Annotated in this window: 49 protein-coding genes (1 of these 49 running past the window's edge); 9 read left to right on the forward strand and 40 right to left on the reverse strand. The window is 64.6% G+C overall.

Annotated elements, in window-relative coordinates:
• The 3 genes in view from cydD to QMK22_RS04040 are tightly spaced (at most 23 nt apart) and all read right to left on the reverse strand, a layout consistent with a single transcriptional unit that may run on beyond the window.
• Positions 1–1,434, reverse strand: partial view of a thiol reductant ABC exporter subunit CydD gene (cydD, locus tag QMK22_RS04030; protein WP_283496337.1) — the 5' portion only. It extends 327 nt beyond the left edge of the window; the window shows 1,434 of its 1,761 coding nt (coding positions 1–1,434); its start codon is at positions 1,432–1,434; its stop codon lies off the left edge, out of view.
• 20 nt (positions 1,435–1,454) lie between these two features.
• Positions 1,455–2,459 (reverse strand): cytochrome d ubiquinol oxidase subunit II, encoded by a 1,005-nt coding sequence (gene cydB, locus QMK22_RS04035; protein ID WP_283496338.1) that lies wholly within the window; start codon positions 2,457–2,459, stop codon positions 1,455–1,457.
• Between the two features lie 23 nt (positions 2,460–2,482).
• On the reverse strand, positions 2,483–3,898 hold the full coding sequence (locus tag QMK22_RS04040; RefSeq protein ID WP_283496339.1) for a cytochrome ubiquinol oxidase subunit I: 1,416 nt from the start codon (positions 3,896–3,898) through the stop codon (positions 2,483–2,485).
• 108 nt (positions 3,899–4,006) lie between these two features.
• Here QMK22_RS04040 and QMK22_RS04045 point away from each other — a divergent pair, with 108 nt between their 5' ends.
• Positions 4,007–4,393 (forward strand): BlaI/MecI/CopY family transcriptional regulator, encoded by a 387-nt coding sequence (locus tag QMK22_RS04045; RefSeq protein ID WP_283496340.1) that lies wholly within the window; start codon positions 4,007–4,009, stop codon positions 4,391–4,393.
• A 34-nt stretch (positions 4,394–4,427) separates the two neighbouring features.
• Complete coding sequence (locus QMK22_RS04050) at positions 4,428–5,417, forward strand: M56 family metallopeptidase (protein WP_283496341.1); 990 nt, start codon at positions 4,428–4,430, stop codon at positions 5,415–5,417.
• 10 nt (positions 5,418–5,427) lie between these two features.
• Here QMK22_RS04050 and QMK22_RS04055 read toward each other — a convergent pair whose 3' ends face one another.
• The 5 genes from QMK22_RS04055 to QMK22_RS04075 form a co-directional block, all read right to left on the reverse strand.
• Positions 5,428–6,351, reverse strand: a complete 924-nt coding sequence (locus tag QMK22_RS04055; RefSeq protein WP_283496342.1) for an ABC transporter substrate-binding protein — start codon at positions 6,349–6,351, stop codon at positions 5,428–5,430.
• Positions 6,335–7,090, reverse strand: a complete 756-nt coding sequence (locus QMK22_RS04060; protein ID WP_283496343.1) for an ABC transporter permease — start codon at positions 7,088–7,090, stop codon at positions 6,335–6,337. The genes QMK22_RS04055 and QMK22_RS04060 overlap by 17 nt, the downstream gene beginning before the upstream one ends.
• Entirely contained in the window at positions 7,087–7,773 is a 687-nt protein-coding gene (locus QMK22_RS04065) for an ABC transporter permease (RefSeq protein WP_283496344.1), read from the reverse strand. The genes QMK22_RS04060 and QMK22_RS04065 overlap by 4 nt, the downstream gene beginning before the upstream one ends.
• The gene (locus tag QMK22_RS04070; protein ID WP_283496345.1) at positions 7,770–8,684 is read right to left on the reverse strand and encodes an ABC transporter ATP-binding protein; all 915 of its coding nucleotides are present in this window, start codon (positions 8,682–8,684) and stop codon (positions 7,770–7,772) included. The genes QMK22_RS04065 and QMK22_RS04070 overlap by 4 nt, the downstream gene beginning before the upstream one ends.
• Positions 8,685–8,863: 179 nt before the next feature.
• Positions 8,864–9,541, reverse strand: coding sequence for a TetR/AcrR family transcriptional regulator (locus QMK22_RS04075; protein WP_283496346.1), 678 nt, complete (start codon positions 9,539–9,541; stop codon positions 8,864–8,866).
• A gap of 148 nt (positions 9,542–9,689) precedes the next feature.
• Here QMK22_RS04075 and QMK22_RS04080 point away from each other — a divergent pair, with 148 nt between their 5' ends.
• Entirely contained in the window at positions 9,690–10,712 is a 1,023-nt protein-coding gene (locus QMK22_RS04080) for an App1 family protein phosphatidate phosphatase (protein WP_283496468.1), read from the forward strand.
• Between the two features lie 37 nt (positions 10,713–10,749).
• Here the strand turns inward: QMK22_RS04080 and QMK22_RS04085 are convergent, their stop codons facing one another.
• From QMK22_RS04085 to hisD, 3 genes are read right to left on the reverse strand one after another with little or no spacing between them, the layout of a single operon-like run.
• A complete protein-coding gene (locus QMK22_RS04085) occupies positions 10,750–11,787 on the reverse strand; it encodes a quinone-dependent dihydroorotate dehydrogenase (protein ID WP_283496469.1) in 1,038 nt (345 codons plus the stop codon).
• A gap of 15 nt (positions 11,788–11,802) precedes the next feature.
• Positions 11,803–12,327, reverse strand: a complete 525-nt coding sequence (gene nrdR / locus QMK22_RS04090; protein WP_283496347.1) for a transcriptional regulator NrdR — start codon at positions 12,325–12,327, stop codon at positions 11,803–11,805.
• 12 nt (positions 12,328–12,339) lie between these two features.
• Complete coding sequence (hisD, locus tag QMK22_RS04095; protein WP_283496348.1) at positions 12,340–13,668, reverse strand: histidinol dehydrogenase; 1,329 nt, start codon at positions 13,666–13,668, stop codon at positions 12,340–12,342.
• Between the two features lie 151 nt (positions 13,669–13,819).
• Between hisD and QMK22_RS04100 the strand changes: the two genes are divergently transcribed.
• On the forward strand, positions 13,820–14,350 hold the full coding sequence (locus QMK22_RS04100; RefSeq protein WP_283496349.1) for a flavin reductase family protein: 531 nt from the start codon (positions 13,820–13,822) through the stop codon (positions 14,348–14,350).
• Between the two features lie 43 nt (positions 14,351–14,393).
• Here the strand turns inward: QMK22_RS04100 and QMK22_RS04105 are convergent, their stop codons facing one another.
• The 22 genes from QMK22_RS04105 to QMK22_RS04210 all read right to left on the reverse strand — a co-directional run bounded on the left by QMK22_RS04105 (position 14,394) and on the right by QMK22_RS04210 (position 39,868).
• Positions 14,394–15,188 carry a lysophospholipid acyltransferase family protein gene (locus QMK22_RS04105; protein ID WP_283496350.1) on the reverse strand — a complete coding sequence of 265 codons (795 nt, stop codon included), beginning with the start codon at positions 15,186–15,188 and terminating at the stop codon, positions 14,394–14,396.
• Between the two features lie 31 nt (positions 15,189–15,219).
• Entirely contained in the window at positions 15,220–18,687 is a 3,468-nt protein-coding gene (dnaE, locus tag QMK22_RS04110) for a DNA polymerase III subunit alpha (protein WP_502857052.1), read from the reverse strand.
• 111 nt (positions 18,688–18,798) lie between these two features.
• A complete protein-coding gene (locus QMK22_RS04115; RefSeq protein WP_283496352.1) occupies positions 18,799–19,749 on the reverse strand; it encodes an RluA family pseudouridine synthase in 951 nt (316 codons plus the stop codon).
• Entirely contained in the window at positions 19,746–20,390 is a 645-nt protein-coding gene (gene lspA, locus QMK22_RS04120) for a signal peptidase II (RefSeq protein ID WP_283496353.1), read from the reverse strand. Before lspA ends, QMK22_RS04115 begins: the two co-directional genes overlap by 4 nt.
• Positions 20,380–21,021 carry a DivIVA domain-containing protein gene (locus QMK22_RS04125; RefSeq protein ID WP_283496354.1) on the reverse strand — a complete coding sequence of 214 codons (642 nt, stop codon included), beginning with the start codon at positions 21,019–21,021 and terminating at the stop codon, positions 20,380–20,382. Before QMK22_RS04125 ends, lspA begins: the two co-directional genes overlap by 11 nt.
• Before the next feature lie 157 nt (positions 21,022–21,178).
• Entirely contained in the window at positions 21,179–21,472 is a 294-nt protein-coding gene (locus QMK22_RS04130) for a YggT family protein (RefSeq protein ID WP_283496355.1), read from the reverse strand.
• 8 nt (positions 21,473–21,480) lie between these two features.
• A complete protein-coding gene (locus QMK22_RS04135; RefSeq protein WP_283496356.1) occupies positions 21,481–22,038 on the reverse strand; it encodes a cell division protein SepF in 558 nt (185 codons plus the stop codon).
• 32 nt (positions 22,039–22,070) lie between these two features.
• Entirely contained in the window at positions 22,071–22,793 is a 723-nt protein-coding gene (locus QMK22_RS04140) for a YggS family pyridoxal phosphate-dependent enzyme (protein ID WP_283496357.1), read from the reverse strand.
• Between the two features lie 158 nt (positions 22,794–22,951).
• On the reverse strand, positions 22,952–24,163 hold the full coding sequence (gene ftsZ / locus QMK22_RS04145; protein ID WP_283496358.1) for a cell division protein FtsZ: 1,212 nt from the start codon (positions 24,161–24,163) through the stop codon (positions 22,952–22,954).
• Between the two features lie 284 nt (positions 24,164–24,447).
• Positions 24,448–25,617 (reverse strand): cell division protein FtsQ/DivIB, encoded by a 1,170-nt coding sequence (locus tag QMK22_RS04150; RefSeq protein ID WP_283496359.1) that lies wholly within the window; start codon positions 25,615–25,617, stop codon positions 24,448–24,450.
• 7 nt (positions 25,618–25,624) lie between these two features.
• Positions 25,625–27,043, reverse strand: coding sequence for a UDP-N-acetylmuramate--L-alanine ligase (murC, locus tag QMK22_RS04155; protein ID WP_283496360.1), 1,419 nt, complete (start codon positions 27,041–27,043; stop codon positions 25,625–25,627).
• A 74-nt stretch (positions 27,044–27,117) separates the two neighbouring features.
• Entirely contained in the window at positions 27,118–28,194 is a 1,077-nt protein-coding gene (locus QMK22_RS04160) for a UDP-N-acetylglucosamine--N-acetylmuramyl-(pentapeptide) pyrophosphoryl-undecaprenol N-acetylglucosamine transferase (protein WP_283496361.1), read from the reverse strand.
• Positions 28,191–29,663, reverse strand: coding sequence for a putative lipid II flippase FtsW (gene ftsW, locus QMK22_RS04165; RefSeq protein ID WP_283496362.1), 1,473 nt, complete (start codon positions 29,661–29,663; stop codon positions 28,191–28,193). The genes QMK22_RS04160 and ftsW overlap by 4 nt, the downstream gene beginning before the upstream one ends.
• A gap of 5 nt (positions 29,664–29,668) precedes the next feature.
• The gene (murD, locus tag QMK22_RS04170) at positions 29,669–31,168 is read right to left on the reverse strand and encodes a UDP-N-acetylmuramoyl-L-alanine--D-glutamate ligase (protein ID WP_283496363.1); all 1,500 of its coding nucleotides are present in this window, start codon (positions 31,166–31,168) and stop codon (positions 29,669–29,671) included.
• Positions 31,168–32,259, reverse strand: a complete 1,092-nt coding sequence (gene mraY / locus QMK22_RS04175; protein WP_283496364.1) for a phospho-N-acetylmuramoyl-pentapeptide-transferase — start codon at positions 32,257–32,259, stop codon at positions 31,168–31,170. The genes murD and mraY overlap by 1 nt, the downstream gene beginning before the upstream one ends.
• On the reverse strand, positions 32,256–33,665 hold the full coding sequence (locus QMK22_RS04180; RefSeq protein ID WP_283496365.1) for a UDP-N-acetylmuramoyl-tripeptide--D-alanyl-D-alanine ligase: 1,410 nt from the start codon (positions 33,663–33,665) through the stop codon (positions 32,256–32,258). The genes mraY and QMK22_RS04180 overlap by 4 nt, the downstream gene beginning before the upstream one ends.
• Entirely contained in the window at positions 33,666–35,210 is a 1,545-nt protein-coding gene (locus QMK22_RS04185; RefSeq protein WP_283496366.1) for a Mur ligase family protein, read from the reverse strand. It abuts the gene before it with no gap.
• A gap of 15 nt (positions 35,211–35,225) precedes the next feature.
• Positions 35,226–37,034: a peptidoglycan D,D-transpeptidase FtsI family protein gene (locus QMK22_RS04190; RefSeq protein ID WP_283496367.1), complete on the reverse strand. Its 1,809-nt coding sequence runs from the start codon at positions 37,032–37,034 to the stop codon at positions 35,226–35,228.
• A 27-nt stretch (positions 37,035–37,061) separates the two neighbouring features.
• The gene (ftsL, locus tag QMK22_RS04195; protein ID WP_283496368.1) at positions 37,062–37,631 is read right to left on the reverse strand and encodes a cell division protein FtsL; all 570 of its coding nucleotides are present in this window, start codon (positions 37,629–37,631) and stop codon (positions 37,062–37,064) included.
• Positions 37,628–38,584 (reverse strand): 16S rRNA (cytosine(1402)-N(4))-methyltransferase RsmH, encoded by a 957-nt coding sequence (rsmH, locus tag QMK22_RS04200; protein ID WP_283496369.1) that lies wholly within the window; start codon positions 38,582–38,584, stop codon positions 37,628–37,630. The genes ftsL and rsmH overlap by 4 nt, the downstream gene beginning before the upstream one ends.
• Before the next feature lie 99 nt (positions 38,585–38,683).
• Positions 38,684–39,115: a division/cell wall cluster transcriptional repressor MraZ gene (mraZ, locus tag QMK22_RS04205; protein WP_092110083.1), complete on the reverse strand. Its 432-nt coding sequence runs from the start codon at positions 39,113–39,115 to the stop codon at positions 38,684–38,686.
• 375 nt (positions 39,116–39,490) lie between these two features.
• Positions 39,491–39,868, reverse strand: a complete 378-nt coding sequence (locus QMK22_RS04210; RefSeq protein WP_283496370.1) for an SCO2097 family morphological protein — start codon at positions 39,866–39,868, stop codon at positions 39,491–39,493.
• A 105-nt stretch (positions 39,869–39,973) separates the two neighbouring features.
• Between QMK22_RS04210 and QMK22_RS04215 the strand changes: the two genes are divergently transcribed.
• Entirely contained in the window at positions 39,974–41,110 is a 1,137-nt protein-coding gene (locus tag QMK22_RS04215) for a polyprenyl synthetase family protein (protein WP_283496371.1), read from the forward strand.
• A gap of 81 nt (positions 41,111–41,191) precedes the next feature.
• On the opposite strand, the gene QMK22_RS04220 is transcribed toward QMK22_RS04215, so the two are convergent.
• The gene (locus QMK22_RS04220; RefSeq protein WP_283496372.1) at positions 41,192–41,533 is read right to left on the reverse strand and encodes an Rv2175c family DNA-binding protein; all 342 of its coding nucleotides are present in this window, start codon (positions 41,531–41,533) and stop codon (positions 41,192–41,194) included.
• Between the two features lie 210 nt (positions 41,534–41,743).
• Here QMK22_RS04220 and QMK22_RS04225 point away from each other — a divergent pair, with 210 nt between their 5' ends.
• Together QMK22_RS04225 and pknB are read left to right on the forward strand one after the other, a co-directional pair.
• Positions 41,744–43,003 (forward strand): lytic transglycosylase, encoded by a 1,260-nt coding sequence (locus tag QMK22_RS04225; protein ID WP_283496373.1) that lies wholly within the window; start codon positions 41,744–41,746, stop codon positions 43,001–43,003.
• Positions 43,004–43,112: 109 nt separating this feature from the next.
• A complete protein-coding gene (pknB, locus tag QMK22_RS04230) occupies positions 43,113–45,083 on the forward strand; it encodes a Stk1 family PASTA domain-containing Ser/Thr kinase (RefSeq protein ID WP_283496374.1) in 1,971 nt (656 codons plus the stop codon).
• Positions 45,084–45,876: 793 nt separating this feature from the next.
• Here pknB and QMK22_RS04235 read toward each other — a convergent pair.
• The 3 genes from QMK22_RS04235 to QMK22_RS04245 form a co-directional block, all read right to left on the reverse strand.
• On the reverse strand, positions 45,877–47,247 hold the full coding sequence (locus QMK22_RS04235) for a class II 3-deoxy-7-phosphoheptulonate synthase (RefSeq protein WP_283496375.1): 1,371 nt from the start codon (positions 47,245–47,247) through the stop codon (positions 45,877–45,879).
• Positions 47,248–47,353: 106 nt separating this feature from the next.
• The gene (locus QMK22_RS04240; RefSeq protein WP_283496376.1) at positions 47,354–48,043 is read right to left on the reverse strand and encodes a lysophospholipid acyltransferase family protein; all 690 of its coding nucleotides are present in this window, start codon (positions 48,041–48,043) and stop codon (positions 47,354–47,356) included.
• Positions 48,044–48,134: 91 nt separating this feature from the next.
• Positions 48,135–49,079 (reverse strand): ROK family glucokinase, encoded by a 945-nt coding sequence (locus QMK22_RS04245; protein ID WP_283496377.1) that lies wholly within the window; start codon positions 49,077–49,079, stop codon positions 48,135–48,137.
• Between the two features lie 172 nt (positions 49,080–49,251).
• Here QMK22_RS04245 and QMK22_RS04250 point away from each other — a divergent pair, with 172 nt between their 5' ends.
• Positions 49,252–51,084 (forward strand): AMP-dependent synthetase/ligase, encoded by a 1,833-nt coding sequence (locus tag QMK22_RS04250; protein WP_283496378.1) that lies wholly within the window; start codon positions 49,252–49,254, stop codon positions 51,082–51,084.
• 256 nt (positions 51,085–51,340) lie between these two features.
• Here QMK22_RS04250 and def read toward each other — a convergent pair whose 3' ends face one another.
• Genes def through QMK22_RS04265 form a run of 3 tightly spaced genes read right to left on the reverse strand, consistent with a single transcriptional unit; the run spans position 51,341 to position 56,747 of the window.
• Positions 51,341–51,832 carry a peptide deformylase gene (def, locus tag QMK22_RS04255; RefSeq protein ID WP_283496379.1) on the reverse strand — a complete coding sequence of 164 codons (492 nt, stop codon included), beginning with the start codon at positions 51,830–51,832 and terminating at the stop codon, positions 51,341–51,343.
• 59 nt (positions 51,833–51,891) lie between these two features.
• Positions 51,892–53,307, reverse strand: coding sequence for a MinD/ParA family ATP-binding protein (locus QMK22_RS04260; RefSeq protein WP_283496380.1), 1,416 nt, complete (start codon positions 53,305–53,307; stop codon positions 51,892–51,894).
• A 35-nt stretch (positions 53,308–53,342) separates the two neighbouring features.
• Complete coding sequence (locus QMK22_RS04265) at positions 53,343–56,747, reverse strand: pyruvate carboxylase (RefSeq protein WP_283496381.1); 3,405 nt, start codon at positions 56,745–56,747, stop codon at positions 53,343–53,345.
• Positions 56,748–56,824: 77 nt separating this feature from the next.
• Between QMK22_RS04265 and QMK22_RS04270 the strand changes: the two genes are divergently transcribed.
• On the forward strand, positions 56,825–57,637 hold the full coding sequence (locus QMK22_RS04270) for a ParA family protein (protein WP_283496382.1): 813 nt from the start codon (positions 56,825–56,827) through the stop codon (positions 57,635–57,637).
• Positions 57,638–57,671 lie beyond the last annotated feature (34 nt).

The following is a 57,671-nucleotide window of genomic DNA, read 5'->3' on the forward strand; positions in this document are numbered from 1 at the left end:
GGCCGGGTCAGCGCTCGTCAAAGCAGCGCTCGGCAAAGCAGCGCTCGTCGAGGCAGCGGCTTTCGGCACAGCGGATGCCGCTCCCAGCGCCACATTGTCGGCCACCGTACCGCGAAACAGGCCAGGGCGCTGGCCGGCCCAGGCCAACCACGGGCGAGCTGCCCCAGCCCCAACGGCCGCACCCCCGAGCGTGAGCTCTCCGGTCAGCGGGACGAAACCGAGCAGAGCGGCCACCAGGGTGGATTTGCCCACCCCGCTCACTCCGCGCAGGGCGGTCAACTCTCCGGAGGCGAATTCCGCGTGCAGTTGGTCGATCACCACGGTATCGCCCCGCCGCACGGAGACGCCGGCCAGACGGAGGGCTCCCGATCCCGGGCCGGGCAAAGCGGCGGGCGCCGGCGCACCAGCCGTGGCAGCGGCATCCGCTGTGGGGAGTGCCGAATGGCCAGGCACCGCTGCAATCGTCGGTGCCGTCGCGACTGACTCATCGTCGAGAATGGCGAAGAGCTCTTCGGCGGCGGCCAGGCCGTCGGCCGCCGAGTGGAATTGTGCGCCCACCTGGCGCAGGGGCAGGAAGGCTTCCGGCGCCAGCAGCAACACGAACAGCCCGACGCCCAGCAACAGTGCGCCGTCGATCAGGCGCAGGCCGATCGACACTGCGATGAGCGCGACCGAGAGGCTCGCGGCCAGTTCCAGCACGAAGCCGCTCAAAAACGACACCCGCAACACCTTCATGGTGCGCGTGCGGTACTCCTCGGTGATGGAGCGGATGCGGTCGAACTGGCGTTTCTCCCGGCCGTAGATCTTGAGGGTACCCAGGCCGCCGACCACATCGAGAAACCCGGTGGAGAGGCGCTGCAGAGCCTGCCATTGCTCCTGCTGCACCGACTGGGTGGCCCGGCCGATGAGAATCATGAAGATGGGAATGAGCGGGATCACGATGATGACCGTGATTCCGCTGGCCAGGTCCTGCCAGAGGATGACCGCGATCAGAATCGGCGTTGCGATCATGGTCAGCAGCAGCTGCGGCAGGTAACGGGCGAAGTAGTTGTCGAGGGCGTCCAGGCCGGTGGTGACCACCGTGGCCAGACGAGCACTCTGCCGAGTGGCGACCCAGTCGGGGCCACGCTCAGCCAGCTTGGCCATGACCCGGGCGCGCAACTGGCTTTTGACCTGAGCGGCACCACGATTAGCTGCGAGTTCGAGCAGCCAGATCAGCGCCGACCGCAACACGATGACCCCGGCCAGAGCGGCCAGAGTGGGCACGATCGCACCGAGGGATTCGCCCGCCACCGTCAAGGTGATGGCTCGGGTCAGCAGCCAGGCGAACGCGATGATGACGAGGGTTTGCGCAAAACCCAGCAGCGCGCCGATCAGAAGAAATCGGCGCGCTGCTGAGGCATAACGAAGAAGGCGAGAATCCAGAGGGCGCACTGCCTTATTCTCCCACAGCGTTAGTGTACGGCGACCTCAATGTGCGCCCGGCCGATGCGCTTGCGGAACACCCAGTAGGTCCAGCCCTGGTAGAGCAGAATGACAGGCATTCCAATCAGTGCGGTCCAGCTCATCACACCGAGCGTGTACGCCGACGAGGAGGCGTTGGCGATCGTCAGGCTGTTGGCCGGATCGTTGCTGGCCGGCATGACATCGGGGAACAGCGACCCGAACAGGGTGAGCACGGCAAGCCCGATCGTCACGGCCATCAGACCGAAGGCGAGCATTTCAGCGCCGCGCAGGTTGGCCACGAACGAGGCGATCAGGGCGACAGCGGCCAGGGCAGCGAAGATAGTGGATGCCAGGGTGCCATAGGCGAGGGTCGTCCAGACCAGGAAGCTGGCGGCGACGACGATAGTGACGACTCCGGCCTTCGTCGCGAGCTTGCGCGCCCGCAGTCGGATATCCCCCTCGGTCTTCAGCGAGACGAAGACCACCCCGTGCACAAAGAACAGCAGCAACGTGGTCAAGCCGCCGAGCAGGGCATACGGGTTCAGCAGGTCAAAGAAGGTGCCGATGTAGTCGTGATTGACATCGAGCTTCACGCCGCGAACAACGTTGGCGAAGGCGACACCCCAGAGCAGCGCGGGAACGGCAGAACCGACGATGATCATGCCGTCGAACCACTTCTTCCACGACGATTCGGGGCGCTGGTGCCGGTATTCGAACGAGACCCCACGCAGAATCAGCGCCACCAGAATCAGCAGCAGTGCCAGGTAGAACCCGCTGAACATCGTCGCGTACCACTCGGGGAACGCCGCGAACAGTGATGCCCCGGCCACGATGACCCAGGTTTCGTTGAGGTCCCAAACCGGACCGATGGTGTTGATGAGAACGCGGCGATCGGTGTCGTCCTTACCGAGGAAGGGCAGGGACATGCCGACCCCGAAGTCGAAGCCGTCGAGCACAAAGTACCCGATGAACATCGCAGCGATAATCCAGAACCAAAGAATTGTGAGATCCATCTTGTATTCTCCGTTTACCCGTCCTAGTAGACCGTGACGATTTGCTTGACTTCACCGGATTCGGCGTCGGGAACCGGAGCATCGTCCGGGCCCTTCTGTACAGCCTTGAGGATCAGCTTGAACTCGACCACCGCGAGGATCCCGTAGAGCAGGGTGAAGACGATCAAGGAGATCAGAATCTCCACGGCCGTTACGCCGGGTGAGACACCGTCCTGCGTCCGCATGAGGCCGAACACAAGCCAGGGCTGACGGCCCATTTCGGTGAAGGTCCAGCCGACGCTCATGGCCAGCAGCGACATCGGGAAGCTCCAGATGGCGACTTTCCACATCCACGGACGAGCCGGCTTGGCGGCGGCCTTGCGGGTGAAGAACAGGCCTGCAACGGCGACCAGCATGTGGGCCAGGCCCAGGCCGATCATCCAACGGAACGACCAGTAGGTGACCCAGATAGTCGGGGTGTAGTCGCCGGGGCCGTAAGCGTCGACGTACTGTGCCTGCAAGTTGTTGATGCCTTCGACGGTGCCGTCAAGCGTATGTGTCGACAGGAACGAGAGCAGGTAGGGAATGCGCACCGAGAACAGCTCGCTGACGCCGTCCGGCGTACCGAGTGTGAAGATCGAGAACGAGGCGTTCGCTCCCGTCGCGGTGACATACATCGCCTCGGCGGAGGCCATCTTCATCGGCTGGACTTCGGTCATGATCAGGCTGAGCTGGTCACCGGAAAGTGTGGTGAGCGCGCCGGCGATGATCATCATCCACATGCCGAATTTGAGTGCCGGGCGCATGGTGTCGAAGTGCTGGTTGCGGGCCAGGTGCCAGGCCGCGACCGAGATGATCAGTCCGGCCGACACCATGAAGCACGCGAAGATGGTGTGCGGAAAGGACGCCAGCACGATCGGGTTGGTGAGCAACTCGCCGATGCTCGTGAGCTCGGCGCGACCCTTCTCCACGTTCATCGTGTAGGCGACCGGGTTCTGCATGAACGCGTTCGCGGCGAGAATGAAGTAGGCCGAGGTGATGGTGCCGATGGCGGTGAGCCAAATGGTGGCCAGGTGAATCTTTTTGGGTAGTTTGTTCCAGCCGAAGATCCACAGTCCGATGAACGTGGCTTCCAGGAAGAAGGCGAGGATGCCCTCAAACGCGAGCGGTGCCCCGAACACGTCGCCGACAAAGCGCGAGTAATCCGACCAGTTCATACCGAACTGAAACTCCTGCACGATTCCGGTCACGACGCCCATGGCGAAGTTGATCAGAAAGATCTTGCCGAAGAAATGCGTCAATTGCAGATATTTGCTCTTGTCCGTGCGCACCCAAGCCGTCTGGAAGATCGCGACCGTGAGGGCCATTCCGATGGTGAGTGGGACGAAAAGAAAATGGTAAATGGTCGTGAGACCGAACTGCCACCGTGAGAGGAGTAAAGGATCCAACCACTCGTTCATGTGCCCTCCAGCAAGTTGTGTTACGCGCAACTACTTTTCTACGCTGAGTAGAACTCTACTCTTCTACAACTCGTAGAAATCACAGTTTGACAGGGTTATATTAACGGCATGGGAAGTTTAGGTGTGCTCGAGAGGCTGATGATGGATGTCCTGTGGGATTCCCCGATGGGGCTGACGGCGAATGAGCTTAAGGATTGCCTGATCAACCCTAAAATTTCTACTGCTGTCGCCAAGCCCTTGGCGACGACGACCGTGCTGACCGTGCTCTCTCGGCTCGAGACCAAGGGTTTCGTTTCCCGCGATCGTGGCGTGCGTCCACACGCCTACCGGGCCGTAATGACGCGGGCTGCCCACACGGCGGGCTTAATGCACGAGGTGCTCGGGCAGGTTCCCGACCGCCAGGCAGCCCTGGCGCGTTTCATCGGTGATGTGAGCCCGCAGGAGGCAGAGACCCTGCGACAGTTACTCGGTGTCGCCTCCGCTGACTCCGCCTGAGCGCAGCTTCCCACCGTCGCAACACGCCACCTGAATGAACACCGCCGCCATCCTGCTCGCCGCCATTGCCGTTTTGCTGGCCTGGCCGGTGCCCCTGGTACTGGCACGCGCGCAGTGGCCGGCTCGATCCCCCGGCGTAGCCCTCGTTCTGTGGCAGGCGATCGCCCTCGCGGGCGGAACGTCGATGATCGGTTCACTACTGTTGTACGGCTTGGTTCCCTTTGGTAACTCTCTTCCGCAGAGCATCGTGGCCGTCGGCGCCGGGCTGCGAACCGGAGCACTCCCCGCCGGGGCAAGCTTCATCCACGTGCTCGCGCTCGGCGGTGCCATTCTGCTCGGCACTCATCTGCTGTTGAATCTGCTCGCCACCTTCGTTCGCGCCGAACGGCAGCGGCGTCATCACCACACTTTGATCGCCCTGCTCAGCGATCCGCTCCACGGCCAGCCGGGAATGCGCGTCATCGACCATCCGGCACCGGTCGCGTATTGCCTGCCTGGCGCGGGGCATTCGGCAACGGTGCTCTCCAATGGGCTACTTAGCCTGCTCGATGCCGACCAGGTGCGTGCGGTGATCGCCCACGAACAAGCTCACTTGGTGCAGCAGCACCATCTGGTGTTACTCGCCTTCAAGAGCTGGCACAGCGCCCTGCCGTGGTTTCCGATCGCCAATCGTGCCGAAAATGCCGTGGCCCTCCTCGTCGAAATGCTCGCCGACGATCATGCCCGCCGCGTCGTCGACGACCGCACCCTGGCCCGCGCGATCGCCCTGGTCGGCTTCGCCCTCGCCGGGGTTGCCACTCCGCTGACGAGTGAAGCGGATGCCACGGCTCTCGCCGCGGCATCCGCTTCAGATCCTGACCGGGGCCGAGGCGCAGCGCCCGAGCATCCCGCCCATCAGGTGACGCCACGGGTGGCCCGGTTGGTAAATCCGATCGTGCCGCTGCACTACACGGCCACGGCCGGAGCACTGACCGTGTCGGCGGTGCTCCTGACCGGGCCGGCCATTATTTTGTTCGGGTTTTAGGCCAGCGAACCTACAGCAGGTTTTCCTGGGTCAGCCAATCCGTGGCGATCTTGGCGGCCGAGAGCTTGTCGTTCTTGCTCTGGGCGTTGAGCGTCACGAGCGTGTCTTCGGAAAGCGCCGCGCTGACCTTGTTGAGGATCGCCGCTGCGCTCTCATCCACCTTTTGCGAGACGACGGGTACGACGTTATCCGGAAAGAACAATCCGTCGGGGTCATCGAGGGCGACCAGATCGTTGGTCTTGATGTTCGGGTCGGCGGTGTAGATGTTGGCGAGCTGAATGTCGCCGTCGACGAGGGCCTTGACGGTCAGCGGTCCGCCGCTGTCTTCGACCGGCACGAACCCGGCGATGTTGATGCCGTACTTCTCTTTCAGGGTCGTCGGCCCGTACGGCCGAGTCTCGAGCTCCGAGTTGCCACCAACGGTGATCGGCTCGGTGACGTTGGTCAGCGAGGCGATGTCGGTGAGATTGTACGTGTCGGCAAAGGCCTTGGTGACCGTCCAGGAGTTCTGGTCGGAAGCTCCAGCCTGGTCGAGAACTCGAAGGTTCTCCGGCAGAGCGGCCTGGAGTTCGGCATACGTCGCGTCGATCGTGCCACCGACGGCGTTCTTGTCGAGGGCCTGCAGCAGGCTTCCGGTGTATTCCGGGAAGACGTCGATCTTGCCATCTTCAATGTCGGGCAGGTACACCTCACGCTGGCCGATCTGGAACTGTCGGTCAACGGTGAAGCCGCCGGCTTCGAGCGCCTGGGAGTAAATCTCGGCGACGATCTCGTTGGAGTAATACGCCTGCGATCCCACCACGATGGTGGATGCCTCGGCGCTACTCGACGGATCCGCCAGCGGATCCCCCGACGCACACCCTGCAAGGGCTACGACGGCCCCAACCGCGACGGCGCCGATAAGCGTGAGCCGGCCTCTATTTGCTGTGAACATTAATGTTTCCTTCCTCGATGGCGGGTTCCATCACCGCGCGGGATCGGGATGACCCGTCGCGGATATCTGTGGGGCGCCCCGCTGTGACACCGCGCGGCACTACCAATTTTTGAACGAGGGCGAACACGCCCTCCAACACGATCGCGAGCACGATCACGAGGACTGAACCGCCGAGCATCTCGCCGTAGTCGCGAATGCGCAGGCCTTCAAAGAGGTAACGGCCCAGGCCGAAGTCTGCGATATAGGCCGCGAGGGTGGCCGTCGCCACGACCTGCAGGGTCGCCGACCGCAATCCCCCGATGAGCAGGGGCAGGCCGAGCGGCAGCTCGACCTTGAGCAGAATCTGCAGCTCCGACATACCCACGGCCCGCGCGGCGTCAATAATTTTGCGGTCGATGGCCTCAAAGCCGGTGTAGGCGCCGGCCAGAATGGGCGGAATGGCCAGCACGGTCAGGGCCACGAACGGGGCGTTCAGTCCGATTCCCACCCACAGCGCCACCAAGGTGAGCAGCCCCAGGGTGGGAATAGCCCGGAACGCACCGGCGGTCGCCACGGCCACGCTGCGGCCGCGACCGGTGTGTCCGATCACAAATCCAATCGGCACCGCAATCGCTCCGGCCACGACAAGGGTCACGAGCGTGAAGAGCAGGTGTTGCGCCAGCCGCGTCGGAATACCGCTGGCGCCGACCCAGTGCGCGGGGTCACCCAGCCAGGCGAGCGTTTCGGAGAGAAAGATCATGGTGTCGCCTCCGCCAGCGCGGCGCTCGTGCGTGACACGGTGCCGATGGCGCTGGGTCGAGTCCACGGCATCAGGAGCCGTCCGAGTAGAACCAGCGCACCATCCAGGGCAAGGGCAAGTAGCACGGTGGCGATAATGCCGGCGATGATTTCGGCTTGAATTCCCCGCTGGATCCCGTCGGTGAACAGGCTGCCGAGACTCTGGGCGCCGATCACCGCACCGACCGTGGCGAGACTCACCGTGCTGACGGCCACGACACGCAGACCGGCCAGCAGTACGGGCCCGGCCAGGGGCAGTTCCACCTGCCAGAACACGGTCCACCCCGAAAAGCCCACAGCCGTCGCCGATTGGCGCACGTCGCGGTCCACGGCACCGAGGCCGTCCGCTACCACCCGCACCATCAGGGCCACCCCGTAGAGGGTGAGCGCGATGATCAGGTTCAGGGGCGAGCGGATGCTGGTGCCCACGATAAAGGGCAGCACGATAAACAGCGGCAGCGAGGGAATCGCGTAGAGCAGCCCCACCGAGGTGAGAATAACCGCCCGGCTGGCGCGGTACCGGTGCGCCAGCCAGCCGAACGGGAGGGCGACGATAAAACTCAGCACAATGGAGGGGACGCTGAGTACGAGGTGATCGAACGTACGATCCCAAATGAGGTCTAGATTCGACCAGATCCAGGTCACCGCGGATCCCCACCTTGCGCCGAAGCACCCGATCCCTGAGGGCCGGCCTTTGACTCAGGTTCGAATGGTGCAGTTGCGGCCGCGGCGAGAGACGGCGGCGCGCCAACGAGTACACCGGCCAGGCGCCCCGTTTCGTCGACCACGACGTCGCCATCGCCGTGGTTTTCCACGTGCAGAGACCGTTTTCCTCGATCGGCCCCGACGAACGTCGAGACGAATTCATCGACCGGATTGGCCAGGATCTCGGCGGGCGAACCGATTTGGGCGATTTTGCCGCCGGTGCGGAGAATGACCACCTGATCGCCGAGCAAGAAGGCTTCATCGATGTCGTGGGTGACGAAGACCACGGTCTTGCCGAGTTCTCGTTGTAGTCGAAGCAGCTCCTGCTGCAGTTCGGCGCGAACGATGGGATCCACGGCGCCGAATGGCTCGTCCATGAGCAGAATATTGGGGTTGACGGCCAGTCCTCTGGCTACGCCAACTCGTTGCTGCTGGCCACCGGAAAGTTGGCTCGGGTACCGTCCGGCGAGCGAACGGTCCAGACCCACCGTGTCGAGCAGTGCCAGCGCCTCATCCCGGGCTTTCTTCTTGGGCATCCCGCGCAGCATGGGCACGGTGGCAACGTTGTCAACGACCTTGCGATGGGGCAGCAGACCGGAGTTCTGCATGACGTAACCAATGCCGCGTCGGAGCTTAACCGGGTCCAGAGTGCTGATATCCGCACCGTCGATTTCGATGCATCCGCTGGTCGGATCGACCATCCGGTTGATCATGCGCAGCAGCGTCGTCTTGCCCGATCCCGAGGTTCCCACGAACACGGTGGTTTTATGTGAGGGCAGTACCAGGCTGAAGTCGTCGACGGCGAGGGTACCGTCGGGAAACCGTTTGGTCACCGAGCGAAATTCAATCATCGGGTTGGCTCGCTCCTCGTACTGCGTCGGTCAACACAATCAGATGTTAACCCAATCACTATTCGGAGCGACAGGCAAAACGGATTGCGCAGAAAGACTACGCCACGACGGCAGACCGTACGTAACCGGTCCGCACGCCGGCCGTCAGGTCGCGCGACCCGCCCGGCGTGGCTCGAATCCTAGGAGGTCGTGGTCAGCAGGTCCAGCGCCTGCGGGCTGTAGTAGCGGTCGAGGTAGTCCCGCAGCACCCGGCGGCACTCGGCGATGAACCGTTCGTCGCCGAGCGGATCGGTGTGAAAAGCACGAGCCAGCAGCCCGTCGGCCATCTCGATCGCGACCTCGAGGCGAAAGATCAGTTCCGCACCGGCCGGCAGATCGAATTGATTCACGAGAACATCGGCGAGGCGTCGCGCAAAGAAGCCGGCATCCGCCACGGCGTCAACGTCGCGAGCACCGTCGCGGTCATCGAAGTTCACGATGCGAAAGCCGGGCTCGGACCGGTACAGGCCGACGAAAGCGGTTACGACACAGTCCACCGCATCCCACCAGGAGGTGAGCGTGCCAGCGCTCAGCTCGTCGACGACACGCTGCCGGAAGCGCACCACGGCGCGCTCGTGCAGGGCGTGCAGAACGGCCACCCGGTCCGGGTAATACCGATACACGGTGCCGATGGAGGCACCGGCGCGTTCTGCGATCATCGCGGTCGTGATGCGGTCGAAACCAACCTCGTCCACGACGGCGGCAGCTGCATCGAGCAACCCTGACAAACGTGCAGCGCTGCGCTGCTGAATCGGCTCGGTGCGCACCTGCTGTGCGGCTGAACCGGACTCTTCACCTAAAAGGCCACCAAGCGACATTTATCCCCCTTGAAGATAAGACCCCATCCTATTGGGTAAAACCCCATTCCCACGGCCAGGATCGGGGGATGCACAGCAAACGTGGCAGAATAAGAAAGTGCCAGAGTCCCCAGACGCCACGCCGAGTGCGCCCAGTCCCGTGCGGATCATGCACCGAGCGGCCCGCGTAGAGGATTGGCTGCACGATCGCCGCGAACATTCCGCCCGCCGCCGCGGCTACCAGCCGACCGTCATCCCCTATACCGGCTATGGGTCAACGGCATGGGTGCGCATTCTTTGTCGGGTCCTCCTGACCAAACCAGACAAGCCCGCCAAACGGCAAAAACGCCCGCGAGCGGATGGCCGTGACGCCGGCATTCGGGGCTGGCGCAGTTTCACCAGCGTTCCGGTCAACGATGTAACCGTCACAATTGAGATTGATGGCCAGACGCATCGCGTTCAGGCCGATCGCGGCGGAGTGGTCGACACCGTGCTTCCGGTATCGCTGCCCGCCGGTTGGCATGTTGCTCAATTGCACACCGAATTCTCCGCCGTGGCCGAGGCTCCGGTGTTCATCGTGGCACCGACGGTCGGCTACGGCGTTGTCTCCGACGTCGACGACACCGTGATGGTCACCACGCTCCCCCGCCCACTGCTCGCAGCATGGAACACGTTCGTGCTGGACGAGCACGCCCGGGTACCGACCCCCGGAATGGCCGTCTTTCTGGAACGGTTGGCGTCATTCACCCCCGGCGCACCCGTCATCTACCTCTCCACGGGCGCCTGGAACGTGGCCCCGACACTGTCGCGTTTTCTGTCCCGAAACCTCTACCCGGCCGGGGCGCTGCTCCTAACCGACTGGGGCCCCACTCACGACCGCTGGTTTCGCAGCGGCAGCGCGCACAAACGGGACAACCTGCGTCGGCTGGCCCAACAGTTTCCGCACATGCGCTGGATTCTTATTGGCGATGACGGACAGCACGACGAGGCCATCTACAGCGACTTTCAGCGCGACTACCCCGGCAGCGTCGCGGCCGTCGCCATTCGTCAGCTCTCCCCAAGCGAAGCGGTACTGGCCGGGGGGCGCTCACGCGACGCCGTCTTGATCGAGGGCGGCCCGGAAGCCCCGTGGGTCTACGGCCCCGACGGTTCGAGTCTGGCCAATCAACTGGCCGCGCACGGCCTGCTGTAGCCGGCACGCTCGCCGGAAGGCCAGCAAGAGACGGGATTCAGCGAACCGGCGCCAGAATACGATCGAGGCCGCGGTTGATCTGCCGCGCCCAGAGCGGGCCGCGATAGAGGAATGCCGTGTAGCCCTGCACGAGGGTTGCCCCGGCACGGAGGCGTTCGGCGACCTGTTCGGCGGTGTCGACGCCGCCGACGGAGATGACACAGAATTCGGGCGGCACCACAGCGCGAATCTGCCGCAGAATTGCCAGCGACCGGGCGTTCAGCGGGGCGCCGGAGAGTCCGCCGGCCCCGGCTGCCGCGATGGTAGCAGCATCCGTTCGCAATCCAGCACGGGAGATCGTGGTGTTGGTAGCGATGATGCCGTCGAGGCCGAGTTCAACGGCCAGGGTCGCGATGCGCGAAACTTCGGCATCCTCGAGGTCCGGCGCGATCTTGACCAGCAGCGGGGTGGTACCGGAGGCATGCTTGACCGCGGTCAGCAGCGGGGCGAGCTGGTCGAGTTCCTGAAGTCCGCGCAGTCCCGGGGTGTTCGGCGAGCTCACGTTGACCACGAGATAGTCGGCCAGCGGGGCGAGCATCTCGGCGCTTCGCAGATAGTCCGCCGTCGCGTTATCGACCGCGGTGACCCGACTCTTTCCGATATTGATACCGAGCACCGGGCGCCCGGCTACGGCACGCACCCGGGTCAATCGCGCAACGGCCCCGGCAGCGCCGTGGTTGTTGAAACCCATACGATTAATGACTGCACGGTCGGCCAGAAGCCGAAACAGGCGCGGGGTGGGGTTGCCGGGTTGGGCGATGGCGGTGAGGGTACCGACCTCGACGTGTCCGAACCCGAGCTGACCGAGGCCGAGCACGGCCTCACCGTCTTTGTCGAAGCCGGCCGCGACGCCGAACGGCGACCTGAAGTGCAGGCCGAGGGTGGTCACGCCGAGATCGGTGCGCGGCCGGGTGAACCGGTAGACCAGCCGCCCGATCCCCAGGGTGGGCAGCAGGCGAATAACGGTGAAAGCGAGGTGGTGGGCGCGCTCGGGATCGATGCGGGTCAGCACATGCTTGAAGAACAATGGATACATCATGCCTCTTAGGCCCTATGCGTGGTTGGAATTAGTGCTGGTGGTGCCGATACCGACCGTTGCGTTCGCGGCCGGGCTGACACCAGTGCGGGCGTTGTGCTCGATGCGCAGCTGAGCGATGGCGCTTTCGAAGTCCTCGAGAGAGTCAAAACCTTGGTAGACGCTCGCGAATCGCAGGTAGGCAACCTCATCGAGGTCGCGCAGCGGCGGCAGGATGGCCAGTCCGATGTCGTTGGCGTCCACCTGGGACAGGCCGGTCTGGCGAATGGTCTCCTCGACCTTCTGGGCCAGCATGGCGAGGTCGGAGTCGGTAACCGGTCGTCCCTGGCAGGCTTTGCGCACGCCGGAAACGATTTTCTCGCGGCTGAACGGTTCGACCACACCGCTGCGCTTAATGATGTTCAGGCTGGCGGTCTCCGTGGTGCTGAAGCGGCGGCCACATTCCGGGCACTGCCGGCGCCGGCGAATCGACAGTCCGTCGTCGCTCGTACGCGAGTCGACGACTCGGGAATCGGGGTGGCGACAAAATGGGCAGAACATCGTGCCACCAGCCTAGCGGTCGGTGGCGGTGGGAGCGGTCTCGAACCGGGCAGTGACGGCGTCGCCGTGCGCGGGCAGCGCCTCGGCGTTGGAGAGGGCGGCAATGTGTTCAGCGACGGCACCGAGTGCCTCCCGGCTGTACCGCACGACCTGCTGAGGTCGCAAAAAGGTATAGGCGCCGAGTCCAGAAGAGAACCGTGCCTGTCCCCCGGTCGGCAGCACGTGGTTGGACCCGGCAACATAATCCCCGAGGCTCACCGGGGAATACGGGCCGAGAAAAATTGCTCCGGCATTCTCGATCACGGCCAGCACGGCATCGGGATCGACCGTCTGAATCTCCAGGTGCTCCGGTCCGAAGGCGTTGCTGAAGGCGGCCGCGACCTGCAGGTTGTCCACGAGCACGATCGCGGACTGGCGACCGCCCAGCGCCGCAGTGACGCGCTCGCTGTGGGTAGTGGATGCCGCCAAAACAGCGAGTCGGGCCTCGACGGCCCCGGCGAGCTCGACGGAATCGGTCACGAGGACGGCCGCGGCCAGTTCGTCGTGCTCGGCCTGGCTGACCAGGTCAGCGGCGACGAGGAGCGGATCGGCAGCGGCATCCGCTATGACGAGGATGTCGGTGGGCCCGGCCTCGGAATCGATGCCGGCCTGTCCGCGAATGAGTCGCTTGGCGGCGGCGACGTAGACGTTGCCGGGACCGGTGACGATCTGCACCGGCTCCAGACCGATGTCTTCAACACCGTAGGCGAGGGCGCCGATAGCACCGGCACCGCCCATGGCGTATATTTCGTCGACACCGAGCAGGCCGGCGACGGCGAGGATGGTGGGGTGCACGCGGCCGTCGAAGTGGCTCTGCGGCGGTGAAGCCAGGGCGATCGAGCGCACTCCGGACACCTGTGCGGGCACGACATTCATCACCACGCTCGACGGATAGACGGCCTTGCCGCCGGGAACGTAGAGGCCGACCCGGTTCACCGGCTGCCAGCGCTGCGTGACCGTGGCACCGGCTTCAATGGTGGTCGTCGCGTGCGGCGGTACCTGAGCGGCACTGGCCAGGCGCACCCGGCGAATGGTTTCGGTGATGGCCGTGCGCACGGCCGGGTCGAGCCCGGCAACCGCGTCGGCGATGTGGCGCGCCGGAACCCGGACCTGGCCGGGGCGCACCCGGTCGAGGCGTTCGGCCTGGTCGAGCAGCGCAGCCCCACCACGCGCCCGCACATCGGCAATCAGCTCGGCGGCGATATCGGAGGCGACGGCGACGCTGGTCACAGCGCGCGGAACGGAAGCCAGAAGCGCGGCCGGTGTCGGCTCGCTCCCGCGAAGGTCAATAGTCTGGATCATCGTCGTCCAGCCTATCCGTCCAGCCGACCTAACATTCAGCGCGCGGGAATAGGCTGATACCGAAACAGATTGTTGGTTGTGTATGCAAAGCAACGTTGAACCCCTCGAAACGCGTCGGCCCGGTATCGTCCGGGCCGTGGTCGATGTGCCCATGACGAATCTCCGCACCGCTCCGCCGCTCGCCGCCGATCCCAATGCCCCCGATGACCTGGCCGCGTTCAAACACGCGTTTCGTCGTCATGCCGCCGGAGTCGCGGCGATCACGACGCTTGCGCCCGATGGCACTCCGGTCGGTTTCACCGCCACCTCGTTGGCATCGCTCTCCGCGGTACCGCCACTGGCCACATTCAACATGGCACGGTCCGCCAGCTCGTGGGCCGCGATCAGCGTTGCCGATCGGGTGGTCATTCACATGCTCGGCGCCCAGAATCGTGCCATCGCAGAAAAGCTCGCCGGGCCGCACGCCGATCGCTTCGTCGGCGACCACTGGCAGCCGGGTCCACACGGACTCCCCGTACTGGCCGGAGTGACCAGCTGGATGGTCGGTCGCATCGTGGAACGGCTCTCGGTGCACAACAATGCCGTCGTGGTCGTGCAGATCGAGGGCGGCGGTATGGGCGCCGACGATGAAGCCCTGCTCTATCACGAGCGCACCTACCGAGTGCCGGGCGCCCCGGTCTAGACCCGGCGCCGGGGCGCCGGGTCCTCGGGGCGAGGCCCGTCGCTTAGCGCCGTTTTCTTGCGGCGGTCAATTTGTCGGCCGCCTTGCGGCGCCGCCGTTCAGCCTCCACGACCGCGGCCTCGGCCGGTGTCGGCGCGGTGCCGCCGAGGTGTGCGGGCTGCCACCATTGGCCGGCACCGGGCACCGAGTACCCCGCCTGCACGGTGTCGACAAGGCTTTGCAGCCGGTCGTGCAGCTGCACGGTGGAGGCAGCGACGCTGGTATCGGCCGCGCCGGCGGCATCCGTGTGAAACGGTTGCCCAAAATGGATGCTGACCGGCACGCCCAGTCGTTCCCGCAGCTTCGAGCGATGGTTCTTGGTCATCAACCGATGCCCGCCCCAGACGACCACCGGAATGATCGGCACGTTCGCGGCCAGGGCCATACGCACCGCGCCGGTCTTCAGCTCCCGCACGGTGAATGATGCGTTGACGCCTCCCTCGGGAAACACGCCGACCAGCTCGCCGGCGGCAAGGGCTTCGACCGCCTGCGCATAGGCCTCACCACCACTCTCCATGTCCACGGAGATGTGCTTCATGCCGCGCAGCAGGCGCCCGATCATCGGCTGATCGAAGGCACCCTTTTTGGCCATGAAGCGAATGTGGCGGCGGTCGTGCAGCCAGGTAACCCACTCCACCAGGGCAAAATCGAGGTAGCCGAAATGCGTGATCGCCAGCACGGCACCGCCGGTTGCCGGTAGTTGGTTTAGTCCGGTCGTGGTCGGACGGACCCGGAGCAGGCCGAACAGGGCGCGCCCGGCACCGATAGCGGTCGAATAGATCGGCTCTCGCTTGTGCATGCTCCTAGCCTAGGCCTGTCAGCGACCACGATCAGGTCAGGCAGTTCGGTCCGAGAATGCTCTTGAGCTCGCCGAACAGATCGGCGCTCACCTTCACCCGGTGCGGCAGCTCGAACACCCGCGCGACATCATTCTTGACCAGTTTGAGCCGCACCTCGGCGTCGCCCGCATGGCGTTTGAGAATCTCACCGAGCGCGCTCACAGTGTCGGTGGTCGCTCGGGACTCCCCCACCGTTATGGATACCATGCTCTGGTCGGAGCCCTGGCCCAGGTCAGGCTGGAACACACTGAACGCGTGCAGGTTCATGCCGTCGTCGCGCAGGCTGACCCGACCGCGCACCACGACAACCGAGTCGCTGATCAGCTCGGGCGCAAACTCAAGGTAGGCCTTGCCCATGAACATCGCGGTGATCTCACCGCCGAAGTCTTCAACCTGAATCATGCCGTACTGGTTGCCCGACTTCTTGGCAATGCGGTGTTGCACGCTCGTGATCAGCCCGGCCACGGTCACAGTGTCACCGTCTTCGGTCGATTCCGACGCGATCAGGTCGGCAATTGTCGTGCTCGCATGCTTGGCGAGCGGTATCTCCAGCCCGGCCAGCGGATGGTCGGACACATACAGCCCGAGCATGTCGCGTTCGTAGGCGAGTTTCTCCTTCTTGCTCCACTCCGGCCGCTCGGGCACCTGCTCGGTGTCCTGCGGTTCGTCGAACAGGCTGTCGAAGTCGAACCCGATGTTGCCGTTGCTCTCCTCCCGCTTGATCTTGACGGCGGATTCCACGGCGGATTCGTGAATTTCCACCATGCCGCGTCGCGTCGCGCCGAGCGAGTCGAACGCTCCGGCTTTGACGAGCGATTCGATCGTGCGTTTGTTGGCGACCGGTAGGGGCACCTTGCGCAGAAAGTCGTGGAACGACTCGAAGCGGCCCTTCTCTTCCCGGGCTCCACGAATAGCCTCAACGACGTTGAAGCCAACGTTGCGCACGGCGCCGAGACCGAAGCGGATGTCGGTGCCCACGGCAGCAAAAAACCCGATCGACTCATTGACGTCCGGGGCCAGCACCTGAATGCCCATGCGCCGGCATTCGTTCAGGTACAGCGCGAGCTTGTCTCTGGAGTCACCGACGCTCGTGAGCAGGGCCGCCATGTACTCGGCCGGGTAGACGGCCTTGAGGTAGGCCGTCCAGTACGAGAGAACGCCATACGCAGCGGAGTGGGCCTTGTTGAAGGCATAGTCGGAGAACGGCAGCAGAATATTCCAGACCGTGGTGACAGCATCCATTGAATAGCCGCGGTCCTGCATGCCCTTGGAGAAGCCCTCGAACTGCTTGTCGAGCTCCGATTTCTTCTTTTTACCCATGGCCCGACGCAGCAGGTCGGCTTCACCGAGCGTGAAACCGGCGAGCACCTGCGCGATCGACATCACCTGTTCCTGGTAGACGATCAGGCCGTAGGTGGTTCCGATAACCTCGCGCAGGGGCTCTTCGAGCTCTTTGTGAATCGGAATGATCTCCTGCACACCGGTTTTTCGCAGCGCGTAGTTGGTGTGGGAGTTGGCACCCATGGGGCCGGGGCGGTAGAGGGCGATCACGGCCGAGATGTCTTCGAAGTTGTCGGGCTTCATGAGCCGCAGCAGGGCGCGCATCGGCCCGCCGTCGAGCTGGAATACGCCGAGGGTGTCACCGCGCGCGAGCAGTTCGTAGGCGGCAGGGTCTTCGAGCCCGAGGTCTTCGAGAATGGGACGGTGTCCGCGGTTCACGGCGATGTTGTCGAGGGTGTCGTCGATGATGGTGAGGTTGCGCAGCCCCAGGAAGTCCATCTTGATCAGTCCGAGGGCTTCGGACGCCGGATAGTCGAATTGGGTGACAACCTGGCCATCCGCTTCACGTTTCATGATCGGAATGATGTCGATCAGGGGGTCGCTCGACATGATCACACCGGCAGCGTGCACGCCCCACTGGCGTTTCAGGTTTTCCAGGCCGAGGGCGGTGTCGAAGACGGTGCGCGCTTCGGGGTCGCTTTCAATCACCGCACGAAAGTCGGCCGCTTCGCGGTAGCGCGGGTGGTCTTTGTCGAACATGCCGGTGAGGGGCACGTCCTTGCCCATGATCGCCGGCGGCATGGCCTTGGTGAGCTTGTCGCCCATGCCGAAGGGAAAGCCGAGCACGCGGGAGGCGTCCTTGAGGGCCTGCTTCGCCTTGATCGTGCCGTAGGTGACGATCTGCGCGACGCGTTCCTCGCCGTATTTCTCGGTGACGTACTTGATGACCTCGCCGCGACGCCGCTCGTCAAAGTCGACGTCGAAGTCGGGCATGGACACCCGGTCGGGGTTGAGGAAACGTTCGAAGATGAGGCCGTGCACGAGCGGGTCGAGGTCGGTGATGCCCATCGCGTAGGCGACCATCGAACCGGCACCCGAACCGCGCCCGGGGCCGACGCGGATCCCCTGCTGCTTGGACCACATGATGAAGTCGGCGACGACCAGAAAGTAACCGGGGAAACCCATCTGCACGATGATGCCGATTTCGTAGTCGGCTCGCTTACGCACATCGTCAGGAATGCCCTTCGGGTAGCGTTTGGCCAGCCCGACCTCGTTCTCTTTAATAAACCAGCTCTCCTCGTTTTCGCCCTCTGGGCACGGAAAACGAGGCATGTAGTTGGCTTTGGTGTTGAATTCCACCTCACAGCGCTCGGCGATGAGCAGGGTGTTGTCGCAGGCTTCGGGGTGGTCACGAAACAGGTGCCGCATTTGCGCGGCCGTCTTCAGATAGAACTCGTTGGAGTCGAACTTGAACCTGTTGGGGTCATCCAGCGTGGACGCCGATTGCACACACAACAGGGCGGCGTGAGCGGTGGCATCGTGCGCGTGCGTGTAGTGCAGGTCATTGCTGGCCAGCAGGGGAAGGTCGAGCTCCTTGGCCAGTTTAAGTAGGTCGGTCATGGTGCGGCGTTCGATATCGATGCCGTGGTCCATGATCTCGCAGAAAAAGTTCTCCTTGCCGAAGATGTCCTGAAAATCACCCGCGGCCTTCTTGGCCTCCTCATATTGGCCGAGGCGCAGACGCGTCTGCACCTCCCCACCGACACAGCCGGTGGTGCCGATCAGGCCCTTCGAGTATTGGCTGAGCAGCTCGCGGTCCATGCGGGGTTTGAAGTAGTAACCCTCGAGGCTCGCCTTTGATGAGAGCCGAAACAGGTTGTGCATTCCCGCGGTGTTTTCGGAGAGCAGCGTCATGTGCGTGTACGAGCCGGCGCCACCGACGTCGTCTCGGTTCTGGCCGCTCGTGCCCCAGCGCACGCGGGTTTTGTCTCGGCGGTCGGTGCCCGGCGTGATGTACGCCTCGGTGCCGATGATCGGCTTGATGCCGGCATCGGTCGCGCTCTTCCAGAAATCGAAGGCACCGAACACGTTACCGTGGTCGGTGATCGCAACGGCCGGCATCCCCTGTTCCACCGCGGCGTTGATCAGGGGTTTCACCCGCGCAGCGCCGTCGAGCATGGAATATTCGCTGTGCACGTGCAGGTGCACGAACGAATCGGTGGCACTTACCGGGTTACTCACGATGACTCCGACGTGTTAATGAAACGGTTAGGGAAGAGTCGGCCTTGGTCAGTCTCCCCGCAACACCGAAAGGGCGTGGGTGAGATCGGCCGGGTAGTCGGCGTTGTAGGTGACCCATTCGTGGCTGTCCGGGTGGGTGAACGCCAGTTGCTTGGCGTGCAGCCACTGACGTTTCAGTCCAAGCCGGGCGGTGATCGATGGATCGGCGCCGTACATGGCGTCTCCGACACAGGGGTGTCGTTGAGCTGTCATGTGCACGCGAATCTGGTGGGTGCGCCCGGTCTCCAGGTGCACCTCGAGCAGCGAAGCCGACGGAAAAGCTTCCAGGGTTTCGTAGTGGGTGATGGAGTGCTTGCCGTCGGCCATGACCGCGAACTTCCAGTCGTGCCGCGGGTGGCGGCCGATCGGCGCGTCGATGGTGCCGGTGAGCGGGTCGGGGTGCCCCTGCACCACGGTGTGGTAAATCTTCTCAACCTCGCGGTCGTGGAATGCCTTCTTGAGCGCGACGTAGGCCGTCTCCGACTTCGCCACGACCATAAGACCGCTCGTGCCGACGTCGAGCCGATGCACAATGCCGGCGCGCTCGGCCGCACCAGAGGTCGCGATGCGGTAACCCGCGGCTGCCAGAGCGCCGGGAACGGTCGGCCCGCTCCAACCGACGCTCGGATGCGCGGCAACGCCAGCGGGCTTGTTAATGACGACAATGCTCTCGTCGTCGTGCACGACGGTGAGGTCGGGAACGGCGATGGGAATGATGCGCACCGGCTGCTTGGGCTGCCAGGTGACATCAATCCAGCTTCCGGCACGCAGCCGGTCGGACTTGCCAACGACACTTCCATCGAGCACAACGCCGCCAGACTCGGACACCTCGGCGGCGAAGCTACGGGAGAACCCGAAGAGCTTGGCCAGTCCGGCATCAACGCGCACGCCCTCCAGGCCATCCGGGAGGGGCAACGAACGTCGTTCCGGCGGGCCGGTCAGGTCCTGGGCGCCGGTCATGGTCGCGCCTCGGCCCCGGGGGCCGGCCGATCCCGGGTCACGGGGTCGACCGATGGTGTCTCGGGGGTCACAGTATCCATTTGATTAAGGGGTGGATCGTGGGGAGGCGTTGGGTTCTTACCGACCGCCTCAACCTTGTTTCCATCGAGGCCGATACCGCGGATGGTTAAAATCATGAAGATGACCATGCTGATCACGATGGCCATGTCGGCGACGTTATAGATCGCCGGCAGCATCCACGGCGTTGAGATGAAATCGACAACGTGCCCCACCCCGAAGCCGGGATCGCGCAGCAGTCGATCCGTGAGGTTTCCGAGCACCCCGCCCAACAACAACCCGAAAACGAGGCCCCAGGTCAGTGAACGGATGCGCCGGGCGAACCAGACGATGAAAATAACGACGGCGGCGGCGATGATCGAGAAGATCCATGTGGAGCCGCTCGCCAGGGAAAACGCCGCGCCCGAGTTCCGAACGAAGTGCAGTTGCAGCACATCGTTCAGAACTCGGATCACGGAGCCCTCAGTCATCGAAGCGACGATGAGGTACTTACTGATTTGGTCGAGCGCGTAAACGCCGAGCGCGACGAGAGCTAGAACGATAAGCGCTCGCGCACGCTTCTTCGTTCGTGCCCTAGGCTCCAAAGCCCTGGAAGCTGGGCTTCGACGCGTTGCCGGCATCGGCCGGGGCGCTGACCGAACTCGCGTCGAGGTCATGCAGCTGGCCCTCGATGTAGCTCTTGAGCTTCAGACGGTATTCGCGCTCGAAGGTGCGAAGTTCGTCGATCTTGCCTTCGAGTGTGGAACGCTCCTTGTCGAGCTTCTGCAGCTGAACGCGCTGCTGAGTCTCGGCCTCGGCGATGACGCGTGCCGCTGTGGCGTGGCCTTCGGCGATCAGGGCGTCGCGCTTCTCAGCGCCTTCCTTGACGTGCTCTTCGTGCAGGCGGCGAGCCAGCTGCAGCAGGTTGGTCGTGCCGGCTGTCTCGTCGATCGGCGTCGGGGCGACGGCGGCAACCGGAGCGGCGACAACGGGCTCGACGACCGCTACCGGCTCGGCCACCACGGCGGCAACGGGAGCGGCCGCCGGAGCGGTCTCTGCTGCGGGGGCACCGTCGGAACCGGCCTGTGCGCGCAGTTCTTCGTTTTCCTTGGTCAGGCGACGCAGTTCGACGACGACCTCGTCGAGAAAGTCATCGACCTCATCCTGGTCGTATCCCTCACGGAACTTGGTCGACTGGAACCTTTTGTTGACTACATCTTCCGGAGTTAGCGCCATGGCTTTCCACCCTCAAAACTTGTATTAATTGTGAACATTTGACTGACTTGAGCCTAGGAGCGTCTCAAGCGTTTGATTGACTTCGGGCGGCCGACGAGCGCGTACAAGCTCACGACAAACCAGTCATCCGATAAGGATACATGCCCCGGTCGGGCGTTTACAGTAAGCCCGACAGGGACATACCCACGATGCAGCACAGCATGGTCAAGGTGAACCCGAAATCCAAAGCGATGGGCCCGACGCGAAGCGGCGGTACCAGTCGGCGAAAAAAACGTACCGGCGGATCGGTCAGCGTGTACACAAGCTCAACGGCCACGAGCAAAAAGCCCTGCGGACGCCACGCCCGATTGACACCGCGCACGAGGTCGATGATGAATCGACCCCAGAGCACGAGGAAGAACATGAAGAACAGGAAATAGAGAAGATTCCCCAGGATCGGTATACCAGTCACACTTAAGTCTAGCCTTGCGCGAAGAAGGAGCTGTCCTCAGCGCCCTCTTCGGTGGTGCTGTCCCCGGAAACGACGACGTGCGAGGGCGACAGCAGGAAGACCTTGGCGGTGACGCGCTCGATCTTGCCGTACAGGCCCTGCGACAGACCGCTCGCGAAGTCGATGAGGCGGCGAGCATCGCCGTCGCTCATCTGCGACAGGTTGATGATCACGGGGATACCATCGCGGAAGGATTCAGCGATGATCTGGGCGTCCTTGTAGGCACGCGGGTGAACAGTGAGAATTTCATTCATTTCAGACGCAGCCACATTCTGAGGGGTCGAAGTCTTGTGCAGGGGGGTGACCGGTGCGCGACCGGACGAGTTCTGGGCCGCAGAGGAGTGTGCAGCGTTGCCGTGCGGCGCGTTGTCGTGCCCACGGGCCGGAACGGCACTGACGTGGTTGGGGGCGCCGTGATTGGTGGCACCGTTGGTGGCAGCACCCTGGGCACCGGCCGGCGCCTGGTACTCCAGCTCTTCGTCTGCCAGACCCAGGTAGACCATGGTTTTCTTGAGCGGGTTGGACATGTCGACCTCCGTGTTGGTTTGCTACTTCGAGATTAACTGAGCACCGGGCGATTGCCGGTGATTGCCGTGCCAATTCGTAGGTGTGTCGCCCCTTCAAGCACGGCAGACCCGTAATCCTGGCTCATTCCCATCGACAACGCGCGGGCTGCCGGAGCCTGGGTGCGCATCTGCTCGCCGAGTTCACGCACCCGAGCGAAGGCCCGCCGTGGTTCTTCGCCGAGTGGAGCGACCGCCATGAGCCCGAGCAGGTTCAGCCCTGGCGTGGCCAGAACGCGCTCCACCAGGGCCGGCAGGTTGAGCGGATCGACCCCGCCACGCGCAGCGTCGTCGGTGAGGTTCACTTGGATGAAACAGTCGATGCTCGATTCCTCCGAGCCGAGCGCGGTCACGAGGGACTCACGATCGACCGAATGGATGACGTCAGCGTAGGCACGAACCTGCCGCGCCTTCTTGCCCTGCACCTGACCCACGAAATGCCAGACGAGGTCAAGGTCGGCGAGCACGGCAGCCTTGGACTGCGCTTCCTGATGCCGGTTCTCTCCCACGTTGCGCACACCGAGAGCGTAGAGGTCCTCGATCATCGAGACCGGGTGAAATTTGGTGACCACGATCGTCGTAATGCCGGCCGGGTCACGACCCGCCACCCGCGCAGCGTCAGCAACACCGGTACGCACCAGTTCCAGACGGGTGGCCAAATCGGTCGAAACCGTCTCGGGTCGGGCCGGGTCAGGCCGTGCCGCATCTGGAAGTGCCATGCTCAAGCTGCTCTGTTCGTTACGTGCATTCGTGGTGCGCAAGTGGTGTGGTTCGAGGGTGCCGCTGCGTGCTCCGTGCTGCGTGCACGGTGTACCGCCCGGAGGGCGACGCGACCGACCGATCGGTCACGTCGCGTCGCCCTCCCGGCTTAGGTCGACTACTTGAGAAAGTCCGGGATATCCAGGTCGTCGGCTTCTTCTTCAAAAGCCGGGTCGGCCACGGTGACGCCCTTGGCGGAGTCAGAGCCGCCCCAGCCGGAGGCAGCGAGCTCCCCGTCGCTGTAGCTGCCGGAGTCCGTTGCCGGTGCACCGGTGGCGCTGCCGGCGGATGCCGCCGCACCGGCTGATGCCGAACCGGCACCGGCCGCAATCCCCGCGGCGACCAGGTCGGCACGCCGCACTTCAACCGCCTTGGCACCGGGCTCGCCACCGTCGAAACCGGCAGCGATCACGGTCACCCGCACCTCATCACCGAGGGTGTCGTCAATGACGGCACCGAAAATAATGTTGGCTTCCGGGTGCACGGCTTCCTGCACGAGGCGGGCCGCGTCGTTGATCTCAAAAATACCGAGGTTGGATCCACCCTGAATCGACAGAAGCACACCGTGGGCACCGTCGATGCTGGCTTCCAGCAGGGGTGACGCAACGGCGAGTTCGGCCGCTTTGATCGCACGGTCGGCGCCGCGAGCGGAACCGATTCCCATCAGGGCCGAGCCGGCACCCTGCATGACCGACTTGACGTCGGCGAAGTCGAGGTTGATCAGGCCGGGGGTGGTGATGAGGTCGGTGATGCCCTGCACACCGGCCAGGAGTACTTGGTCGGCGGTTGCGAACGCCTCGAGCATGCTGATTCCGCGATCGCTGATCTCGAGCAGGCGATCGTTCGGCACGACGATGAGGGTGTCGACCTCGTTCTTGAGCGAGGCAACGCCGGTCTCGGCTTGGGCCTGACGACGCTTGCCTTCGAAGCCGAACGGCTTCGTGACGACACCGATGGTGAGGGCGCCGATCGACTTGGCAATGCGGGCGACGACGGGGGCACCGCCGGTTCCGGTACCGCCACCCTCACCGGCGGTCACGAAGACCATGTCGGCCCCAGCCAGGGCCTCTTCGATTTCTTCGGCGTGGTCTTCGGCGGCGCGACGACCCACTTCGGGGTCAGCGCCGGCACCGAGACCGCGGGTGAGGTCACGTCCGACGTCGAGCTTGACGTCGGCGTCGCTCATGAGCAGAGCCTGGGCATCCGTGTTGATGGCGATGAACTCGACACCGCGGAGGCCCAGTTCGATCATGCGGTTGACGGCGTTGACGCCACCACCGCCGATGCCGACAACCTTGATGACGGCTAGATAATTTTGATTGTTTGACACGTCCGGCCTCCGGGTGGAACCCTAAACCTCTAGTCGAGGTTTAAAGTTATGCTGAGTATGCAATTCCTGATTACGAAAGTATGCGGGCGTGGCGCGTGGATGGGGAGGCGCGCCCGCGTGTCGCAAATCCGTTGCAAAGTCCGCTCGGAGCGGCTGCCGCGACCGAATCCTGCTGCCGCGCCCGGCGTGCCGGCGACACGAGCAGCGTCGGAGCGCGCCTGCAGCATTCCAGCGGGCCCGAGCACGGGACCACCGGCCGGGAGGGCGCCCCGGCCGGTTGAAACCTAGCGCAGCACCGCGCTGTCGGGCGAAGAGACGTCGTACTCGTTGACGGTTCCGGAGGGATGTCCGATGAGCAGGGCGGCCAGCACGACGGATTTGTACTCGGACTTCTCCGGGCTTCCCCAGACCACCCGTTCGCCGCCAAGCAGGCTCAGGGTCACGTCATCCGTTGTCACGGCGGTCACGGTATCCAACTGGGTGCGCATGCTTTCGGGCAGGACGGCGAGAACGGCGGCAGCGGCTTTGAACCCGGCGCTGTCGACTCCGCCTGGCGCGTCAATGAGCGGATACCCCGGGCTGCGTTCCGGTAGAGATTCAATGACCACTCCGGCGGCGTCGACCAGGTCGAACCCGGACGGGCCGGCCAGCACCCCCACCGGCACACGCTCGACGATGCGTACCACGAGGGTGCCGGGCGGTCGGCTTTCGGTGACGTAGCTCTGAATCAGCGTGAACTGCGACAGTTCGCTCTTCACCACGGCGGCATCGATGAGCGGCAGTGGGGTGCCCAGTTGGTCAGCGAGAGCAGCGGATACAGCTCCGGCCGGAATGCGGTTGGTTCCAACGACCTCGATCGTGCCCAGCGCCATCAGCGGTGAATAGGCGGCGCCGATAATGAGGCCGAAAGTGAGCACGATGCTGCCGACACCGACAATCCAGGCGGTACGACGCCGTCGGGTGCGACCGGTGAAGCGCCGAACCTCGGCGCGTTCGAAGCGTTTGCGGGCACGCTGGGCGCCGCGCAGCACCGACCGGGCCGCGCGGGCTCCCGCGGTCCCCCCGGACGGCTCAGCGACCGGTGGTGCCGCGGCACCCTTCGACGATGTGGTCGACGCCGGCACAGTCGACGCCGATTCAGTCGACGCCGATTCAGCCGACGCCGGTTCAGCCGGCTTGACGTTGTGCCCGGCTACCCCGGTGACGAGCGAAGCGGATGCGGTCGGCCCGGCCAGGACGATCGGTTCCGTCGTGGTGGTGTTGGGATCGAACGGCTTCGACGCACCGGTCGGGCTCGCCGCGCCCTCGCGGCCGGCGTGCTGTGACGCAGCTTCGTCGCGCGGTTCCCGCCTGGACCTTGACCCTTTGGGGCCGGGCGCAAGCTTGCGCGTCGGCACGGATGCCGCCTCCGGTGCGGGCTCGGCCGGGCGGTTGAATCCGGCCGGCCGCCTCACCGCAGCCTCATCCGCGTACCTTTTCGAGTGCGGCGAGCAGCTGCGGCACGATGCGGTTGACGTCTCCGCAGCCCAGGGTGACCACAAAGTCGCCGTCACGGGCGATGCCGGCCAGATAATCGGCAGCATCCTGCCAGTCGGGTACATAGGCGACGTGGGACTGGTCACGGAACCGCTCGGAGACCAACGCACCGGTGACGCCCGGCTCGGGGTCTTCGCGGGCACCGTACACGCTGAGCACGATGGTCTCATCGGCGAACGATTCGAGCGTCTCGGCGAATTCCTGCGCGAACATGCGGGTGCGGCTGTACAAGTGCGGCTGGTGCACAGCGATGATGCGGCCCTCCCCCACGACCGTACGGGCGGCAGCAAGAGCCGCGGCAACCTCGGTCGGGTGGTGGGCGTAGTCATCGTAGACGCTGACGCCGCCGACCGTGCCGTGCAGTTCAAACCGGCGCTGGGTGCCACCGAAACCGGCGATCGCATCGAGGCTCGCGGCGGGGTCGAAGCCGAGGCCGACCAGAACGGCGAAAGCACCGGCCGCGTTGATGGCATTGTGCTTGCCGGGGATGCGCAGGGTGGCGCTGTAGTCCTGGCCCTGCCAGGCGACGCTGAAGCTCACCGGTCCACTCGTGGTGATCGAGTGCACACGCACGGTGGAATCGGGGTGCTCGCCGAAGGTGATCACGCGCGGAACATCCGCTTCACTCACGCCCTCGGTAATGGTAGCGGTCACGCGCACCGCACCGATGTCGTCGGAGGAGATCACAACGAGCTCGCTCGCGTTGCGGCTGAATTCAACGAATGCGGCCTCGAACGCTTCGAGCGAGCCGTAGTGATCGAGGTGGTCGGGGTCGACGTTGGTGACCAGGGCAACGGCCGTGTTGTAGAGCAGAAACGAGCCGTCGGATTCATCGGCTTCGACCACGAAGAGGTCGTCGGTTCCGCTCGCCGAGCTGACTCCCAGCGACTCGATCACGCCGCCGTTGACAAAGCTCGGGTCCTGACCGAGGCCAAGCAGCCCGGTGACGACCATTCCGGTGGACGTGGTCTTGCCGTGGGCGCCGGCGACCGCCACGAGGCGGTGGGCGCGAACGAGCCAGGACAAGGCCTGGGCGCGGTGCAGCACCGGAAGGCCACGCTCGGTGGCCAGCACGTATTCCGGGTTGTCCTGCCAGAGAGCCCCGGTCACCACGAGCGAGTCGGCAGCACCCACGTTGGCCGCGTCGTGCCCGATGTGCACGGTCGCGCCCAAGTCGCGCAGCGCCTGTACGTTCGGGGAATCTTTCGAATCCGAGCCGGTGACCGTATGGCCCGAGTTGATGAACAATCGAGCGATGCCGCTCATCCCTGACCCGCCGATGCCCACAAAATGCACCACTCCGAGCTTCTCGGGAATGGTCAGGGTGAGGTCTGGTTTGATCACGGTGTGCGCTCTTCTCGGTTGAAGCCAATGGTTCTAAAACACATGCTGCGGGAACTACGTTACGCGTGTGGCCGTCACCGCGCTGCCAGCGCCTCGTGCATCAGGTCAAGCATGCGCGCGGTCCCGTCGAGCACGCCGACGGATGCCGCCGCCCGCCCCATCGATTCCCGCCGCGGCTGGTCACCCAACAGGGTCACCAGCTCAGCGCGCACCCAGTACGGGACGAAGTCGGCGTCGTCAACGACCAGGCCGCCACCGGCCGCCAGCACCGGTGAGGCGTTGAAACGCTGTTCACCGTTGCCCACCGGGTAGGGCACATAGACGGCCGGAATTCCGAGGGCACACAGCTCACTCACGGTGGCCGCACCGGCGCGGGTGACGGCAAAATCGCTCGCGGCCAGGGCGAGGTCCATCCGGTCGCAGTAGGCGAGAAGGTGGTAATGTTCCACGCCCGGGTCGGAGACTTCGGCGGTGTCGCCGGTGATGTGCATCACCTGCCAGCCCGCAGCGACCACGGCGGCGGCCGATTCGACCATGCTGGCATTGAGCCGGCGGGCGCCGAGCGAACCGCCCGTCACGAGCAGCACGGGGCGGTCCGGAACCAGGCCAAAAAATGCCAGCGCTTCCGACCGGGTCGCCGCCCGGTCGAGTTCTTCAATTTCGGGCCGAAGCGGCATACCGACGAACCGGGCGTGGCGAATGGGCGTGCCGGCGAAAGCGACCCCCACGTACCGCGTCAACCGGGCGCCGAGCTTATTGGCCAGGCCCGGCTTGGCATTCGCTTCGTGGATGACGATTGGTATGCCGGCCCGGCGAGCGGCCAGATAGGCCGGTGTCGCAACGTAGCCACCGAAGCCGATGACGACGTCAACCCCGCGAGAACGGATGACATCGGTCACCGACCGCACCGCGGCGTTGAAGCGCGCCGGAAAGCGCAGGGCAGCGCCATTGGGGCGTCTGGGAAACGGCACCCGCGGCACCACGATCAGTTCGTAGCCGCGCGCCGGCACCAGTCGTGCTTCCAGACCCTCGCTGGTACCGAGCACCAACACCGTTGCATCCGCGTCACTCGCCCGGATTCGGTCGGCGACGGCGAGCAGGGGGTTGACGTGGCCGGCGGTTCCGCCGCCGGCCAAAAGATACGTGGTCATGCCCGGTCCGCCTCGATGGAGTCATTGTCATGGAAATCGTTGGGGGTGTTGCTGGATCGGTCACCGCGCGCGAAAGAGAGCACAATACCGATCGCGACCAGGCTCGTGAGCAGAGCGGTGCCACCGGCTGAAATCAAGGGTAGCGGTACGCCCAACACGGGGAATACTCCCAGCACCACGGCGATGTTCACGAAGGCCTGGCCGATGATCCACACCATGACGGCGGCCGTCGAGACCTTGGCCTGCACGGTCGTGGCCGTTCGCATGATGCGCAGAAACGCGAAGGCCAGCAGGATGAACATGCCGAGCACGACGATGCAGCCGATCAGGCCGAGCTCCTCGCCGATGATCGCGAAAATGTAGTCGTTGTCCGCGGCGGGCAGCCAGGACCACTTGGCTTTGGAATTACCAAGGCCAACACCAAGAATGCCGCCGTTGGCCAGCGCCCAGGTGCCGTGCAGCGGCTGCCAGCAGCTACTGGAGATTTCGCCGCTCAACTCGGTGCAACCCTCATTGAGAAAGCTCATAATGCGGGTCATTCGGTTGGGGCTCACGACAGCCAGCGCCACCGCCCCGGCCACGCCGACCAGCAGGGGCACCGCAAGCAGCCGCAGCCTGACGCCGGCAAAGAACAGGGCGCCGAACAAAATACCGGCCATGATCATGACCGTACCGAGGTCCCCACCGATCATGACGAGCATGACCGCGCCGCCGCCGACACCGAACACGGGAATGAACACGTGCTTCCAGTCGTCGAGCTGGTCCTGCTTGTCCTTCTGCGCGAGAATCATGCCCAGCCAGATCACGAGGGCAACCTTGATTCCCTCGGACGGCTGAAACTGGATGCCACCGATGTTCAACCAGTTGGTGTTGCCACCCGTGCCACGACCGAGACCGGTGGCCACGACGAGAAACTGCAGAAAACACGTGATCAGCAGCGAGGGCCAGGCCACACGTCGCCAGAACGCCAGTGGCAACCTGCTCACCACGAGCATGAGCGGAATGCCGATCAGCGCGAACATGCCCTGACGCAGCAACCCGCCGAAGAAACCCATGTCGGCAAGATAGGAGTCCACCGACGACGACGACAACACCATGACCAGGCCGAAAATGACCAGAAACAGGGTGGTGCCCAGCAGAAGAAAGTAGTTGCCGCCCTCGGCTTTGAAGACCCGACCGAGGTTGATCCGAACGGATGCTCCACCCGGCATTTCCGGCGTGGCCGACGTGTCGGCGACTTTCGACGGTCGCCGGAACGACCGTGCGGCCGCGGGGCGCGACGTACCGCGCTGCGTGGAAGGACTGCGCTGTCCGGAAGGACTGCGCTGTCCCGACGTGACGCGCGGCGCCGACGCCTTGGCGCCCGGTGTGGAGGCGCCCGGTGTGGAGGCGCCCGCTGTGGAGGTGCGCGCTGTGGGGGCGCCCGCTGTGGAGGTGCGCGGCGCGGGGTTGCGAGGCACCTGTACCATCCGCGTCACCTGCCTAAGAAGTCGTGTACTGCCTGATTGAACAGCCGGCCGCGTTCGGCGTAGCTCTCGAACTGGTCCATCGATGCGGCCGCCGGAGCCAGCAGCACCGTGTCGCCTTCCCGGGCAAGTTCGGCGGCCAGCCGAACAGCCTGGGCCATCACCTGTTCAGTGTCGTCTGCGTCGATCTCGAACACGGTCAGGTCGGGGGCGTGTCGCGCGAATGCCCGCCGTAATTCCAGCCGGTCCACGCCGATGATGATCGCTCCCCGCAGCCGGCCAACGTGCTTGAGCACAAGGGCGTCGATATCGACCCCCTTGAGCAACCCGCCGACCAACCAGACCACCGATTCGTACGCGGCCAGCGAGGCGTCGGCGGCATGCGGATTGGTCGCCTTGGAATCGTCAATCCATTCCACTCCGTCACCGATGGCAACGGTCTCGATGCGGTGCGCGTCGAGGTGAAAGGTTTCGAGCGCGGTGTGAATGGTTGCCGGCAGCACGCCGAACGACCGGGCCAGCGCGCTGGCGGCCAGCACGTCCATGATCACGTGCGGGGCACCGAGACCGGCCGCTACGAGGTGCGGCACGGTGGTCAGCTCAAGGGCGCGTTCAAATCGGTCTTCGAGGAAGGCCCGATCGCAGACGATGCCGTCGACGATGCCCAACTCGCTCGGCCCGGGAACCCCGAGACCGAAACCGATCGCTCGGGCGCCCTCCTGCACGTCGGCGTTCTGCACCATCGTGAGGGTGGCAGCATCCGCTGTGTTGTACACGCAGGCGACCGCGGTATTGAGGTAGACCGTTGCTTTGGCTGCTCGATAGGCCTCGGCCGAACCGTGCCAGTCCAGGTGATCGTCGGCGATGTTGAGGCAGAGGCTGGCCCACGGTTTGAGGGCGCCGGGGCCGCTGTGTGGCAGGTGGTGCAACTGGTAGCTCGACAGTTCAACGACGAGCACGTCCCAGCCCTGCGGGTCGCGGATGGCGTCGAGCACGGGCACGCCGATGTTGCCGCAGGGAGCGACGCGGCTGCCGTGAGCGGCGAGCATGGTGGCGGTGAGCTGCACGGTCGTGGTTTTGCCGTTGGTGCCGGTGACGAGCATCCACTCGGCGGGAACACCCACCTTGTCACGCAGCCGCCAGGCCAGCTCGATATCGCCCCACACCGGCACCCCCTGTTCGGCCGCCCAGAGCAGCAGCGGATGGTCGGGGTGGAAGCCAGGCGACACGATGATGACGTCCGGATGCTGCGCGACAAGCTCGGCCGGCACCGTGCGCAGGTCGGCCTGCACGAACGGCACCCCGAGCACCATGAGCAGGTCGAAACGTTCGTCGGGACCGGGCGACGCCAGCACGAGCACGTCAGCGCCGAGTTCGGCGAGGGTATCGGCGGCGGCGAATCCGGTCACGCCGAGCCCGAGCACGGCCACGCGCAGGCCCGTCCAGTCGGCGTGCCAGCTGGTGAGGGTGTCGAAGCGATCGGTGCCGGGCACGGTGCTCTCGCTCATTAGCGTGACAGCCACTCGAGGTAGAACGATCCGACGCCGGCGGCGACGAGCATGCCGCCGATAATCCAGAAGCGCACGACGACCGTGACTTCGGCCCAGCCCTTGAGCTCGAAGTGGTGGTGGACCGGACTCATCAGGAAGATGCGTTTACCGTGCGTGATTTTGAAGTAAGCCCGCTGCACGATCACCGATCCGGCTTCCATCACGAACAGGCCTCCGATGAGCACGAGGAGCAGTTCGGTGCGGCTGAGAATCGCGAGGGCGGCCAGCGCGCCACCGAGCGCGAGCGAGCCGGTGTCTCCGAGGAAGATCTTGGCCGGTGACGTGTTCCACCAGAGAAACCCGATCAGGCCGCCGACGATGGTGGCGGCGACAATGGCGAGGTCGAACGAGTCGGGGCCGAGGTAGCACTTGTACTGATCGGCGGCATCCGCTCCCCCAAAGCAGCTCTGGTTGGACTGCCAGAAGCCGATGACGACGAACGATCCGATCGCGAAGATGAGGGCGCCGGTGGCGAGGCCGTCGAGGCCGTCGGCGACGTTGACGCCGTTCGAGGTCGCGGCGACGATCAGGCAGATCCAGACCAGGAAAACGGCGATACCGATGAAGGTACCCAGCTTCATGAAGTCCAGTGGCAGGTCGCGGATGAACGAGATACTCGTTGAGGCCGGCGTCTGGCCGTTACGGTCAACGAATTGCAGCGACATCACGGCAAAAGCAGCGGCGACGATGACCTGTCCGAGCACCTTGGACCAACCACCGAGCCCGAGGCTGCGCTGGTTGCGGGTCTTCAGGAAGTCGTCCAGAAAACCCACGAGTCCGAGCCCGACCATCATGAACAACACCAGTAGCGGCGAGGGCGTGAAGGGTCTTTGTTCGATCAACATGGCGGTGAAATAGCTGATCAGCACGCCCAGAATGATGATGATACCGCCCATGGTGGCGGTGCCGCGCTTGGCATGATGGCTCTTGGGCCCGTCATCACGAATGAACTGGCCCCAGCCGAACTTCTTGAACAAGCGAATGAACAGCGGCGTCAAAAAGAGGGTGAAGGCGAGCGAAAACGCACCGGACAGCAGTAGGACTCTCACGAGAACAAGTCTCCCAATCGATCGCCGAGATATCGCAGACCCGCGGAGTTGGATGACTTCACGAGCACCGTATCCCCCGGATTCACGCTGGTCCGCACCAGTTCGAAGGCTTCGTCCGGCGTGTCGACATAGGCCGACTCGCCGTCCCAGGAACCCTCATTGATGGTGCTGATGTGCATGCGGCGGGCGGCGGGGCCCACCACGATCATCTGGGAGATGTTCAGGCGCACCGCGAGCAGCCCGATGCGATCGTGCTCCTCACCGGCCTGTTCGCCGAGTTCGGCCATCTCGCCGAGCACCGCAATGGTGCGTCGGCCGGGAGTGCCGATCTGAGCGAGCGTCTTGAGCGCTGCGCTCATCGAATCGGGGCTGGCGTTGTACGCGTCGTTGATGATGGTGACGTCGTCTTTACCGCCGAGTACCTCCATCCGCCAGCGTTCAGCGCGGGTGGTGGCTTGCAGCGCTGCGACGATATCGTGGAGCGAAACCCCCAGCACCTCGGCGGCAGCGGCCGCTGCGAGGGCGTTCATGACGTGGTGTTCGCCGAGCACGGGAAACACGACCGGGGCACTCTGACCGTTGGCGAGGTGCAGGGTGAAGGTCGTTCCGGTGCGGCCGGAGTGGAGGTCGCTCGCGCGCACGTTGACCTGGCCGTATTCGCCGAACCGCACAATGCGGGCGGGCGTGACCTCGGCCATCTGCGTGACACGCCGGTCGTCGCCGTTCAGCACCGCGACGTCGGTGGCGAGCAGGTGCGTCACCATCTCCGATTTAGCCCGGACGGTGGCGTCGAGGTCACCGAACTCGCCGGCGTGGGCGAGGCCGACGGTGAGCACAATCCCGACGTCGGGGCGCGCGAGGCGCACGAGGCGTGCGATGGCACCCTCGCTGCTGGCCCCCATCTCAATGACCAGGAACCGGGTGTCGAAGGTCACCTCGAGCATCGTCATCGGCGCGCCGACCTGATTGTTGAAGGAACCCTGCGGAGCGACGGTGGGGCCGACCCGCTGCAGGATGCTGCGGAGCAGGTTCTTGGTGGTGGTCTTGCCGTTGGAACCGGTCACGCCGACGACCCGGAGTGTGCCGGCGGCGCGCACCCGGGCGACGACCAGAGCGGCGAGGCCGCCGAGAGCTGCGACGGCGTCGGAGACCACGATCTGGCTCACGGGCAGGTCGAGCCGTCGTTCCACGATGAGCAGCGTCGCCCCCCGTGTGACGGCGACGGGCGCGAACAGGTGTCCGTCGGTGACCGCTCCGGGCTTGGCGATGAAGATGGAACCGGGTTCAACCAGGCGAGAGTCGGTCTGCACCGAACCGTCGACGAGGTCAGCGGCCGTGGCGCTGTCGGACAGGTGCAGGGCGCCGTCGACGGCCTGGCTGATATCGGCCAGAGAGAGGGCGATCATTTACAGCCACCCCGCGTCTCTCAGCGCATGGCGCGAGTCGTCCCGGGCCGAGTAGGGCAGTTTCACGCCCTTCACCTCGTGGTAGTCCTCGTGGCCTGGTCCCGCGTACAGAATGGTGTCTCCTTCGTGTGCGAGTGACAACGCCGTGCGGAATGCCGCACGCGGGTTGGCCACCTCGTAAAACTCGCCGTCCGGCACGGCTTCGCGCGCGGCCTTCAGCAGAACGGCACGGATGCTCGCGGGGTCTTCAAACCGCGGGTGAAAGTCGGTCACCACCACGATATCGCTGCCTTGTGCCGCGATCCGGCCCATATCAGCGCGTTTCGTGCTGTCGCGGTCGCCGTCGGCGCCGAACAGCATGATCAGTTTGCCGGGGGTGAATTTACGCAGGGCAGCGAGCGTATTCAGGAACGCATCCGGGCTGTGCCCGTAGTCGATGTAGACGAGCGGCCCGCGGTCACCGGAGATGCGCTCGGCCCGACCTGGGATGAAAGCGACGATGCCGTCGTCACGGTTCAGCGCATGCTGGATGGCCCCGAGGTCAAACCCGCTTTCTACGAGCATGACGATGGCCAGGGCTGCGTTGGCGGCCATATACCAGCCCAGCAACGGTACTCGTGTGTGCAGGCGGCGGCCATCGGGGCCCTCGAGCACGAAGTCGGTATGGGTGGCCGATTCGCCCACCACGGTCATGCGCCAGTCGGCGTCAACATCCGCTCGGTTGGTAATGGTTGTCACCGGAATGCGGCATTCGTCGGCGATACGACGACCCCACTCGGTGTCGACGGTGACAACGCCACGGTGCGAGCGGTCGGGTTGGAATAGCTCCAACTTGGCCTGAAAGTAATCGTCCATCGCCGCGTAGTCATCGAGGTGATCGTGGCTCAGGTTGGTGAACGCGGCCACATCGAAAACCAGCCCGTCGACCCGGTAGCGGCTCAGCGCCTGGGCGGACACTTCGATGCCGACAGCACGCACTTCGGCCTCGTTCATGCGGGCCAGGAGGGCGTGCAATTCGCTGGCTTCCGGCGTGGTCAGCGCGCTCGTGACGGCAAGGTCCCCGATGCGGCGTTCGGCGGTCGACGTGAGCCCGGAGACGACGCCGAGCTGGTTCAGAATGCCGAAGAGGAGGTAGACGACGCTGGTCTTGCCGTTGGTGCCGGTCACCGCGAACAGCGTCGCCGGGTTTTCGTCGGTGCGGTAAATCCAGGCGGCGACAGCCCCCAGCGCGGCACGGGCATCCGGCGTCACCAACACCGGCAGGCCGCTGGCCACGGCCAATGCCGCTCCGGCTTCGTCGGTCAACACAGCGACGGCGCCGGCTTCGGCGGCCGCGGCCGCGAAGGTGGCACCGTGCAGGTGCTGGCCGGGGACACCGACGTACAGGTCACCCGGTTGCACCGTGCGGGAGCTCAGGCTCACCCCGGTGACCTCGAGACCATCGATGTCTCCACGTAGTTCTAGATCAAATTCGGCAACCAATCCCGACAACGACCGCGGAACGGGATGCTCGGGACGGAGAGCCGACGGCGCCAATTCAGACACGCAGGGCTCGCTTTCTTACCAGGTGGATGGGAGGTCAGGCGCAGTCGCGCCGGAGGGAACCGCCCGGTACTTTTTCAACACTTGGCTCATGATCTCTTGAAAGACCGGAGCCGGCGCTGCAGACGTATTCAGTTTAACAGGGTCGGCGATGCTGACCGAGACGACATACTGCGGATCGTCGGCGGGGGCGAACCCGGAAACCGATACCAGGTACCCGCTGGAGTATCCGCCCTTGCCGTCGGGCATTTGAGCAGTCCCGGTTTTAGCCGCAACGCGATACCCGGGAATTTCCCAGATGCTGGAGACCCAGCTGTTCTGATACACCATCTCGAGCACGTCGCTGGTTTCGTTCGCGGCCTTCTCCGACAGCACCCGGGTACCGGTTGTCTCTGGCACGTTGGTGATCGTGCCATCGGCCTGCCGACAGCCCTCAACCAGTTGCACGGGCATGCGCACACCGTCGTTGGCGATTGTTTGGTAGATGCTGGAGACTTGCAGGGCGGTCGTGGTGAGGCCTTGACCGAACATGGTCGCGTAGCTGGTCTGGTTATCCCACTCCTCCACCGGGTGGAGGATTCCGCTGTCCTCACGGGGAAATCCACTTTCGGTCGCCGTGCCGACGCCAAACGCCTTCAAGTAGTCGTAGCGTTTCTGATTGGTGAGCATCTCGCCGAACTTGGACATTCCAGTGTTGCTCGAATCGATCAGAACACCGGTCAGGGTCATCCGCTGGTCCGCGTGGGCATGGCTGTCATTGATGTTGGCGCCGTTAGCCGGAAGGTAGCGGTACGGCGCGACCACGCCGGTGTCGAGTGTCGCGACGCCGGCGTCCAGAACGGATGCCGCGGTGAGGGCTTTAAGCGTTGATCCCGGTTCGAAGGACTGGGTGAATGCGCGTGAGCCGCGGTCTTCCGGATTTTCGGTACCGCCGACATTGTTCGGGTCGACCGATGGATAGTCCGCGACGGCAAGAAGCTTGCCCGTCTTGGCGTCCTGCACGACCGCCGTCGCCCACGCTGCACCGGTCTCCTGAGCGCGAGCAGCCAGGGTTTGTTGCACGAACCAGTTCAGGTCGGAATCGATGGTGGTAATGACGTCGCCGCCGTCGACGGCTTCGGAGCCCGTCACGCTGCTGCCGGGGATTCGCACACCGTCGGCACCCTTTTCGTAGGTCTCGGAGCCGTTGGTGGAGGCCAGGCAGGCATCCTGCCCCGATTCGAGTCCGGCTTGCGGCACGCCCTCCCCCGACAAGTATCCCAATATGTTACCGGCGACCGCGCCGTTGGGATACACCCGGCTCGGGCTGTTTTCCGAGTAGGTCCACGGTATGTGCAGATCCTGCACGGCCCGCAGCACATCAACGTCTACCTTCTGCGCGATGTAGGCGAAGTTCGCTTTGGCGTTGGCCTCAAGAGCGGTGGAGATCGTCAAGAGAATAGCGTCGCCGGTCTGACCGGTGGCCGCACCGATTTCGGCGGCCGCATCGGCCACCGAGATTTCCACCTTCTTACCGTCGACGGTGCGGGTAAACGGCGTGGCGTTCACCGGAGACATGGTGATGTTGTAGCGCATGACCGTTGAGGCCAAAACGACACCGTTCGCGTCGAGGATCTCACCGCGCGAGCCATAGACCACCTGACCGACCGAGCGGTTTCCCACCGAGTCGGCGGTCAGCGAATCGGCCTGCACGACCTGAATATCGACCAGGCGCACCAGAAACACGCTGACCACGACGAACAATACAAGAATGGTCGATACGGTGCGTCGACGACTGGACCGCGACGCGGTCGAGTTCTTTCGGGCACTGCTTGTGCGCACGCTCATCTGCCCATCATGGTCGACACGGGGAAACTATCGGGTAGTGGGCGCCGCGAGTCCCGCAGGAACTACCGGAGCGCTCGTGATTGCTACAGCGCCGGCCGAAGCCTTCGCGGCGGCGGGCGCCTGGGTCAGCGGTTCGCTTCCGGCCAGCAGTGCGTTGGGAACGAGGCTGGCCGCACCGGCCTGCGAACCCGACGCCGAAGCCGGCGCGCCCAAAACAGCGCCGTCGGACAGGCGCAGGTAGACGGGATTGGAGTTGCTCACCATGCCCAGTCCTTCGGCATTGGCAGCGAGGCTTTGCGGTGACGATACCCGCACCAGGTCTTCGTTCACACTGGCCGCCGTACGGCCCAGCTCGGCCTGGCTCGACTGCAGGCTCGAAATCTCATAGGCGCCCTGGGAGATGCCAACGCTCAAAAGCAGCTGGGCGACGATTATGGCGGCGACGCCAGCCACCGCGGTGAAGGCGTAGAAGATGCGCGGGCGCGCCCGGTGGTTCGGCGCGGAAGAGACGAGGCGGAACCCGCGATGTGCCGGTGCCGGAGTTTCGAACTCAGCCTCGTCAACGGCAAAAGACACTCGTGCCAGGTTGTCGCTCATGCGGCGGCCCTTCTCAGTCGTTCAGCAGCGCGCAGCCGTACCGGCGTCGCGCGGGGGTTGATTGCCTTCTCCTCGTCGGAGGCCAGTTCGGCTCCGCGCAGCAGCAGGGTGAAGAGTGGTTTATGTTCGGGGAGTTCGACCGGCAAGCCAGCGGGAGCCGTGGAACCGGATGCCGCGGCGAGGGCCCGCTTGACGATGCGGTCCTCGAGCGACTGGTAGGCCATGACGACGATGCGCCCGCCAACGGCGACCCGGTCCAGGGCTGCGGGAATGGCCCGTTCAAGCACGGCCAGTTCCTGGTTGACCTCGATGCGCAGCGCCTGAAAAACGCGCTTGGCGGGATGCCCGAGCCGCTGAATGGCCACCGGGGTGGCCTTGGTGATCACGTCAACGAGCTGGGCCGAGCGCACGAAGGGAGTCAGCTCGCGCGCTTCAACGATGGCTTTCGCGTACCGTGCGGCGAGTTTTTCTTCGCCGTAGTCCTGGAAAATTCGTTTCAGATCTCGCTCGCTGTAGTCAGCAAGGATGCTTTCGGCGGTCAGGCCGGCTGTCCCGTCCATGCGCATATCGAGCGGGGCATCCTTCGAATAGGAGAAGCCGCGTTCCACGCGGTCAATCTGCAACGAAGACACGCCGAGGTCGAAGAGCACGCCGGCGACCTCGGTGATGCCGAGGCCGTCGAGCGCCTCGCCGATGCCGTCGTAGACGGTGTGCACCAGGTGCACCCGGTCGCCGAAGCCCTTGAGCCGGTCCTCGGCGATAGCGAGGGCCTCGGTGTCACGGTCGAGACCGACGAGCGTCAGTTCGGGAAAGCGGGACAGGATCGCTTCGGCGTGGCCGCCCATGCCGAGGGTGGCGTCGACGAGCACGGCGCCGGGTTTCGCCAGCGCCGGAGCGAGCAGCTCAACGCAGCGTTCGAGCAAAACCGGGGTGTGAATATCGTTGCTGGTCATAATGCCGGGATAGTCCGTGAGGCCTGATTCCCCTCCATTTCGTCCTGGCACCGGGGAAGTGTGTCAGGGCAAAAACGGCTGGGAGTCAGGCACCAAGGGCTAGAAGAGTCCCGGAATCACCTCCTCCGTCGTGTTGGCGTACGAGGTTTCCTGCTCGGCGAGGTATGTGGCCCACGCTTCGCTGTCCCAAATCTCGACTCGGCTGCCAGCACCGATGACGGTCAGTTCCCGGTCAAGCCCCGCATAGCTGCGGAGGTTGCCGGGGATGGTGACGCGGTTTTGTTTGTCCGGTGTCTCCGAGCTCGCGCCCGACAAGAACACCCGGAGGTAGTCGCGAGCTTGCTTGCTCGTGACCGGCGCCTGGCGGATCTTGTCGTGCAGGGTTTCGAATTCGCGGGTGCTGAACACGTAGATGCAGTGCTCCTGCCCCCGTGTCATAACCACACCGGTGGAGAGCTCGTCCCGAAACTTCGCGGGAAGAATGATGCGTCCTTTTTCGTCGAGCCGGGGGGCGTAGGTGCCAAGGAACACGCATCACCCCTTTCTTCCGGCCAGATTCAGGTGTGGCTCCACTTTACTCCACCTTCAACCACCAACCTAAGAAATCGGAGCAATTTTCGGAAAGAATCAGCCAAACTACCTTGGAATCACTGGAGATTGCCAGTGGAGGAAAATGGAGCACTTGGACTTCAAATGGATGCTGCCGACTCGTTTTTGGACACAAAAAAGGGCCGATCAGATGATCGGCCCTGTGAGGCGGAAGAATTCTTGAGTTATCAGCCCTCGGTGGAGGGGTGGATATCAGTGCCCGGTGTCACGGATGACTCCAGCGGTACTGGCTATAGCGGTACTGCCGTAGCGGTACTGGCCGTAGCGTCATTGGCCGTAGCGGTACTGGCCGTAGCGTTACTGACCGTCCTGGCGACGGTCCCACCGCTCATTCAAGCGGTCCATGAAACCCTGGTTGGACTTGGCCTGCGTCGGGCGACGGCCGGGCGAGGACGGGCCCGAAACGGAGCGGATAGCTTTACCCGGTGTCACGGCGATGAGCACCCCGCCAAACATCACGATGAAGCCCAGAACGCCGAGCCACAGTTGCGCAATGGCTACGCCCGCAATTAGGGCCACGATGCCGGCGACGGCGAGCAGAACCCCGATCGCGATAGAACGATAGTTCGGGCGAAGTCGCGACGCTCCGACGCTGGCGACAAAGTCGGCATCGTTGTGATAGAGGCTGCGCTCCATCTCTTCAAGGAGTCGCTGCTCCTGTTCCGAAAGCGGCATCTCATTCCCTCCAGTAACGGGATCGAGCGGGTAGGTTGACAAATCTGAACCGGGTACGGTCCAACTACCCAATTCTAGCCCTGCCGAGATGGCTAGGCTATACGAGTGCATGAAAGCAAACGCCTGGTCGACTTGGTTCAATCTCGCATCGACGAGTTCATCATGTCCCGCGATCCAATTGTGACCCTGATCAGCCCCGATCTGACTCCTCTAATCGACTTCTCACGGCAGTTTCTCAGCGGTGGAAAGCGGTTTCGGGCCCAGTTCTGTTATTGGGGTGCGCAGAGCATTCTGCGGCCCGATTCGGCAGCTGAAACCGGCTCCGAAACCGACTTCTCGTCCCTGCCGGAAGCAGCGCAACTCGACGACGTCGTATCCGCTGCCAGCGCCCTGGAGATTTTTCACGCGGCCGCGCTCGTGCACGACGACATCATCGACAATTCCGACACCCGGCGCGGTGCTCCGAGCGCCCACAAACTGTTCGAAAGCTTGCACGCACGGGCGGGATGGGCGGGTGACCCCACCACTTTCGGGCGGGCATCCGCAATTCTGTTGGGCGATCTTCTGCTCGGCTGGAGCGATGAGCTCCTCGACGAGGGCCTCTACGGCGTGGCCGACCGGGCCGCAGCCCGACGAGCTCGACTCGAGTTCAACCACATGCGCACCGAGGTCACCGCCGGGCAGTACCTCGACATTCTGGAGGAGCGCGCGTGGCTCGCCCAGCCCGAGGCCGAGCTGCTGGACCGTGCTCTGCGGGTCATTGTCTTCAAGTCGGCCAAATACAGCATTCAAGCCCCCCTCGTGATCGGGGCTGCGCTGGCCGGCGCCTCCCCGGCCCAGCTCGCCGCCCTGCGCGCGTTCGGCCTGCCGCTCGGCATGGCCTACCAGCTGCGTGACGATTTGCTCGGCGTCTTCGGCGACGCGGCGGTGACCGGTAAACCCAGCGGCGATGACCTCACCGAGGGCAAGCGCACCGTCCTGATCGCGCTGGCTCGGGACGGCCTGGACGACGTTTCTCGAGCCTCGCTCGACGCTCAGCTCGGTAATCCCGCGCTCGACCAGGCTCAGATCCAAGCGTTACAACATCTGATCACGGCCAGCGGCGCCGTCGACCGCGTGGAACGCCTCATCGAGTCGCAGGTGGCCGAGGCGCTGGTGGCGCTGGAGACCGCGCCGATCAGCGCCGTGGCACGTCAGAAATTGCGGGATCTGACCGAACGTGTGACGCGCCGAGCCTCCTGAGCGCAGGACACCGGTTCAGGCGGCCAGTTCAGGCGGCCAGTTCGGGCGGGCCGGTTCGGGCGCCGGTGCGGCGCAAGCCGGTTAGGCGAGAGCCTGAGCGACCCGACGCACTTCGGCCTTGCGGCCGGCCCGGAGGGCTTCGATCGGTGCAACTCCGAGGCTGTCGTCAACCTCGAGCAGCCAGGTCATGGCCTGCATGTCCGTGAAGCCGTCATCGGCCAACACAAACAGGGTTCCTCGGAGTTCGGGTACGGGGGCACCGTCACGCAGAAAAAGCGATGGGACCGATACGACGTTGTCCCGCCGGATAGCCAGCAGGTACTTGTCGTCGATCAGGTGCCGCACGCGGCTCTGGCTCAGTCCGAGCAGGTTGACAAGGGCAGGAATAGTAAGCCACTCGGGCTCTGAAGACACGTCACTCACGCGTTTAGCTTCCCACGATTCGCCGCCGCGGCAAAACCTTCGGCTGCCTTTTATCATGATCAGTGCCAATTCGAGCTGCCCGTTTAATTGACTACCCCCCATTATTGTGGAAACCTCGCAGTAGGGATCGTTGTGGCGCACGCTGCTGCACGAGTTTTCTGTACACAATCAGCGAGTGCGTCCAGCGATGCGCACAGCGAACGGAGCAGCATGACCAAGGTCAACACGAGCACGACGGATGCGGCAGCGTTCGCCGCCAGAAAACCGAGCGCGCTGCGTTCTCGTCCGGCATTGCTGACCGTGCCCATTGTGCTGGTCAGCACGCTCGCCATCAGTCTCAGCATGGCCGCGCCCGCTCAGGCCCAGGCCCCGGCCAAGAAGCCGATTAAATCGAAGCTGGCCGAGAACACTGCGGCAGCAGCGACAGTTGCGGTCACCGCCGCCGTGCAGATCGCGCCGGCCCAGTACGAGGTCGCAGACGGAGACACCGTCAGCGGCATCGCCGCGCGCTTCGGACTGTCGACTGCCGCAGTGCTGGCCCAGAACGGTCTGGATTCCCAGGCCCTCATCTTCGCCGGCCAGGTTTTAACCCTGACCCAGTCGCCGGCAGCGGTCGCACCCAACGCATCCCCCGCATCCGCTGACAGTGCGCCCAGTGAGTACACCGTGCAGAACGGCGACACCATTAGCGGCATTGCCACCGCTCACGGCCTGAACACCTCCGACGTTCTCGGTGCCAATGGTTTGACCGCAAGCAGCGTCATTTTTCCCGGTCAAGTGGTGCTGCTCACCCACGCTCCCGCCATGGAAACGGCCGTCTTCGTAGCACCGGTGGCCGCCGCCGCAAGTCACACCATCGCGTCTGGCGAAACCATCAGCACCGTCGCCGGCGCTGCCGGGGTGAGCGTGCAAGCCGTGCTCGACGCCAATGGCCTCGGTTGGTCGAGCATCATCTACCCCGGGCAGATCCTGGTCTTGCCCTCGTCCGCAGCGCCGACGTCCGTTCCGACATCCGCTGCGCCGGCCACGCCCATCACTTCCGCTACGGCGGGCGTGGTGACCCCGCTGTCCAGTGAAATGCGGCAGAACGCCCAAACGATCGTCTCGGTTGGCCGCGGTGCCGGAGTGAGCGATGCCGGACTCGTCGTGGCGCTGGCCGCAGCGGCCCAGGAATCGGGGCTCCGCAATGTTCAGTACGGCGACCGGGATTCCCTCGGTCTGTTCCAGCAGCGGCCCAGCGCAGGCTGGGGCACCCCGGAGCAAGTCTTGGATCCGACCCGGGCCACCTTGGCCTTTTTCGGCGGCGCGAGCAACCCGAACCCTCAGGTAACTCGCGGTTTGCTCGATATCTCCGGCTGGGAAGCGATGACCGTGACCCAGGCTGCCCAGGCCGTGCAAATATCGGCTTACCCCGACTACTACGCGAAGTGGGAAACATCGGCGCAGGCCTGGCTCAACGAAATCGGGTAGCCGAGGTGCCGGTCCGATCACGGCAACCGTGCCCGGTTCTGCCCCACCAGGATGCCCGCTCCTGCGCGCCGCGCGCGGGTGCCGCCGCCGTATTCCCTAGAATCAAGTAGTGAGCGTTCCCTCGACCGACCCGTTGATCGGCCGTCTAATAGACGGCCGATATCAAGTGCGCTCGCGGATCGCGCGCGGCGGCATGGCCACGGTCTACCTCGCCACCGATCTGCGGCTGGAACGTCGCGTCGCGATCAAGATCATGCACGGTCATCTCGCCGACGACAGCGCCTTCAAGATTCGGTTCATCCAGGAGGCACGATCGGCCGCCCGGCTGGCGCACCCCAACGTCGTGAACGTCTTTGACCAAGGCCAGGACGACGATATGGCCTACCTCGTCATGGAATACCTGCCGGGGATCACCCTCCGAGACCTGCTCAAGGACTACGGCCGACTCACCCCGGAGCAGACCCTCGACATTCTCGAGGCGGTGCTCAGCGGGCTCGCGGCCGCCCATAAGGCTGGCATCGTGCATCGCGACGTCAAGCCGGAAAACGTGCTGCTCGCCGACGACGGTCGTATCAAAATCAGCGACTTCGGTCTCGCCCGCGCGGTCAACAACAACACGGCTACCGGTCAGGCCCTCCTCGGCACCATCGCCTATCTCTCCCCCGAACTTGTCACCCGCGGCATCGCGGATGCCCGCAGTGACATTTATGCCCTGGGCATCATGACGTTCGAAATGCTCACGGGCGATCAGCCCTACGTGGGCGAAGCACCCATGCAGATCGCGTACCAGCACGCCAACGACACGGTGCCCATGCCGAGCAGCAAGGTTGCCGACGTTCCCCGCGAACTCGACGAGCTCGTGCTCTGGGCCACCGCACGCGATCCCGAAGAACGTCCTCGTGACGCACGGGTCATGCTCGACCAGCTGCACGATGTGAGTGCACTCGTGCGCGGCGGCACCCAGGAGCTGGCCATGCAGTCAACCATGGTGCTGCCCGCCAATATGCGCACCGGCGCCAACGCGCTGGCCGATGCTGAGACCCAGGTTCTCGGCGCCAGGCTCACGCCCACGAAACCTCCCGCAGCGACTCTGCTGGGCATCCACCCGGTCGGCACCGGCCCAGTCGGCCCGCCGGACAGCGGCGACCTGCTGAGCAAGAAAGCCGGCAAGCGCAAGCGTCGGGGCTTCTGGTTGTTCGCCCTCGTGATCATATTGGCCGCCATCTTCGGTGGAACCGGCTGGTATTTCGGCTCCGGACCGGGATCGGACGTAATGCTGCCCGACTTCGCATCCGCCTCCCCCGACACCGCTTCCTCGCAATTGACCGAGCTCGGCCTGAAACCCGAGCTCGGCGGTGCGTTCAGTGCCACGATTGCCGAGGGGCTCGTCATCGGCACCGATCCGGATGCCGGCAGCCGCGTTCCGATGGACAGCACGGTCACGGTCATTGTCTCCCAAGGCTTACAACCCATCACGCTGCCCGCGTTGGCCGGTACGACGCAGGCGGAAGCATCCGCTGCCATCGCCAACCTGAACGCACTGGTCGGCAGCATCGACCCGATCTTCAACGGCGACGTGCCGGAGGGCTCCGTCATTTCCGCGAGCAAAGAAAGCGACGGCACCGATGTCTCCGCCGGCGGCGACTACTTCGAAGGGCTCACGGTCAACCTCGTCGTCTCGCTCGGGCCTATCCCCAACGTCGACGGCAAGACCGTCGCCGCCGCCACGGACATTCTGGCCGGCAAAAATCTGCTCGTCGTGTCCGGAGAGCAGACCTTCAATGACACCGTAGCCAAGGGCGACGTCATCACCGCCCAGGTGCCGGAGGGCGCCATCCGTGAGGGAGCCACCCTCACCCTGGTCATCTCCCGCGGCCCCGAGCCGGTCATCGTGCCCAACGTGGTCGGTATGTCCTGGAGCGACGGCAAAGATGCCCTGACCAATCTCGGGTTCAAGCTCACCTACAACCCGGGCGCCGATCTCGTTCCGGCGGCACTCCTCAAGGTCGCTGCGACCGACCCGGTTGCGGGAACGTCTTTGCCCAAGGGCAGTTCGATCGCGTTGACGCCCCAGTTCTAGCTGCCAGAATCCCGGCCTCTGCGCCTGCCCCGGCCCCGGCCTCTGCCCCGGCCCCGGCCCGGCCCGGCCCGGCCCACCTTATGCAACCGGGCCCATGATCTATCGCGGGCCCACTTTCCGGGCCCGGGCCCGGAAAGACATAAGATCAGCGGATACGCCGCTTCTACCCCCGCGCACCGCGAGACGCGGCCACATACGGGGGCAGCACAGATCACCGGCAATTCGGCCAGGTTGGCGGACACTCGGTGCTTCGTCCCGCCGGAGCAACCGATTTCACGTCGCGCGGCACTTGCGCCGCTGCGCGGGAGGCGAAACTCGAGCGCACCGGCGGAGGTCCCGCGCGACGTGCAGCGCGGGACTTCAGGCCAGGCCACAGCTCCCGCGCATTGGCGCAGCTCCCGCGCCGCGCGCGCCTTCGGCTCGGCCGCGTTGTTCAAACTCCCGCGCACTCGCGCAACTCGCGCGCACTGCCGCAACTGCCGCAATTGCCGCGCAGCAGCATCCACCCGCACGATTCTGCACATGTCCCTTGCTCGGGCCCACCTTGTGCAACCGGGCCCATGATCCATCACCGGCCCAGTTTCCGGGCCCGGGCCCGGACAAAAATGTGACCAGCGGATGCCGCGCCGCTGCCGCCACGCACCACACCCACTCCAGCCCACACGCGCGCACCCCGGGCCCACCTTATGCAACTGGGCCCATGATCTATCACGGGCCCAGTTGCCGGGCCCGGGCCCGGGCAGAAATGGGACCCGGACAGAAGTGCGGCGCGGGGGCGCGAGGGAGCGGTACGCTAGCGGGCGGCGAGCTCCTCGGCCACCAGGAAGGCGAGCTCGAGGGACTGCATGTGGTTCAGGCGCGGGTCGCAGAGCGACTCGTAGCGGGTCGCCAGGGCGGCCTCGTCGATGTGCTCGGAGCCACCCATGCACTCGGTGACGTCGTCGCCGGTGAGCTCAACGTGGATTCCACCGGGGTGCGTCCCCACGGCGCGGTGCGCCTCGAAGAAGCCCTTGACCTCGTCGACGACGTCGTCGAACCGACGCGTCTTGTACCCGGTGGGCGTGGTGACGCCGTTGCCGTGCATCGGGTCGGCGACCCAGAGCGGCATGGCGTCACTGGCCTTGATGGCTTCCAGCAGCGGAGGCAGGGCGTCGCGCACCTTGCCGGCACCCATCCGGGTGATGAAGGTCAGGCGGCCGGGCTCGCGGTTCGGGTCGAGCTTGTCGACCAGGCGCAGCATGTCGTCGACCTTCGTCGCCGGGCCGAGCTTGACACCGATCGGGTTGCGCACCCGCGACAGGAAGTCAACGTGGGCGCCGTCGAGGTCGCGGGTGCGTTCCCCGATCCAAATGAAGTGGGCCGAGGTGTTGTACGGCGTTCCCGTGCGCGAGTCGATGCGCGTCATCGGACGCTCGTAATCCATCAGCAAGCCCTCATGGCTGGTGTAGAACTCGGTGCGGCGCATGGCTTCGAAGTCAGCGCCGCAGGCGATCATGAACTTGATGGCCCGGTCAATGTCCTTGGCCAGTCCCTCGTAGCGCACATTGGCCGGGTTCGCAGCGAAGCCCTGGTTCCAGCTGTGCACCTGGCGCAGGTCAGCGAAGCCACCCTGCGTGAAGGCACGAATGAGATTGAGGGTGGACGCGGAGGTGTGGTACGCCGTGACCAGTCGGTCAGGGTCGGCTTCGCGCGATTCGGGGGTGAACGGGTAGCCGTTGACGATGTCGCCGCGGTAGGCCGGCAGCGTCACGTCGCCGCGAGTCTCGAAATCGCTCGAGCGGGGCTTAGCGAACTGTCCGGCCATGCGGCCCATTTTGATGACAGGCATCGACGCACCGTAGGTGAGCACGACGGCCATCTGCAGCACGGTCTTGACCCGATTACGAATCTGGTCGGCCGTGGCGCCGCTGAACGTCTCGGCGCAGTCGCCGCCCTGCAGCAGAAAGCCATCGCCCCCGGCGGCCTGAGCGAGTCGGTCGCGCAGGATATCCACCTCACCGGCGAAGACGAGCGGCGGCTGGGTGGCCAGTTCAGCGGATGCTGCGGCTACCTTGTCGGCGTCGGGCCAGGTCGGTTGCTGCTTGATCGGCAGCGTACGCCAGTGGTCCAAACCCGTGATAACAGAGGCTTCTGCGGCAACAATGGGCTCGGTGGGGTCTACCACGGGATGGTTCCTGTTTTCTCTACTGGACCGGCAACGGTCTCCGGCCTGAAATGGACGAGGTGCTGCACCCACGACGCTAATCGGCGCAAACAGCACATCAAAGAGCCTATCGCGAAAGGCTGGCCCGCTTTTCTTTGACCGAGGAGGCGTAGACGTCGACGTACTCCTGCGTGCTGAGTCGCTGCAGCTCATACATGAGCTCGTCGGTAACGCTGCGCAGTACAAACCGGTCGCCCTCCATGCCGTGAAACCGGGTGAAGTCGAGGGGTTCGCCAATGACGATGCCGATCCGACGCACCTGCGGAACCCGGGTTCCGGTCGGCATGGCCTTCTCGGTATCGATCATGGCCACCGGAATGACCGTGACACCCGATTCCAGCACCATCCGGGCTACACCGGTCCGGCCGCGATACAGGCGGGCGTCGGGGCTGCGCGTGCCCTCCGGGTAGATGCCGAGGATGCGGCCTTCGCCGAGCACCCGCAGGCCGGTATTGAGCGAGTCTTCCGAGGCCTTGCCGCCGGATCGGTCGATGGGCAGTTGTCCGGCCGCGGTCAGAAACTGCCGGGTTGCCCAGCCTTTGAGGCCCTTGCCGGTGAAATAGTCGCTTTTGGCCAGAAATGCCACGCGGCGCGGCACGACGAGCGGGAGAAAAACCGAATCAATAAACGACAGGTGGTTGCTGGCCAGAATCACCGGACCGGTCTTCGGAATGTTCTCCAGGCCGATAACCCACGGGCGAAACAGCGAGAGCAGCAGCGGGCCGATGACGATGTTCTTCATAATCCAATAGAACATTCGCACTCCTTTATCCGACTACGAAAGCTTAGTGCGCCCGCCGCAGCACAGCGGATGCCGCGCGCCGCCGCACCCATTGCCGCGCCTTGGGTCAGCGCACCGCGTGCAGTCGGGCGAGGTCGGCCGCTCCGACGACTCCCGCGTCGTTGACGAGTTGGGCAATGGCAAATTCGGCCTCCGGGTGGTAGCCGCGGGCGGGCAGATAGTCGAGGTAGGCCGCACGGATCGGCTCCAGCAGCAGCTCGCCGGCGGCGGCTACTCCCCCACCGAACACGAAAACCTGCGGGTCGAGCACCGCGCCGAGGCTCGCGCAGGCCTGCCCCAGGGTGCTGCCGAGCTGGCGCAGGGCAGCGAGGGCCCCACCGTCACCGTCTTGAATCAGTCGTCCCACCTCTTTGCCGGTGAGCTTGCCACGTCGCTCGCGGGCGGCGGCCAGACCGAGGCCGATGCCGCCGGCATCCGCAAATTCGTTGGCGATGCGCAGCAACGCCCGACCGGAACCGTACTGTTCCAGACAGCCGTAGGCCCCGCAGCCGCACGGCAGGCCATCGGGTACAAACCGCAGGTGGCCCAGCTCGGCTCCGGCCCCGAAACCGCCGCGGAACAGGGAATTACCGGTAACAATGGCCCCACCGACTCCCGTGCCGATGGTCAAGGTGACCATATCGGAATAGTCCCGGCCGGCGCCGAAGCGGAATTCAGCCCAACCGGCGGCGTTGGCATCGTTCTCGATAATGATCGGCAGGTCGAGCCGAGCCTCGAGCTTGTCGCGGAACGGCTCATTACGCCAGCTGATATTGGGTGCGTAGTACACGGTCGATTGGGCGGAGTCGATGAAACCGGCCGCGGCGACTCCCGCCGCGACGACGTCAGTACCTTCGGACAGGGCGAGGATCATCGCCACGACCGTGTCTTCGATCTCGCCCGGGTTACTCGGCGTGGTCGGCTGCCGATCAGAACGGATGATGCTGCCCGCCTCGTCGACGAGCGCCCCGGCAATCTTGGTGCCCCCGATATCGATACCTATGGCGTGCATGAAGGCACCTTTCGTTCGGGGCGATCAGATGGTTGGGTGGAGACGCCGATGCTGATGCCCGACACCATCTAGAGTGTAGTAAACCAGTTTGCCGCTGCACGAAACACCCGCTCACTGCAGAAATTTGGTAGCCGAGCAGTTACTGCGTTCAGCCGGTACCAAAGGAGTTGCCGTGAAACAGTTCGATATGCCTGCCGTCGTTGCCGCCGACCCTGGCGCCAATGTCACCGACCTGCTCATGGAACGCCTCGCCGCGACTCCAGAACTCGTGCTGTTTTCGTTGCCCAGGGGCGGCCGATGGCTCCCCGTCACCACGCAGGAGTTCCACACGCAAGTGGTGGCTCTGGCTAAGGGTCTCGTCGCCGCCGGCATCGAGCCGGGCGACAAAATCGGGCTGATCTGCAAGACCCGCTACGAGTGGACCCTGATTGACTTTGCGGTTTGGTTTGCCGGCGCGGTTCTGGTTCCCGTCTACGAGACCAGCTCGCCCAGCCAGGTGCAATGGAATCTCAGCGACTCGGGCGCCATCGCCGTCATCGTCGAAACCGCCGATCACTTTGCACGCTTCGACGAGGTGCATCCGGAACTCGCGGACATCCGTTCGGTCTGGCAGATCGATCTGGGCGACCTCGACAAGCTGGTCGCCGGTGGAGCTAAGGTGACCGATGCGGAGATCGACCGCCGCCGTAACCTCGCTGTCGGCGACGACATTGCCACCCTCATCTACACGTCCGGGTCGACCGGCAAGCCCAAGGGCTGTGTGCTCACCCACGCAAACTTTCTCGAAACCAGCCGCAATGCCGCGGTCGCACTCAAGGAGGTCTTGGTTGCCCCCGGGGGCGCTTCAACCCTGCTCTTCATCACCACCGCTCACGTGTTTGCTCGTTTCATCTCGGTGCTGTGCGTGCACGCCGGCGTGCGGGTGGGACATCAGGCGGACACCAAGACGCTCCTGCCCGCACTGGGCAGCTTTCAGCCGACCTTCCTGCTGGCCGTGCCGCGAGTGTTCGAAAAGGTCTATAACTCGGCCCAGCAGAAAGCGATCACCGGCGGCAAGGGCAAGATCTTCGACGCGGCCGCGCACGTGGCGGTTGAGCATTCCAAGCTCGAGCAGGCCGGCTCAACGATTCCTCTGGGCATGAAGATCAAGTTCGCCCTGTTCGACAAGCTCGTCTACAGCAAGCTGCGCACCGCCATGGGCGGCAAAGTCGTCTATGCGGTTTCGGGTTCCGCACCGCTCGGTGCCCACCTCGGCCACTTCTTCAAGAGCCTTGGCATTGTCATTCTGGAGGGCTACGGCCTGACCGAAACGACCGCACCGGCCACCGTGGGTCTGGCGACCCGTGCCAAAATCGGCACCGTCGGACCGCCGCTACCCGGCGTGTCGGTGCGGGTCATGGACGACGGCGAGATCGAGGTGCAGGGCGTCAACGTCTTCAAGGAATATTGGAACAACCCGCAGGCCACGGCCGATGCCTTCGACGACGGCTGGTTCAAGACGGGCGACATCGGCGTCTTTGATGACGAGGGCTTCCTCACCATCACCGGACGCAAAAAAGAGATCATCGTCACGGCCGCCGGCAAGAATGTGGCTCCGGCGGCGTTGGAGGACCCGATTCGAGCGAATCCGTTGATCGGTCAGGTCATCGTCGTCGGCGACCAGAAGCCCTTCATCGGCGCGCTCATCACCCTGGACCCCGACATGCTGCCGGTGTGGCTGAACAACAACCAAGAGGATGCCGGCATGTCGCTCGCGCAGGCATCCGTCAACAAAGCCGTGCTCGCGGAGATTCAGCGCGCGGTCGACCACGCCAATGAGGGCGTGTCACGGGCGGAATCAATTCGCAAATTCACGCTGCTGCCGATTGAACTCACCGAGGAGAGCGGACATTTGACGCCGAAGATGAGCATCAAACGCAACATCATCATGCGCGACTTCGCCGACGAGATCGCGACCATGTATTCCAATGCGCCGGCCACCGAGGGTATCTCGCTGCGCGAGTAGTTTGCGGTGCCGGCCTGGGGCTGGCTGAGGCGGCCTGAGGCGGGCCCGGGCAGAGGCGGGCCCGGGCAGAGCATTCCGCTCCCCGCTCAAACATTGAGGTCGTCTGGGCGGATCCGAGAGGTGCGTTCGGACCCGCCCAGACGACCTCAAAACTCGCAACTCCGCGAAACGCTCCGCCCGTGCCCTCACGTTACAGGGGACGCACGAGGCTCCGCCCGTGCGGGGGCGTGAACCAATGCATGAGGCTCCGACTGCACTAGAACCAGGTGGACTCGCGGATCTCTTTCATCGCCGCGCGCCGGTTTTCCTTGTCGAGTCGATCGATGTAGAGAAAGCCGTCGAGGTGGTCGGTTTCATGCTGCAGGGCCTGGGCCATGAGGCCGTCGCCGGAGAGCTCCACCGGGTTGCCGTCGAGGTCGATACCGGCGACCCTGGCGAAGGGATAACGCTTGGTCGGGTACCACAGTCCCGGAACCGACAAGCAGCCCTCTTCAACCAGGTCGGGTTCGCCGGAGAGCTCCACGACGGTGGGGTTGAGAATGTAACCGATAACACCGTCAACGTTGTAGCTGAAGGCCCGCAGATTCACCCCGATCTGCGAGGCGGCTACCCCGGCTCGGCCCGGCAAACCCACGCTGTCGACCAGATCCTGCACCAGGCCCCGCACCCGATCGTCGATCTCGATGATGGGGTCAGAGACGGTCTTCAACACCGGATCTCCAAATAGTCGGATCTGACGTTCAGGCACGGTGAAACTCCTCGGTAAGGCGGGTAGCGGACAAAGTGAGCGAGTAGGGCCTGGACTCGCTACAGGCTGCGGTCTGCGGGCAGACCCTCGACGACGAGCTCGGCGAGCGTGCGTGCGGCCAGGCGCGTGATCGGCTTGAGGTCTTTGTACGACACCACGCTGCCGGCGGCGAGCTGCGGATCGTAGGGAATGCGCACGATTTCGCGCACCCGGGACCGAAAGTGTGACTCGATCTCTTCGAGCCGCACCAGGTTGGTGCCCTGGGTCGCCGTATTGAGCGCGACAACCGCGTTGCTCACCAGGTCGCCGTAGCCGTTCGCTTCCAGCCAGGTGAGTGTTTCTGAAGCCAAACGGGCCTCGTCAACGCTTCCGCCGGAGACGATCACGATGGAGTCGGCACGCTGCAGGGTGGCCCGCATGACCGAGTGCACGATTCCGGTGCCGCAGTCGGTGAGCGCAATGGAATAGTACCGGGCGGCGAGGTCGGCGACGACGTTGTAATCGTTCTCGTCAAAGGCTTCGGAGAGCAGCGGGTCGGTGTCTGAGGCGAGAATGTCGAGGCGAGTTTCGTCGCGGGAGACGAGCGAGGAGAAATCGGTGAAGTTGCCGATCGACGCGGCCTTGGAGACAACGTCGCGCACGGTCGAGCGGGTCTGTTTACTGACCCGCTCCGACAAGGTTCCGCGGTCCGGGTTGGCATCGATGGCGATGATGCGATCGTCGCGGGCATCAGCCAAGGCCATGCCGAGCAGCGTGGTGACGGTGGTCTTGCCGACGCCGCCCTTGCGCGTGAGGATCGGCACAAACCGGGTGCCACCCTCGAACTGACGGCGAATTCGCTCGTCCATCTCCTTGTACGCCTGTACCTTGGCCGAGTCACCGAGATTCACCAGGTGGAGCGTCATCATATAAACGAATTCCGGCCAGGTACCCCGCGGCGGCTTGCGCGTTTTGCGGTTGACCGCGAGCAGACGATCAGAGGTCAGCATGGACGCCGATTCGGGTGCGGTGCTGCTGTCGGAACGGGTGCGGTCGCGCCGAACGGTTGTGGCGGCATCCGTTTTCGACAGGGATTCGACGGCCGAGCTGGCACGGGCTGCCCGGGCCGGCGCGGGCGTGCTGATTTCGACGGTGTGCGTGGCCGGGGTCGACACCACCCGGGTGGTCTGCATAGCGGTGTCGGCGCGGGAACCGGCGTGGGATCGGCCGGAGCCCGCAACCGCCCGGCGGGGCGCTGCCGGTACGGCGACCGGTACGCTCAGGCTTTCGGGCAGCGAGGCAGCGAGGTTGTCGATCGTGTGCGGTGGCAGCTCACTGTGGTAGTCATCACCGTGGTGGTCCTCACCGCGGCCGTCGTCACCGCGCCCGTCGCCACCGCGCCCGTCGCCACCGCGGTTCTCGTCGCGGGTACGCTTGGCGGCGGCGGACACCGGGCGTGCGGGCATGCCCGGGTCGTCAGTACTTTTGTCTGGCACGATTTATCCTCAACTGGTCGACAACGGCCCCCATCTTAGCGCGGACGCACCACCACGAGCAGATCGCCGGCGTCGACCTGCTGGGTGAGCGGAATGGCGACGCGTTCGATGGTTCCCGATATCGGCGAGGTGATTGCCGCTTCCATTTTCATGGCTTCGATGGAGGCGACGCTCTGGCCGGCTTCAACCTGGGTGCCTTCCTCCACCTGCAGGGTGACCACGCCGGAGAAGGGCGCTGCGATCTCGCCGGGCAGGTTGGCATCCGCCTTCTCAGCAATTTTGGTCTGCACGGTAATGCTGTTGTCACGCACGAACACGGGGCGCAACTGGCCGTTGAGAATGGTCATAACGGTGCGCATGCCCTTGTCGTCGGCTTCACCGATCGCTTCCAGGCCCACGTACAGGCGCACACCCTTGGCGATTTCGACGGCGTGTTCCTGGCCCTGCTGCAGGCCGTAAAGATAGTCGACGGTGTCGATGACCGACAGGTCACCGTAGCTCTCCTTGACCTGTTCAAACTGGCGGGTGGGCGCCGGGAACAACAGTTGGTTGAGCATGGCCCGACGTTCGGCGCTCGTGGCGTTCAGCGCGCTGCGCTCCCCCTCGGTGATCTCGGTGATCCCGACGCGCACGTTGCGCCCGGCGAGCACCTTGGTGCGGAAGGGTTCCGGCCAGCCGCCCGGCAGGTCGCCCAGCTCGCCGGCCATGAAGCCGATCACAGAGTCGGGCACGTCGTACTTGTCCGGGTTCGCCTCGAAGTCGGCCGGGTCGGCTTTCACCGCGGCGAGGTAGAGTGCGAGGTCACCGACGACCTTCGACGATGGAGTGACCTTGGGCACCCGGCCGAGGATGGTGTTCGCGGCGGTGTACATGTCTTCGATCAGTTCGAAGTGGTCGGCCAGCCCGAGCGCGACCGCCTGGGTGCGCAGGTTCGAGAGCTGGCCACCGGGAATCTCATGTGAGTAGACCCGGCCGGTCGGCGCGGACAGCCCCGATTCGAACGGGGTGTACAGGGTGCGCACGGCCTCCCAATACGGTTCCAGGTCGGTCATGGCCTTGAGCGAAATACCGGTGTCCCGCTCGGTGTGGGCGAGGGCTGCTACGAGAGAGGATGCCGACGGCTGGCTGGTCGTGCCGGCCATCGGTGCGGAGGCCACGTCGACAGCGTCGGCGCCGGCGCGCGCTGCAGCGAGCAGCGTGGCGAGCTGGCCCCCCGGAGTGTCGTGGGTGTGCACGTGTACGGGCAGATCGAACCGTTCACGAAAAGCGCTCACGAGTTTCTCGGCGGCACTCGGCCGGAGAAGTCCGGCCATGTCCTTGATGCCGATCACGTGGGCACCACTCTCCACGATCTGGTCGGCCAGGTGCAGGTAGTAGTCCAGCGTGTAGAGCTTCTCCGCCGGGTCGAGCAGGTCGCCGGTGTAGCAGACGGCCACCTCGGCGACGGCGGTGCCGGTGTTCAGGACCGCGTCGATGGCCGGGCGCATCTGCGACACGTCGTTGAGTGCGTCGAAAATGCGGAAGATGTCAACGCCGGTAGCGGTTGCCTCACGCACGAATGCGTCGGTGACCTCCGTCGGGTACGGCGTGTAGCCGACCGTGTTGCGACCGCGCAGCAGCATCTGCAGGTTGATGTTGGGCAGCGCCTCGCGCAGTGCGGCGAGGCGATCCCACGGGTCTTCGCCAAGAAAACGCAGCGCCACGTCGTAGGTGGCGCCGCCCCAGGCCTCAACGGAGAGCAGCTGCGGCGTCAACCGGGAGACATACGGCGCCACGGCGACGAGATCCTTGGTGCGCACGCGGGTCGCGAGTAGCGACTGGTGGGCATCACGGAAGGTCGTGTCGGTCACGGCCAGCGCGGTCTGGGCGCGCAGATCAGCCGCGAATTTGGTCGGGCCGAGCAGCTGCAGCTTTTGGCGTGAGCCGTCGGGCGCCGGCTGGGTTACGTCGAGCTGCGGCAGCTTGTCGCGTGGGTGCACGGTGGTCGGCGGCACGCCGTTGGGCTGGTTGACGGTGACCTCGGCGAGCCAGTTGAGAATCTTCGTTCCGCGGTCTTTCGACTCGCGGCCACGCAGAAGCTCCGGGCGTTCGTCGATGAAGGAGGTGCTCAGGTCTCCGGCCGCGAAGTCCGGGTCGTCGAGCACGGCCTGCAGAAAGGAGATGTTGGTGGAGACGCCGCGAATGCGGAACTCCGCCAGCGCGCGCTTGGACCGCACGACGGCGGACGCGTAGTCACGCCCACGGCAGGTGAGCTTGGCCAGCATCGAGTCGAAGTGCGGGCTGATCTGCGCGCCCGGGTTAATCGTGCCACCGTCCAGGCGGATGCCGGCGCCACCGGGAGAGCGATACGTGGTGATCTTGCCGGTGTCGGGCCGAAACCCGGCCGCGGGGTCTTCGGTCGTGATCCGGCACTGCAGGGCGGCGCCGCGCAGGCGGATCTCGCCCTGGGTCAGACCGATCTGCCCGAGGGTCTCCCCCGCTGCGATTCGAATCTGGGCCTGCACGAGGTCGACGTCGGTGACCTCTTCGGTCACGGTGTGTTCTACCTGAATACGCGGGTTCATTTCAATGAACACGTGCTGCCCGGCACGTTCACCGACGGTGTCGAGCAGAAACTCCACCGTGCCGGCGTTGACATAACCGATCGACCGGGCGAATTTGATCGCGTCGGCGTAGAGCTGCACCCGAATCTCATCGCTCAGGTTCGGTGCCGGTGCGATCTCAATGACCTTTTGGTGACGACGCTGCACAGAGCAGTCCCGCTCGAACAGGTGCACGGTCTCGCCGGAGGCATCCGCCAGAATCTGCACCTCAATGTGCCGGGGGCGAAGCACCGCGGCCTCCAGGAACATTGTCGGGTCGCCGAAAGCGCTGTTCGCTTCCCGCATGGCCTCTTCGAGCGCTCCACGCAGTTCGCTCTTCTTGGCCACGCGACGCATGCCACGTCCACCGCCACCGGCAACGGCCTTGGCGAAGATGGGAAAACCGATTTCATCGGCCTGGCTGATCATCAGCTCCACGTCGGTGGATGGCTGCGTCGATTTCAACACGGGAACACCGGCCGCGATGGCGTGTTCCTTCGCGGTGACCTTATTGCCGGCCATCTCCAGCACGTCGGCGCCCGGGCCGATGAACGTGATTCCGGCAGCCGCAGCAGCGTCGGCCAGCTCGGGGTTCTCCGATAGAAAACCGTAGCCGGGATAGATGGCGTCGGCGCCGCATTCCTTGGCGACTCGAATAATTTCGCTCACATCGAGGTAAGCCCGAACCGGATGGCCGACCTCACCGATCTGATAGGCCTCGTCCGCTTTCAAGCGGTGCAAGGAGTTGCGGTCTTCGAACGGGAACACCGCCACCGTCTTGGCTCCGAGCTCGTAAGCCGCACGCATGGCACGGATCGCGATCTCTCCGCGGTTGGCAACAAGAATCTTTTCAAACATGCAAGCCTTTCGAGGGCGGCGGGGCGCACAGCTAACGGTTAGGTTCTCTAACACTAGCCAAGGTAACGTTGACACACATGCACGTACTAAGCGTAAGTTCCCTTAAGGGCGGCGTTGGCAAGACCACGGTGACCCTTGGTCTGGCTTCTGCCGCCTTCGCCCGTGGCGTGCGAACACTCGTTGTGGATCTTGATCCACAGTCCGACGTGTCCACCGGCATGGATATCCAGGTCGCGGGTCACCTCAACGTCGCCGATGTTCTCGGTTCGCCCAAAGAAAAGACCGTGCGCGCGGCGATCGCCCCGAGCGGGTGGACCCGCAACCGTCCCGGCACCATCGATGTCATGATCGGCAGCCCGTCGGCGATCAATTTCGACGGACCGCATCCGAGCATCCGCGACATCTGGAAACTCGAAGAAGCGCTCTCCACGATCGAGAAAGACTATGAGCTCGTGCTCATCGACTGCGCCCCCTCACTCAATGCGCTCACTCGCACCGCGTGGGCCGCCAGCGACCGCGTTGCCGTTGTTACCGAGCCCGGACTGTTCTCCGTCGCTGCTGCCGACCGCGCCCTGCGTGCGATCGAAGAGATTCGGCGTGGTCTCAGCCCGCGCCTGCAGCCGCTCGGCATCATCGTAAACCGCGCCCGCTCGGCTTCGCTCGAGCACCAGTTTCGCATCAAAGAACTCCGTGACATGTTCGGCCCGCTCGTGCTCAGCCCGCAATTGCCGGAGCGCACGTCGCTGCAGCAGGCTCAGGGCGCTGCGAAGCCCCTGCACATCTGGCCCGGTGACAGTGCACTCGAAATGGCCGGCTACTTTGACCAGCTGCTTGACCGCGTGCTGCGCACGGCACGCATCGGCGAGTACGCCGAGGTTCCCGCGAATTAGCTGTACCCCGCCATCAGATCGGTGACACTCGCTG

The sequence above is a fragment of the Cryobacterium sp. PH29-G1 genome (assembly GCF_030063365.1).
Taxonomy (GTDB): Bacteria; Actinomycetota; Actinomycetes; order Actinomycetales; family Microbacteriaceae; genus Cryobacterium.

What these genes read in the sequence shown, in the direction of transcription:
- cydB (WP_283496338.1), bottom strand. Translation starts at nt 2,459, where the DNA reads ATGGATCTCACAATTCTTTGGTTCTGGATTATCGCTGCGATGTTCATC.
- QMK22_RS04040 (WP_283496339.1), bottom strand. Translation starts at nt 3,898, where the DNA reads ATGAACGAGTGGTTGGATCCTTTACTCCTCTCACGGTGGCAGTTCGGT.
- QMK22_RS04045 (WP_283496340.1), top strand. Translation starts at nt 4,007, where the DNA reads ATGGGAAGTTTAGGTGTGCTCGAGAGGCTGATGATGGATGTCCTGTGG.
- QMK22_RS04050 (WP_283496341.1), top strand. Translation starts at nt 4,428, where the DNA reads ATGAACACCGCCGCCATCCTGCTCGCCGCCATTGCCGTTTTGCTGGCC.
- QMK22_RS04055 (WP_283496342.1), bottom strand. Translation starts at nt 6,351, where the DNA reads ATGTTCACAGCAAATAGAGGCCGGCTCACGCTTATCGGCGCCGTCGCG.
- QMK22_RS04060 (WP_283496343.1), bottom strand. Translation starts at nt 7,090, where the DNA reads ATGATCTTTCTCTCCGAAACGCTCGCCTGGCTGGGTGACCCCGCGCAC.
- QMK22_RS04070 (WP_283496345.1), bottom strand. Translation starts at nt 8,684, where the DNA reads ATGATTGAATTTCGCTCGGTGACCAAACGGTTTCCCGACGGTACCCTC.
- QMK22_RS04075 (WP_283496346.1), bottom strand. Translation starts at nt 9,541, where the DNA reads ATGTCGCTTGGTGGCCTTTTAGGTGAAGAGTCCGGTTCAGCCGCACAG.
- QMK22_RS04080 (WP_283496468.1), top strand. Translation starts at nt 9,690, where the DNA reads ATGCACCGAGCGGCCCGCGTAGAGGATTGGCTGCACGATCGCCGCGAA.
- QMK22_RS04085 (WP_283496469.1), bottom strand. Translation starts at nt 11,787, where the DNA reads ATGTATCCATTGTTCTTCAAGCATGTGCTGACCCGCATCGATCCCGAG.
- nrdR (WP_283496347.1), bottom strand. Translation starts at nt 12,327, where the DNA reads ATGTTCTGCCCATTTTGTCGCCACCCCGATTCCCGAGTCGTCGACTCG.
- hisD (WP_283496348.1), bottom strand. Translation starts at nt 13,668, where the DNA reads ATGATCCAGACTATTGACCTTCGCGGGAGCGAGCCGACACCGGCCGCG.
- QMK22_RS04100 (WP_283496349.1), top strand. Translation starts at nt 13,820, where the DNA reads ATGACGAATCTCCGCACCGCTCCGCCGCTCGCCGCCGATCCCAATGCC.
- QMK22_RS04105 (WP_283496350.1), bottom strand. Translation starts at nt 15,188, where the DNA reads ATGCACAAGCGAGAGCCGATCTATTCGACCGCTATCGGTGCCGGGCGC.
- dnaE (WP_502857052.1), bottom strand. Translation starts at nt 18,687, where the DNA reads ATGCTCGACGGCGCTGCGCGGGTGAAACCCCTGATCAACGCCGCGGTG.
- QMK22_RS04115 (WP_283496352.1), bottom strand. Translation starts at nt 19,749, where the DNA reads ATGACCGGCGCCCAGGACCTGACCGGCCCGCCGGAACGACGTTCGTTG.
- QMK22_RS04125 (WP_283496354.1), bottom strand. Translation starts at nt 21,021, where the DNA reads ATGGCGCTAACTCCGGAAGATGTAGTCAACAAAAGGTTCCAGTCGACC.
- QMK22_RS04135 (WP_283496356.1), bottom strand. Translation starts at nt 22,038, where the DNA reads ATGTCCAACCCGCTCAAGAAAACCATGGTCTACCTGGGTCTGGCAGAC.
- QMK22_RS04140 (WP_283496357.1), bottom strand. Translation starts at nt 22,793, where the DNA reads ATGGCACTTCCAGATGCGGCACGGCCTGACCCGGCCCGACCCGAGACG.
- QMK22_RS04160 (WP_283496361.1), bottom strand. Translation starts at nt 28,194, where the DNA reads ATGACCACGTATCTTTTGGCCGGCGGCGGAACCGCCGGCCACGTCAAC.
- ftsW (WP_283496362.1), bottom strand. Translation starts at nt 29,663, where the DNA reads ATGGTACAGGTGCCTCGCAACCCCGCGCCGCGCACCTCCACAGCGGGC.
- murD (WP_283496363.1), bottom strand. Translation starts at nt 31,168, where the DNA reads ATGAGCGAGAGCACCGTGCCCGGCACCGATCGCTTCGACACCCTCACC.
- QMK22_RS04180 (WP_283496365.1), bottom strand. Translation starts at nt 33,665, where the DNA reads ATGATCGCCCTCTCTCTGGCCGATATCAGCCAGGCCGTCGACGGCGCC.
- QMK22_RS04190 (WP_283496367.1), bottom strand. Translation starts at nt 37,034, where the DNA reads ATGAGCGTGCGCACAAGCAGTGCCCGAAAGAACTCGACCGCGTCGCGG.
- ftsL (WP_283496368.1), bottom strand. Translation starts at nt 37,631, where the DNA reads ATGAGCGACAACCTGGCACGAGTGTCTTTTGCCGTTGACGAGGCTGAG.
- rsmH (WP_283496369.1), bottom strand. Translation starts at nt 38,584, where the DNA reads ATGACCAGCAACGATATTCACACCCCGGTTTTGCTCGAACGCTGCGTT.
- QMK22_RS04210 (WP_283496370.1), bottom strand. Translation starts at nt 39,868, where the DNA reads ATGCCGCTTTCGGAACAGGAGCAGCGACTCCTTGAAGAGATGGAGCGC.
- QMK22_RS04225 (WP_283496373.1), top strand. Translation starts at nt 41,744, where the DNA reads ATGACCAAGGTCAACACGAGCACGACGGATGCGGCAGCGTTCGCCGCC.
- QMK22_RS04240 (WP_283496376.1), bottom strand. Translation starts at nt 48,043, where the DNA reads ATGTTCTATTGGATTATGAAGAACATCGTCATCGGCCCGCTGCTGCTC.
- QMK22_RS04245 (WP_283496377.1), bottom strand. Translation starts at nt 49,079, where the DNA reads ATGCACGCCATAGGTATCGATATCGGGGGCACCAAGATTGCCGGGGCG.
- QMK22_RS04265 (WP_283496381.1), bottom strand. Translation starts at nt 56,747, where the DNA reads ATGTTTGAAAAGATTCTTGTTGCCAACCGCGGAGAGATCGCGATCCGT.
- QMK22_RS04270 (WP_283496382.1), top strand. Translation starts at nt 56,825, where the DNA reads ATGCACGTACTAAGCGTAAGTTCCCTTAAGGGCGGCGTTGGCAAGACC.